Source organism: Klebsiella sp. PK01 (assembly GCF_057624675.1).
Genome location: NZ_JBYEZM010000004.1, coordinates 342,999 through 400,669, shown reverse-complemented (window position 1 = coordinate 400,669; position 57,671 = coordinate 342,999). Strand labels below are relative to the sequence as shown.

Sequence of the window (57,671 nt, the reverse complement as noted above, 5' to 3'; positions counted from 1 at the left end):
TTTGGCTCTTGCGATTGCGCTCAGCCTGCTTATCGGCGCCAAACCGTTGCCGCCTTCTGTGATTGTCGATGCCTTTTCCGGCAGTTGTCAGAGCGCCGACTGCACCATCGTACTGGATGCCCGCCTGCCGCGTACGCTGGCCGGATTGCTGGCCGGCTGCGCGCTTGGTCTCGCCGGCGCGCTAATGCAAACCCTCACCCGTAACCCGTTGGCCGACCCGGGCCTGCTCGGCGTCAACTCCGGCGCCAGCTTCGCCATCGTGCTCGGCGCGGCGCTGTTCGGCATAACATCGCCGCAGGAGCAGTTGCTGATGGCCTTCTGCGGCGCCTTCGCCGCGTCGCTACTGGTCGCGTTTACCGGCAGCCAGGGCGGCGGCCAGCTTAGCCCGGTGCGCCTGACCCTCGCGGGCGTGGCGCTGGCGGCGGTACTGGAAGGTTTATCTAACGGCATCGCCCTGCTCAACCCGGACGTGTATGACCAGCTGCGCTTCTGGCAGGCCGGCTCGCTGGATATTCGCACCCTGCAAACGCTGAAAATCGTCCTGCTACCGGTGCTGATTGCCGCCGTGGTAACCCTGCTTCTTAGCCGGGCGCTGAACAGCCTGAGCCTCGGCGCCGACACCGCCACCGCGCTCGGTAGCCGGGTCGCGCGTACCCAATTGATCGGCCTGCTGGCGATCACCGTCCTGTGCGGCAGCGCGACGGCGCTGGTCGGCCCTATCGCCTTTATCGGCCTGATGATGCCGCATATGGCGCGCTGGCTGGTGGGGGCGGATCACCGCTGGTCATTGCCGGTTACGCTGCTCGCCACCCCTGCCCTGTTGCTGTTTGCCGACGTGATTGGCCGCCTGTTGGTGCCTGGTGAACTGCGCGTTTCGGTGGTCAGCGCCTTTATCGGCGCGCCGGTGCTGATCTGGCTGGTTCGCCGTCAGCCGCGAGGAGGTGCGCTGTGATAGCTCCCTCCCGCCGCCTGATTTTCTGCTGCCTGCTGCTGATTTCCGCCAGTTTGCTGGTGTCCCTGTTCGGTCTGGGTAATGGCCTGGTGCCGCTCAGCACTGAACAGGTGGTTTCCGCGCTACTCGGTGACGCGCCGCGCAACGTCAGCATGGTGGTCACCGAATGGCGACTGCCGCGCGTGCTGATGGCGCTGCTGATCGGCGCCGGGCTTGGCGTCAGCGGCGCCATTTTTCAGTCATTGATGCGTAATCCGCTGGGTAGCCCGGACGTAATGGGTTTCAACACCGGCGCCTGGAGCGGCGTGCTGGTAGCGATGGTGATGTTCGGCCAGAACCTAACCGCCATCGCGCTGGCGGCGATGCTCGGCGGCGTGCTGACCTCGCTGGTGGTGTGGCTACTGGCGTGGCGCAACGGCATAGAAACCTTCCGCCTGATCATTATCGGCATCGGCGTGCGCGCCATGCTGGTGGCATTCAATACCTGGCTGCTGCTGCGCGCGTCGCTTGAGACCGCCCTTTCCGCCGGATTGTGGAATGCCGGTTCGCTCAACGGCCTGACGTGGGGCAAAACCTGGCCTTCGGCGCCGCTTATCCTGTTGATGTTGGCGTGCAGCGCCCTACTGGCGCGGCGGATGCGGCTGCTGGAGATGGGCGACGATACCGCCTGCGCGCTGGGGGTTCGAGTCGAACGTTCGCGCCTGCTGCTGATGCTGGTAGCGGTGTTGCTGACCGCTTCCGCCACCGCGCTGGCCGGGCCTATTTCTTTCGTCGCGCTGGTCGCGCCGCATATCGCCCGGCGGATAAGCGGCACCGCGCGCTGGGGGTTAACCCAGTCGGCGCTGTGCGGCGCGCTGCTGCTGGCGCTGGCCGATTACTGCGCTCAGCGCCTGTTCATGCCTTATCAGTTACCGGTCGGGGTGGTCACCGTCAGCCTTGGCGGTATCTACCTCATCGCGTTATTAATTCAGGAGTCCCGCAAAAAATGACCGCTGTCACCTCCCGTTTGCGCGGCGACCAGTTGACCCTGGCCTACGGTAAAAAGACCATCGCCGAATCGCTGAACGTCACAATTCCTGACGGCCATTTTACGGCGATTATCGGCCCCAACGGCTGCGGTAAATCGACCCTGCTGCGCACCCTCAGCCGCCTGATGACTCCGTCCAGCGGACACGTTTATCTCGACGGCGAACAGATCCAACGCTACGCCAGCAAAGAGGTGGCGAAGCGGATCGGTCTGCTGGCGCAGAATGCCACCACGCCCGGCGATATCACCGTACAGGAGCTGGTGGCGCGCGGGCGCTATCCGCACCAGCCGATGTTTACCCGTTGGCGTAAAGAGGACGAAGCAGCGGTAAATAACGCGATGCGGGCGACGGGTATTGTCGACCTCGCGCTGCAGAGCGTGGATACCCTCTCCGGCGGCCAGCGCCAGCGGGCGTGGATTGCGATGGTACTGGCGCAGGAGACGGCGATTATGCTGCTTGATGAGCCGACGACCTGGCTTGATATCAGCCATCAGATCGACCTGCTGGAGCTGTTAAGCGAGCTGAATCGCGAGAAGGGATATACGCTGGCGGCGGTACTGCACGATCTCAATCAGGCCTGTCGCTACGCCACCCATCTGATCGCCCTGCGCGACGGTAAGATCGTCGCCGAAGGCGCGCCGAAAGAGATCGTCACGGCGGATCTGATTGAGCGTATCTACGGCCTGCGCTGCACGATCATCGAGGATCCGGTGGCGCATACGCCGCTGGTGGTGCCGCTGGGACGCCGATAATCTTTTCTTTACCATCGCATCCCCGGCTTGCGCTGCGCTGAGCCGGGCTACCAAAAACGGGTAGCCCGGCTCTACCGTTACCCCAGAATCTCCCGCACTACCGGGCCTATCGCTTCAAAGGCCTGCGGCGAGATAATCTCGACGTGGGCGCAGTTCTGGCTGAACACCTCCAGCTCGCCAACCCACGGCCCCCATGCGACCTGCGGATCCATCCCTTTCTGGCGCGTTTTCTCCGCCACAAATAGCGTTGCCTTACCGTCAAACTTCGCGCTGTGCGCGGTCGTCAACAGGCGCACCGCATCGGCGTAGTTACCTTCAATCGCGCTGAACAGCTCGCCGGAAGCCTGCCCCTGCTGTGCGGCGAGAAACGCTTCGCGCTCGCGGGCGATTTCCGCCAGCACTTCGGGATCCAAGCCGTTCGCCTCTTTCTCCGCCCAGTTTTGCGTCTCCGGCGGCCAGGTATCGAGCAGGCCAAGGAACGCCACCTCTTCGCCGCGCTGGCGTAAACGGGCGGCAATCCCCTGCGCCAGCGTTCCACCGAGCGAATAGCCAAACAGATAGTAAGGCCCATGCGGCTGCTGCGCTAAAAGCGTGCGCAGATGATGCTCGCAGACCTCGTCGAGGTTGGCGGCGGAGGCCATTGGCCCCGTCGGACGCGGCGACTGAATTCCGGTAATCGACCAGCGCGGGCTAAGATAACGCGCCAGCACGCTGAACTGCCAGGCAAAACCGGAAGCCGGATGGAAGCAGAACAGCGTCGGACCATCGCTCTCGCGCAGCGGCAACAGCGCATCAAAGCCAAGACGCTGCGCCTGCTCGTCGCTCAGGTCGGAAGCCAGCAATGCGCTCAGCTTGCCGACCGTCGAAGCGACCATCACCTGCCCCGGCGTCACCTGCCGCGCCAGCTCGCGGCTAAGCTGCGCCGCCAGCCGCATCGCCAGCAGCGAATGGCCGCCGAGGGCGAAGAAATCGGCGTCGATATCATTTACCTCGCAGCCCAGCAGTTGGCTGAACGCCGCGGCAACGGTCATTTCGGTAGCTGATTGCGGCGGGCGACCGCTGCGCTCGCTGCTTAAGGAGGGGAGCGGTAGCGCTTTACGGTCCAGCTTACCGTTGGCGCTGAGCGGGAAGGATTCCAGTTGGATCAGCACCACCGGCACCATGTGCGGCGGCAGCTGTTCGCTAAGACGCGCCTTCAGCGCCGCCACGTCCAACGGCTGGCCGGACTCGCTCACCAGATAACCGACGAGCTGACGGGCATCGCCACCGGTGGCCGCGGCCTGATTGAAGACGCAGGCGTGGCACACCGCCTGCGCGACGTCCGGCAGCGCCGCCATCACCCGGTCGATCTCGCCAAGCTCAATGCGCTGGCCGCGAATTTTCAACTGATCGTCGCTGCGGCCAAGATACTCTACCGCCCCGTTATCCAGCCAGCGCGCCACATCGCCGGTGCGGTACATGCGCTCGCCGGGGGCAAACGGGTCGGCAATAAAGCGGCTGGCGGTGAGATCCGGGCGCCCCAGATAGCCCTGTGCCAGCTGAATGCCCGTTAAGTACAAATCACCCGCCACGCCCGGCGGCACCGGGCGCATGGCGGCATCAAGAATACGTAATCCAGTGTTCCATACCGGCCAACCGATGGGCACGCTGTTGCCGGTGACCGCCGCCAGCTCTGGCCCACAGGCGGGATACCAGCTGACATCCACCGCCGCTTCCGTCGGTCCGTACAGGTTATGCAGCGGCGCGCCGGTTAAGCGTTCCCATTCGCGACACAGTTCCGTCGGCAGCGCTTCGCCGCTGCAGAAAACGCGTTTTAGCGTCCGGCAGGACGACACATTATCGCTATCCAGCGAGGCGACAAACGCCGCCAGCATCGACGGAACAAAGTGGGTGGTGGTCACGCCGTACTGCGCGAAGAACCGCTGCATCGCCTGCGGATCGCGATGCGCCTCCGGCGCCGCCATCACCAACTGCGCGCCGGTCATAAACGGCCACCAGAACTCCCATACCGAGACATCAAAGCTGCACGGCGTCTTCTGCGCAACCACATCTTCGGCGGTTAACGGATAGTGATTTTGCATCCACAGCAGGCGGTTCACGATGGCGGTCTGGCCGACCATCACCCCTTTCGGCCGCCCGGTGGAGCCGGAGGTGAAGATGATATAGGCGGTATGTTCCGGTTTTGACAGCGCCAGCGGCGTATCATCTTCAGCGGCCAGCGGCTGCTGATAACACAAGCTGCTCAGCCCAGGAATATCGCTAAAACGGGCCAGTTGATCGTCAGAGGTAATCAGCAGCGATGGCTGCGCATCCTCCAGCATCATCCGCAGACGGTCATCCGGGTAGCCGGTATCCAGCGGCAGCCAGGCGGCGCCGGCTTCGACGATACCGTGCAGCGCCAGCGTCAGGAAGACCGAACGCGGTAAGGCAACCGCCACGCTATCTCCCGGCTTCACGCCGCGTTGCCGCAGCAGGTTGGCCAGCGCCACCACCTGCTGGCGCATTTCGCGGTAGCTAAAGCGCCAGTTGGCATCCGCCAGCGCCGGGGCATCCGGCGTTTTCCGCGCCTGTTCCGCCACCAGCGCGCTGAGGGTGGTGGTCGGCAGCGGCATCGCGGTATTGTTGATCAATGCCAGCTGCGCGCCTTCTTCCGCCGACAGCATCTCCGCTTCGCCGCAGCGCAGCGCCGGATTGGCGGCAAACTGCGCCAGTAACGATGTCAGACGCGATACGTGGCGGTTCAGCGTCGCCTCATCGTAGCGTGCTTTGTTGGCGAGGATCTCCAGCGACAGGCCGCCGCGTTCGTCCGGGAACAGTGCCAGCTCGAGGTCATTCACCGGGCCGGTGGCGAGGGTATGCGTCTGCGCCTGCACGCCGTCGATATCCAACTGGTAATCAAAGACTTTGATGTTCAGCACCGGACCGAACAGCGGTTCGTCGCCCGCCGCTTTGCCGCTATCGCGGACAATTTGCTCAGCATCGTAGCGCTGATGGCGGCGCATTTTTTTCAGCTGCCCGGAGAGTCGCGTCGCCAGCTGCGCCAGCGTCTCCTGCGCGTCGATATTCACCGCCAGCGGCAGTACGTTGAGTACCGGGCCGGTAGCGGTCAGCGCCGCCGATCCCATGCGGCGCATAAAGATAAAGCCCGCCGCGTAATCCATGCGGCCGCACAACCGTCCCAGCCATAACGCCGTCAGCGCCAGCGCCAGATCGGCACGCTGGCACTGCGGCGCGCTGGCGGCGAGCTGGCTGAAGACAGCCGGATCGGCCTCCAGTTTCAGGCGCCAGATATCACTGCTGGTCGCCCGCCCGGCCAGCGGCGCGTCAGATAGCGAAGCCGGAGACGGCAACGCCTGACGCTGCGCCTGCCAGAAGGCTTTATCGCGCTGCCACGCCTCGCTGCCGTAGTAGCGCTGATACTCTTCCACCACCTCGGCGAACGGGGTAAACGGTGAATCCGGCGTCTCTTCCCCGCGTTGCCAGGCGCGATAAATCGCGGCGATCTGGCGGGTAATGGCCGGGAAGCTAAAGCCATCAACCAGCAAATGGTGATAGCGCTGATACCAGTACCAGCAATCGTCGCCAACGCGCATGAGCTGATGGCAGACCAGCGGATTACCGCTATCGACACGCAGATTCTGCCCGAGATCGCTTTGCATCAGGGCCAGCGCGGCCATGTGCGGATCGGCCTGCTGGCGCAGGTCGACGTTTTGCGGCTCGGCAAACTCGCGCGCGTCATCAACCCACTGCCACGCTTCGCCGTTATCTTCGCAAAAGCGCATGCTCAGGGTATCGGCCTGCTTAAGCCCGGCGACGATCGCCTTACTCAGCAGCGCCGGATCGAGATTGCCGCGCAGTTCAACATAGTGGGCAACGCTCCAGGCGCCGGGTAGCGTAGAGAGGCGTTCAGCCATCCAAATCCCTGGCTGCGCCGCAACCAGCGGTAAACGTGTACTCATCGAAAGCTCCTCAGGAGGCGTAGTGCGCTGGAATAAGGGTTGACCAGTTGGCGGCAAGCCAGGCGTTACAGGCCTCTAATGACTGCGGCGGACACTCCACCGTCCAGCCTGTCGGCAGCGCGCAGTGATGCGGCCACAGGCTAAATTGCCCCTGTGCGTTGCGCAGAATGTAAAACTGCCCTTGGGGATTATCGAAGGGGTTGCTGAATTGCATCTCTCACTCCTCGTTAAGCGCGTGTTGTTGCCCGCGGCGCAAAGACTGCCACAGCTGGATAAGCCCGGACGTCAGCCCGCCGCGCCAGCATAGCGCGTCATGCCCGCCGTCAACCTGGCGCCAGAAAATGGACGGCGTGGTCTGCCGCAGCTGCGCGAAAAGCGCCTGGTTGGCGCGAAAAATAATCGGTTCGCGCACGCCGGCTTCCAGCCAGATACGCAGCCCCTGCGGCCGAAGTTCGCCGCGCTGCAGTTGTTCAAGTATCACCCCCGGCTGGCTACCGCCGCGCTGCGGCCACCAGTACGACCCCGACTGGCTCAGGACGCAGCCAAAACGCTGCGGCCAGTGGAGCGCGGCATACATCGCCGCCAGACCGCCAAAGCTCTGCCCCGCCACCACCGTCCGGTCGGCGCGATCGCTGAATGGCGCCACGGCGTGCACCTGCGGCAGCAGTTCTTCCTGTACCGCCAGCCAGAAATCACGGTTGCAGGGCAGCTCGACGCTGCGGTGTTGATTGTCGATAACGTCGATCAGCACATAGACCGCCGGCGGTAGGCGGCCTTCCCGCGTCAGCCCCGCCAACGGCGCAAAAATCGGCATGCTTTCGGCCCAGAACTGGCCGTCAAGCAGGACCGCCAGCGGGCGATCCGTCCCACTGCCGGTGGTGTAAATCCACACTCGTCGCTGGTTACCTAATCGCTGGCTGCGCCATTCAATACAGCGCGGCGCAGGCGAAACCGGCTCGCGATAATGCCAACCCGGCTGTTCCGGCGCCTGCGGCAGTTCCAGCGCCGAGACCGCGTGGCCGCGTCCCCCCTTCCAGCTTTGCGGATTGCGGGGATCGGCAATCGCCCGTGGCAGCAGTTTGCGCCAGCCTTCGCGCAGCAGCGCGCGGTCCGGCGCTTCACCGTTAAAAAGCTGCGGGGAAAAATCGTCGTCGCGTTCGGAGGGAATAAAACAGTAGCTGCCGCGCCAGCTGGCGGGGAGCGTGGTTTGCCAGCGCCAGGCATCGGTACCGGGGATGCGCTGCAGGGTTTGCGGCGCCGCGTTGTGGTGATGATCGGTGACGCCGGTAATGTAAATCCACACCCGCCGAATCGGCGACGTGGTTTCGCTGCCGGCCGGATCGCGCCACCAGAAGGTCACCCGATATGCGTCGCCCAGCGCCTCAGTCTGCGGGCCGGCGATCCCCCGCCACCAGTCGTCACTTCCCGTTATTTGCATTCCGTCAGTAACCCTATGTTTACCGTGATTTTTATCAACAAAGGTAATATTTATTGATAATATTATTGATAACTATTTGCATTTGCAATAGCGTATTAACGCGCCTATGGGTAGCGCGTCTTCTCATTACATTAAATCAAGGTCAGAGAGGGTCTTTTCTGAGCGTTTGGCTCGGTCGGCTACGGAAAGCGTTCACCTTCTACTGGCTACATTTATGCCGTCTCCCCTCCCGGTGGGAAGGGGCTTCTGGGGAAAGCGGCAAAGAAAAGCGGAACTGACTTACAATGAATAACAGGATTAAGTCCCTGGCCTTAATGGTCAATCTGGGTATCTACGGGGTGGCATTCCCGCTGTGCGCGGCAGAAGAAACCACCGACAGTAAACAAGCCGCCGGTGAAGAAACGATGGTCGTGACCGCCGAGGTGCAAAACCTGCAGGCGCCGGGCGTTTCGACCATTACCGCCGATGAAATTCGCAAACGTCCGCCGGCGCGCGACGTTTCTGAAATCATCCGTACCATGCCGGGCGTCAACCTGACCGGCAACTCCACCAGCGGCCAGCGCGGCAACAATCGCCAGATTGATATTCGCGGTATGGGCCCGGAAAACACCTTAATCCTGATTGACGGTAAGCCCGTGACCAGCCGTAACTCCATTCGTCTCGGCTGGCGCGGCGAGCGCGACACCCGCGGCGATACCAGCTGGGTACCGCCGGAAATGATCGAACGTATTGACGTTATCCGCGGCCCGGCGGCGGCGCGCTACGGCAACGGCGCGGCAGGCGGCGTGGTCAATATCATTACTAAAAAATTCGACAACCAGTGGCATGGTTCGTGGAACGCCTACATGAACATGCCGGAGCATAAAGACGAAGGCGCGACCAAGCGTACCGACTTTAGCCTCAGCGGCCCGCTGGGCGGCGATTTCAGCTTCCGCATGTACGGCAACCTCGATAAAACCCAGGCTGACGCCTGGGATATCAACCAGGGCCACCAGTCTGAACGCACCGGCATTTACGCCGATACCCTACCCGCCGGGCGTGAAGGGGTAGAAAACAAAAACATCAACGGCGTGGTGCGCTGGGATTTCGCGCCGATGCAGTCGCTGGAGTTTGAAGCCGGCTATAGCCGCCAGGGCAACCTCTACGCCGGTGATACGCAAAACACCAACAGCAACGATCTGGTGAAAGAGAACTACGGTAAAGAGACCAACCGTCTCTATCGCAATACTTACTCCGTGACCTGGAACGGCGGCTGGGATAACGGCGTGACCACCAGCAACTGGGCGCAGTACGAACACACCCGCAACTCGCGTAAAGGCGAAGGTCTGGCGGGCGGCACCGAGGGGATCTTCAGCAGCAACCAGTTTACCGATATCGACCTGTCGGACGTGATGCTGCACAGCGAAGTCAATATTCCGTTCGACCTGTGGGTTAACCAGAACCTGACGCTGGGTACCGAATGGAACCAGCAGCGCATGAAGGACAACGCCTCCAATACTCAGGCTCTGTCTGGCGGCGAAATTCCGGGCTACGACAGCACCGGCCGCAGCCCGTATTCGAAAGCGGAAATCTTCTCCCTGTTCGCCGAGAACAACATGGAAGTGACCGATACCACCATGCTGACGCCGGCGCTGCGTTTCGATCACCACAGTATTGTCGGTAATAACTGGAGCCCGTCGTTGAACCTGTCGCAGGGTCTGGGCGACGACTTTACCCTGAAAATGGGTATCGCCCGCGCCTATAAAGCGCCGAGCCTGTATCAGACCAACCCCAACTATATTCTCTACAGTAAAGGTCAGGGCTGCTACGCCAGTAAAGAAGGCTGCTATCTGCAAGGGAATGACGACTTAAAAGCCGAGACCAGCATCAACAAAGAGATTGGCCTCGAGTTCAAACGCGACGGCTGGCTGGCGGGCGTCACCTGGTTCCGTAACGACTACCGCAACAAGATTGAAGCGGGATATGCCCCAGTTTATCGCAATACTAAAGGGACCGACCTGTACCAATGGGAAAACGTGCCGAAAGCGGTTGTTGAAGGGCTGGAAGGCACGTTGAACGTGCCGGTCAGCGAGACGGTGAACTGGACCAACAACATCACCTACATGCTGCAGAGTAAGAACAAAGAGACCGGCGATCGCCTGTCGATTATTCCGGAATACACGCTCAACTCGACGCTGAGCTGGCAGGTTTATCAGGACGTTTCCGTGCAATCGACCTTCACCTGGTACGGCAAGCAGGAACCGAAGAAGTACAACTACAAAGGCCAGCCGGTTACCGGCAGCGAGAAGAACGAGGTCAGCCCGTATAGCATTCTCGGCCTGAGCGCGACCTGGGACGTGACCAAAAACGTCAGCCTGACCGGCGGCGTGGATAACGTCTTCGACAAGCGCCACTGGCGCGCGGGTAACGCCCAGACCACCGGCGGCGACAAAGGGAGTATGTACGGCGCTGGCGCGGAGACCTATAACGAATCCGGCCGTACCTGGTATATGAGCGTCAACACCCACTTCTGATGACAACCCTCAAAGAGCACGGACGCTCCCCTCGCCCCTTTGGGTGAGGGTTAGGAAGAGGGGGAAATCTGCAGATTAGTCAGCTCGCTATCCCCCTCACCCCGGCCCTCTCCCTGGGAGGGAGAGGGAGAAAAAGAACCCTCATTCACTTTTAAGCACGTTTATCAGCAGTCTGACGCCCTCCCCATGGAGGGCGTTGTGCTTCAACCCCGTACTGACTTCTGTACTCGCGCGACAATCGACGCCGCGTCAAAACCGTGATGTTGACGCAGCCATCCGCGATCGGCGGCCGCCGCATACTCGCCATCCGGGATCCCCAGACGCTGCAAGGCAATCCCCGCGCCCGCTTCCGCCAGCACTTCGGCGACCAGGCTCCCCAGCCCGCCGTTGACGTTATGTTCTTCGACGGTAATAACTGAACGGCATGACTGCAGCGCCGCCAGCAGCGCCGCGGTATCGCAGGGACGAATCGACGGCACGCTGACCACTTTCGCCTCAATGCCGAGGTCGGCAAGCTGCTGCGCCGCCTCCACCGCCTCGTGCACCGTCGAACCGGTCGCTACCAGCGCCACCGCTTCGCCTTCGCGCAGGGTCAGTACCGCGCCGGGCACAAAACGGTACGCTTCGTCATGCAACTCCGGCAGCGCCTTGCCGTCAAGGCGGATATAAACCGGCCCCTGATACGCCAGGGCGTAGTCGATAATCTGCCGACATTCGCGCGGCGTGGAGGGGGCGAAAATCTGGATATTGCCGAAACCGCGCATTACCGCCAGGTCGTCAATAGCATGGTGGGTACTGGCCAATGGGCCATAGCTGGCGCCGGCGTTAAGGCCAAAGAGCTTGACGTTGGTGTTGTTGTAGCAGACATCAACTTTAATCTGCTCGTTAGCGCGGGAGACAAGGAACGGCGCGGCGTTACAGGTCACCGCCACTTTACCGCCGAGCGCCAGCCCAGCGGCGGTGCCGACCATGCTCTGCTCGGCGATACCGACGTTAACCAGCCGTCCGGGGAACTGCTTAATAAAGGGAGCGATCTTGGCCGTTGAGGTGGAGTCCGCGACCACCGGCACCAGATCGACGCCCTTTTCCACCGCGGCGATAAACGCCTCGACCATCACATTCGCCAGGTGTTCTGCATTACTCATCTTTCAGTTCCTCCAGCGCCAGTGCGATTTCCTCGCCTTTCGGCACCCGGTGGTGCCACTCCGGGCGCCCCTGGATAAAGGAGATGCCCGCGCCCTTCGTGGTGTTGGCAATAATGACGTTAGGTTTACCGTTCTGCTGCAGCCCTTCGATAGCCGCGACCACCGAGGCCATATCGTTGCCGTCGCATTCGCTGACCTCCATGCCGAAGGCGCGCCATTTATCGGCCAGCGGATCGGTATTCATAATTTCACGGGTTGGCCCGGCCAGCTGAAGATTGTTCTTATCATTAATAATGACCAGGTTATCGAGGCCATAATGGGCCGCCGCCAGCGCCGCCTCCCAGTTACTGCCTTCCGCCAGTTCGCCGTCGCCGGTGATTAAAAAGATGCGGCGGGGGCTGTTGCTTTTCTTTGCGGCCAGCGCCAGCCCCACCGCTACAGGCAAACCGTGTCCCAGCGCTCCGGTGTTAAGCTCAATGCCCGGCGTTTTCTGCCGCACCGGATGTCCGGGAAGGTGCGAGTTCGCGTGCTGGTAGGTCTCCAGCCATTCGATCGGGAAGAAACCGGCTTCCGCCAGTACGCAGTAGTAGCAGCCCACCGCATGGCCTTTCGACTGGATATAGATATCGCGCTGCGGGTCGTCAAGACGCTCGGGCGCCGCATTGAGTACGCGGAAATAGAGCGCGGTTAACAATTCGACCTGCGACAGGTCAGCCCCAGTGTGACCGCCAGCCGGACTATTGGCGTTTAAGCGGACAATGTGGCGGCGCACGGCGCGCGCTTTGCGCTCAAGCGTCTGGATATCAAATCTGTAGGGATTCATTTAATACCTCTGAATTTATTTTCAATATGGAATATTTATTCCAACAGGAACTAAAAAAACCAGATATCCCCATGTCGGTGGTTAGCCTTACACCACAGCGCCGTACTCAGGAACATTCTGCCTCCCGCTCCAGGCAAGCCCGGATAAACTCGTTGACTCAAAGCCACCTTGAATATATATTCAATGATGATTCTTTATTCGATTATGACCTGGCTGTTTTGTTTTTGTCCATAGTCGATTTTGATGAGTGGTAAAAATTTGACCACCATCACACTTAAGTGTGATTTTTTTTCGCGTATGATAGAAGTCACTACGATAATGGCTGCAGCTAAACGCCTGAAGAAAGGCGATAAATGATTTACGAGGATAAATATGGCTAAGCAGGATGAACAACGGCTATTGGTGAAGATTGCCACGCTTTACTATCTGGAAGGACGAAAGCAGTCTGATATCGCCCAACTTCTCTCGCTGTCTCAGTCATTTGTCTCTCGCGCGATTACCCGCTGCCAAAAAGAGGGCGTTGTCAAAATCAGCGTCGTACAGCCATCAAATATCTTCCTCAATCTCGAAAAGGGGCTTGAGGATCGCTACGGGCTTAAACAGGCGGTGGTGGTCGATACCGAAGAAGAGGCCAGCGACCATACCATCAAGCGGGCGATTGGCTCAGCCGCCGCGCACTACCTGGAAACCCGCCTGCGGCCAAAAGATCTGATTGGCGTCTCTTCATGGAGCTCAACCATCCGCGCGATGGTTGATGAGGTTCACGCGCAAAACCTGAAGGCCAGCGGCGTCATCCAACTGCTTGGCGGCGTCGGGCCCAACGGCAACGTGCAGGCGACGATCCTCACCCAGACGCTGGCCCAGCGTCTTAACTGCGATGCCTGGCTGCTGCCGTCGCAGAGCATCGAAGGTTCCATGGAAGAGCGCAACCGCCTGCTGGCCAGCAAAGATGTCGCCGACGTGGTTTCACGCTTTGACGAGGTCGATATCGCCATTGTCGGCATTGGCATTCTCGAACCTTCCCAGTTGCTGAAAACGTCGGGTAACTATTATCACGAAGATATGCTGCAGGTGCTGGCGGCGCGCGGCGCGGTTGGCGATATCTGCCTGCACTACTACGACAAATACGGCCAGCCGGTGTTACGCGAAGATGAAGATCCGGTGATCGGCATGGCGCTGGAGAAAGTCAAAAAATGTCCGAACGTGGTCGCGCTGGCCGGCGGCACCGACAAAGTCGCGGCAATTAAAGGCGCGCTTACCGGAGGCTATATCGATGTTTTAATCACCGATTACCCCACCGCCAGACTACTGGTTAGCGACTAATCCTCTGCAGTTTTATGCCTCGTCAATCCCTGAGGCTGTTTTTTCAGCAACAGGGATTGCAAAATAACTCATTTTAATTCAACACATTAAACAACCACCCTCCCCGCCTTCGTGTCATATTCCCAATCTGTGAAATGTGATTGCCAGCACAATTGATGATTTTTCAGGTAGCCCATCACCGGGTTTGTGGCTTAAGGTATCAAATAAATAATCACTATCGAATATATATTCAGTGATTAAAAAGCGATAACGATATGTCACATCATGGCCTGCATAGACGCATGCAATGGCCGGAGACCATCTCTGTTTCCGCCGTTCCAGGACAATGTGTGACCGAGGAGAGCATCATATGCAGGCGACAGCCAAAGAGTTCATCATTGCGCTGGATGAAGGCACCACCAACGCGAAAGCCGTGGTGCTGGACGGCAAAGGCAAGGTCAGCGTCAAGTTCTCGCAGCCGCTGGCGATCCAAACCCCGCGCGAAGGTTGGGTGGAACAATCCGGCGAGGCGCTGATGGCGGCCTCGCTGGCAGTGATCGCCAAAGCGGTGGCGCACGTCGGTGCGGAAAACGTCGCGGCGCTGGCTATCAGTAATCAACGCGAAACTGCCATCGGCTGGTATCGCGCTAGCGGCGAACCGATTAACGCCGCCATCACATGGCAATGTACCCGCAGCGCCGCTTTCTGCGACACGCTGCGTCGCGATCGTCAGGAGCAGCGCATTAAGCACGCCACCGGCCTGCCGATTGCGCCGCTGTTTTCCGCCTCCAAAATGCGCTGGCTGCTGGATGCCACTCCCGATGGTTATCAGCTTGCCGCGCGCGGCGAGATTTGCCTCGGCACTATCGACAGCTGGCTGCTGTGGAATTTAACCGGCGGACAATCTTTCTTCTGCGATTACTCCAACGCTGCCCGCACCCAATTGCTGAATCTGCACCGCGGCGAGTGGGATGAGGAGATGCTGACGCTGTTTGGTATTCCGCGCGCGGCGCTGCCGGAGATTAAACCGTCGAGCGGGCTGTTCGGCTACACCAAAGGGCTGGCGGCGATCCCCGACGGTATCCCGGTGATGGCGATGATTGGCGACTCCCACGCCGCGCTATTCGGCCACGCCCTTGGCGAAGCTGGCTGTGTGAAAGCCACCTACGGTACCGGCTCCTCGGTGATGGCGCCGGTCCAATCGGCCCAGTGCGATATTGCCGCCCTGGCGACCACCGTCGCCTGGCACGATGGCGACCAGCTGGTGTGGGGACTGGAAGGCAACATCCCCCATACCGGCGATGCGGTAGCATGGATGGCTGACAGCACCGGGCTGAGCGAACTCTCCGCAGCCGACCTGGCCCATGAGCTGAATACCCTGCCCGCCTCCGTCGATTCGACTTTAGGGGTCTACTTCGTACCGGCGCTAACCGGGCTCGGCGCGCCCTGGTGGGACGACAGCGCCCGCGGGGTAATCTGCGGCCTTAGCCGCGGGGTCAAGCGCGCGCACCTGATCCGCGCGGCGCTGGAATCCATTACCTATCAAATCGCCGACGTGGTGGCGGCGATGCGCCAGCACGCTGAATTCACCCTGACGGCATTAATGGTCGACGGCGGTCCAACCAACAACGACTGGCTGATGCAATACCAGGCCGACCTGCTCGGCTGCCCGGTGATGCGCAGCGATATCCCGGAACTGTCCGCCATCGGCGCGGCGCTGCTGGCGCGAAAAGCCCTCACTCCCGGTGAAACCGCCGACCTGCAAGCCTTCTTAACCGAACACAGCGCTTTTCAACCCGACATGGCCCGCCACCAGCGCCTACAGCAGCGCTGGCAGGAGTGGCGCCATGCGGTAAACAGAACATTATGGAAACCGGATTCGCCGGCCTGATGCCCATCGGCGTCAGATTGGGCGACGAACCTTATTAACCCACTACAGGAGAACCCCGGCCCATACCGATGTATCGCAACCCCCGAATTTATTCTGGGGAAATTTCAGACCGTAAACCCTGCCCGCTCAGGGATCATTTGTTCGAATATAAAAATACAGGAACAGAGTCATGAAATTACGTTTAACTCTTTTAACCGCTGCGACCCTGACCGCCTTTTCCTTTGCCGCGCATAGCGCCGAAAAAGGCACCATTATGATAATGGTTAACTCGCTGGATAACCCTTATTACGCCTCGGAAGCCAAAGGCGCCAGCGAAAAAGCGCAAGCCCTCGGCTATAAAACGACCGTGCTTTCGCATGGCGAAGATGTCAAAAAGCAAAATGAGCTGATTGATACCGCCATTGGTAAAAAGGTACAGGGAATTATTCTCGATAATGCCGACTCCACCGCCAGCGTCGCCGCCATTGAAAAAGCCAAAAAAGCGGGTATTCCGGTGGTCTTAATTAACCGTGAAATTCCGGTTGATGATGTCGCGCTGGAACAAATTACCCACAATAACTTCCAGGCCGGTTCAGAAGTCGCCAACGTATTTGTTGAGAAAATGGCGGAAAAAGGCAAATACGCCGAACTGACCTGCAACCTCGCCGATAATAACTGCGTCACCCGTTCTAAATCCTTCCACCAGGTGATTGACCAGTACCCGGATATGGTCAGCGTGGCAAAACAGGATGCCAAAGGCACCCTGATCGACGGCAAACGCATTATGGATAGCATTCTGCAGGCTCACCCGGATGTCAAAGGGGTGATCTGCGGTAACGGCCCGGTGGCTCTTGGCGCCATCGCGGCGCTGAAAGCGGCCAATCGTAACGATGTGATTGTCGTCGGCATCGACGGTAGCAACGACGAACGCGATGCGGTGAAGGCAGGCACGCTACAGGCGACCGTGATGCTCCAGGCGCAGGCCATCGCCGCCCAGGGCGTTACCGATCTCGATAACTACCTGCAAAAAGGCGAAAAGCCGGCGAAGCAGCGCGTGATGTTCCGCGGCATTCTGATTACCCAGGATAACGCAGATAAAGTTCAGGACTTCAATATCAAGTCCTGAGTTCGGGTGGTTGCGCCCCTGCGGGGGCGCAGAGGAGAGCATTATGTATAAGAAAACCTGTCTGGCGCTGGCCGTTCTGGCGCTTGGCGGCTGCCGCATCGTCTCGCAGCAGGAGCTGGCAGACCTGAAATCCCCGCCCAATCCGCATATGGCGAACATCGATAAAACCTGGCAGCAGAGCATCGTGCCGCAGGTGGTCGCCAACGCCCGCCCAGTGGCGGAATTGATGAGCGCGCTGAAGGCGCAAAAAGATATCGATAGTGCCTGCAAAGCGCTGGGCTACCGCGCCCAGGACGAAAACCCGTGCATCTTTTACGTCAAGGTGGCGGGCGCCGTCAGCAAGCTGGATAGCGCCTCGCGCAGCGGCAAGATGACCCTTGCCGATGGCAGCATCGGTAATGTAGTGGTGCAGATTGGCCCTACTCTGCGCGGCACCCTGCTGCGCGACGGTTACCGCGGCGCCAGCTACCAGGACTTTAACGACCAGGTGCTGTTTGGCGAATACAGCAAAAATATTAATAGTCAGGCGGTCAAAATGATTCAGGCGGCCAACCTGAAAACCGGCGACAACGTAGAAGTGTATGGCGTCTTCTCGGCCTGGGATATTCCACAAACTATTCCGGAAATCACCCCGGCGAAAATCGTTCATCCGGGGGGACAATAATATGACGCCGCAAGATATCGTCGCTCCCCAACCAGTCGAATCTGAAGTGATTATCGAAACCCGCGGCCTTTCGCGCATTTATCCCGGCGTGACCGCGCTGGATAACGTGAATTACCGGGTCTATCGAAATAAGGTTAACGTTCTGATCGGAGAAAATGGTGCGGGTAAATCCACCATGATGAAAATGCTTGCCGGCGTTGAAACGCCCTCCTCCGGTCAAATTATTCTCGATGGCGAAGCGGTGACTTTAAACTCTACCCACCAGGCAGAGAAATTAGGCATCAGTATTATTTTTCAGGAACTGAATTTATTCCCCAATATGAATGTGATGGACAACATATTCATGGCTAATGAATTCTTTCAGAAAGGACGCATCAACGAAAAATATCAATATGCGTTAGCCAAATCGCTACTGGAGCGGCTGGAGCTCGACGTCGATCCCTACACGCAGCTGGGCGAACTGGGGATTGGCCATCAACAGCTGGTTGAAATCGCCCGCGCGCTATCGAAAGACACCCGCGTGCTGATTATGGATGAACCCACCTCGGCGCTGAGCCAGTCAGAAGTCAAAGTGCTGTTTAAGGTTATCGAGCAACTTAAGCGCCGCGGCGTCACCATTATCTACATTTCGCATCGCCTCGAAGAGCTGATGGAGATTGGCGACAACATCACCATTTTCCGCGACGGCCGCTTTATCAGCGAGCGTAACGTCAGCGACGCCAGCGTGCCGTGGATCATCGAGCAGATGGTCGGAGACAAGAAAAAGCACTTTGATTATCAGCCCGCGCCAAAAGGCAACGCGGTGCTTGAGGTCAAGGGGCTGACCGCGCTGCATCCGAGCGGCGGCTACAAACTCAATGATGTCACCTTCACCCTCAGCAAGGGCGAAGTGATCGGTATTTACGGCCTGCTGGGCGCCGGGCGCACCGAGCTGTTTAAAGGGCTGGTCGGCCTGATGCCCTGCCAGAGCGGCGAGGTACATCTTAACGGCGAAAGCATCGGTAAATCTCGCTTTCAACATCGCCTGAAAAAGGGGCTGGCGCTGGTGCCGGAAGACCGCCAGGGCGAAGGCGTGGTGCAGATGATGTCGATTCAATCCAACATGACGCTCTCTGATTTTAGCCTGCAGGGTTTCCGCCGCGCCTGGAGGTGGCTGAATCCGCAGAAAGAAGAGTTCTGCGTAAAAGAGATGATTCAGCAACTGGCGATCAAAGTAAGCGACGCCAATTTGCCCATCACCTCGCTGAGCGGCGGCAACCAACAAAAAGTGGTGCTGGGTAAGGCGCTGATGACCCAGCCGCAGGTGGTGTTCCTTGATGAACCGACGCGCGGCATCGACGTCGGCGCGAAAACCGACGTCTATCACCTGATCGGCAAAATGGCCCAGCAGGGGCTGGCGGTCATGTTCTCCTCTTCGGAGCTGGATGAAGTGATGGCGCTGGCTGACCGCATCCTGGTGATGGCCGATGGCCGCATTACCGCCGATTTACCGCGCCATGCGGTGACCCGCGAAAAGTTAATCGCGGCTTCAACACCTCAAGATTAATCAGGCTGGAATCCATCATGAACCAGAAATATATGATTTATATGTACCTGCTGAAGGCCAGAACCTTCATCGCCCTGCTGCTGGTGATCGCATTCTTCAGCGTGATGGTACCGAACTTCCTGACCGCCTCTAACCTGCTGATCATGACCCAGCACGTGGCGATTACCGGCCTGTTGGCCATCGGTATGACGCTGGTGATCCTCACCGGCGGCATTGACCTGTCCGTCGGCGCGGTGGCAGGTATCTGCGGGATGGTCGCGGGCGCGCTGCTGACCAACGGGCTACCGCTATGGAACGGCGATATCATCTTCTTTAACGTCCCGGAGGTCATCCTTTGCGTCGCGGTCTTCGGCGTGCTGGTAGGGCTGGTTAACGGCGCGGTGATTACCCGCTTCGGCGTCGCGCCGTTTATCTGCACCTTAGGGATGATGTACGTCGCCCGCGGCTCGGCCCTGCTGTTTAACAACGGCAGCACCTACCCGAACCTCAACGGCATGGAAGCGCTGGGCAATACCGGTTTCGCCACGCTGGGCTCCGGTACGCTGCTTGGCGTTTATCTGCCGATCTGGTTGATGATCGGCTTCCTGGTACTGGGCTACTGGCTGACGACCAAAACGCCGCTTGGTCGCTACATCTACGCTATCGGCGGCAACGAATCCGCCGCTCGCCTCGCGGGCGTACCGATCGTCAAAGCCAAAATTTTCGTCTACGCCTTCTCCGGCCTGTGCGCCGCCTTCGTCGGCTTGATCGTCGCCTCTCAGCTACAAACCGCCCACCCGATGACCGGCAACATGTTTGAGATGGACGCCATCGGCGCCACCGTGCTCGGCGGAACCGCGCTGGCAGGAGGCCGCGGTCGGGTGACCGGCTCGATTATCGGCGCCTTCGTGATCGTCTTCCTCGCCGACGGCATGGTGATGATGGGAGTTAGCGACTTCTGGCAGATGGTCATTAAGGGCTTGGTGATCGTCACCGCCGTTGTCGTCGACCAGTTCCAGCAGAAGCTGCAGAACAAAGTCATTCTGATGCGCCGCCACGAAGAGAAGCTGGCCGCGATCCCGCCGAACGGCGCCACCTCCAGCTAATCGCAACCGTATTCACGTATTCCGCCGGGCCCGGCGCCCGGCTTATCGAAAGGGAAAAAATATGCAACGAGATTTCCATAATAAAACGGTAGTTATCACCGGCGCTTGCCGCGGCATCGGCGCAGGTATTGCGGAGCGCTTTGCCCGCGACGGCGCTAATCTGGTGATGGTCTCCAACGCCGAGCGCGTTCACGAGACCGCCGAAACTCTGCGTCAGCGCTATCAGGCGGATATTTTATCGCTGCAGGTCGATGTGACCGACGAAGCGCAGGTACAGTCGCTGTATGAGCAGGCCGCCGCGCGCTTCGGCGCCATTGACGTCTCCATTCAGAACGCCGGGGTGATCACCATCGATTACTACGATCGGATGCCAAAGGCCGATTTTGAAAAAGTGCTCGCGGTTAACACCACCGGCGTGTGGCTGTGCTGCCGCGAGGCCGCTAAATATATGGTGAAACAGAACCACGGCAGCCTGATTAATACCTCTTCCGGCCAGGGGCGTCAGGGCTTTATCTACACGCCGCACTACGCCGCCAGCAAAATGGGCGTGATCGGTATTACCCAAAGCCTGGCGCACGAACTGGCGCCGTGGAACATCACCGTCAACGCCTTCTGCCCCGGCATCATTGAGAGTGAAATGTGGGATTACAACGATCGCGTGTGGGGAGAAATTCTCAGCACCGAGCAGAAGCGCTACGGCAAGGGCGAACTGATGGCGGAATGGGTCGAAGGGATCCCGATGAAGCGTGCCGGTAAGCCGGAAGACGTGGCCGGGCTGGTGGCCTTCCTCGCCTCCGACGACGCACGCTACCTCACCGGGCAGACCATCAATATCGATGGCGGTTTGATTATGTCGTAATCCCCCGAGGTTAGCGGGCCCTATCGCCCGAATAAGGCATCCCGCATTGGCGCCACCACTCCGGGACGGCCCCCGGTGGCGCTTTGCTTACCGGGGCTACGTAATACCGCCGAAGGGTAGCCCGGATAAGGCGCTACGCGCCGCCATCCGGGAAACCGGGACCCCGACGTTCGACACTATACTGAAGAGAGTAATCACTATGATCGGCAAAGACTTTGCACAGCAGCTGTTTAACCTGCAGGAGCGCGTCGCTTTCGTGACCGGCGCCGGCAGCGGCATCGGCCAAACCATCGCCTGCGCGCTCGCCAGCGCCGGCGCGCGGGTAGTCTGTTTTGATCTTCGCGACGACGGCGGCCTGGCGGAAACGGTCGGCCATATTGAATCCATCGGCGGCCAGGCCTGTTCTTACACTGGCGATGTCCGCCAGCTTGCCGACCTGCGCGCCGCCGTTGCGCTGGCCAAAAGCCGCTTTGGCCGCCTCGATATCGCCGTTAACGCCGCCGGTATCGCCAACGCCAATCCGGCCCTGGAGATGGAAAGCGAGCAGTGGCAGCGGGTTATCGACATCAACCTCACCGGCGTTTGGAACTCCTGCAAAGCAGAAGCGGAATTAATGCAGGAGTCTGGCGGCGGGTCGATTATTAATATCGCCTCGATGTCGGGGATTATCGTTAACCGCGGCCTCGATCAGGCGCATTACAACTGTTCGAAAGCCGGCGTTATCCACCTGTCGAAAAGCCTGGCCATGGAGTGGGTTGATAAAGGGATCCGCGTCAACGCCATCAGCCCCGGCTATACCGCCACGCCGATGAATACCCGCCCGGAGATGGTGCATCAGACCCGCGAGTTTGAAAGCCAGACCCCGATGCAGCGCATGGCGAAGGTTGAAGAGATGGCCGGCCCGGCGCTATTCCTCGCCAGCGACGCCGCCTCATTCTGCACCGGCGTGGATCTGGTGGTCGATGGCGGGTTTATCTGCTGGTAAAACCGGTCTTGCCCCGGCTAACGATGCCTAAGCCGGGGCTATTTCATTCCACTCTTGCACGTCTACGCAGAGCGCATGACGGATCATGAAGATGGCTCATGCCGTATTGAAATTAACTCTCTTTCACTCACTCAATGACTCTGGCAAAAATAGTCTTCAGCAACTGCAGACAATATGAATGCTACTGAATAATAAATCCAGATAAATCGCAAGGTCATTCTGGGAATGTGAAATACCTGCATTTTTATATCAGAACCCAGGGTGGAAAGAGACGATGACAGACTTTACCTTTACGATTAAACGCAGTCGTTTTGATGAACACTATAACCCGGCGAAAAATACGCGTATTACCACCAATTTTGCCAACCTGGCGCGGGGCGAAAACCGTCAGCAGAATCTGCGCAATACGCTGACGATGATTGATAATCGCTTTAATAACCTGGTGCAGTGGGATAATCCGCACGGCGACCGTTATTCCGTCGAACTCGATATTATCTCAGTCGAGATGAATATTACCGCTAACGGCCAGAATGCGGCATTCCCGGTGATTGAGATTCTGCAAACCAATATTATAGATAAAGCCACCAATACGCGTAGCGAAGGCATTGTAGGAAATAACTTTTCCTCTTATGTGCGCGATTATGATTTTAGCGTATTACTGCCGGAATATAATAAAGACAAGGCAACCTTCAGCGTGCCGGAAGATTATGGCGTTCTGCATGGCAATATCTTCAAGCACTTCACGCACTCTGCCGAATACCATGAATGTTTTAAAAAATCGCCGGTCATCTGCCTGAGCGTATCCAATAAGCATACTTACCGCCGGACCGGTAATCAGCACCCTATTCTCGGCGTCGAATACCAGCAGGATGGCGTGGCCCTCACCGAAGCCTATTTCAATAAGATGGGCCTGCAGGTGCGTTACTTTATGCCGGCCAATAGCCTAGCGCCGCTGGCCTTCTTCTGCGCGGGGGATCTGCTTAGCGATTACAGCAACCTTGAGCTTGCTAGTACCATTAGCACCATGGAGACCTTCCAGAAGATTTATCGCCCGGAAATTTACAACGCTAACTCCGCGGCCGGGCAGTGCTATCAGCCGAACCTGAATAATCAGGATCATTCGTTTACCCGGATTGTCTATGACCGCGAAGAGCGCAGCCGCCTGGCGATTGAACAGGGCAAATTTACCGAACAACAGTTTATTAAGCCGTACCAGCATATTCTTGAGCAATGGTCAGCTCATTACGCTCTCTAAATCATAAAAAATAAAGGTCACCTGTATGAAAACATTGCTCCCGACATCCACCGCAGGCAGTTTACCGAAACCGACCTGGCTGGCGCAGCCCGAAACGCTGTGGTCGCCGTGGAAATTACAGAATGAAGAGTTAGTATTGGGCAAACGCGATGCGCTGCGTTTATCGCTCGACGATCAGCTGCGCGCAGGCATTGATATCGTCAGCGATGGCGAGCAGACGCGTCAGCACTTTGTCACCACCTTTATTGAACATCTCAGCGGCGTCGATTTTGAGAAACGGCAAACGGTGAGAATTCGCAACCGCTATGACGCCAGCGTGCCGACCGTCGTCAGCGCCGTCGAGCGCCAGCAGCCGGTGTTTGTCGAAGATGCGAAATATCTGCGTCAACTCACCAACAAACCGATTAAATGGGCCCTGCCGGGGCCAATGACCATGATCGATACGCTGTATGACGATCACTATAAAAGCCGTGAAAAGCTGGCATGGGAATTTGCCAAAATTCTCAACCAGGAAGCCCGGGAATTAGAAGCCGCCGGGGTAGATATTATTCAGTTTGATGAACCCGCCTTTAACGTCTTCTTTGATGAAGTCAATGAATGGGGGATCGCCGCGCTGGAAAAAGCCGTTGAAGGGCTGAAATGCGAAACCGCCGTACATATCTGCTATGGCTACGGCATTAAGGCCAATACCGACTGGAAAAAAACGCTCGGCTCCGAATGGCGCCAGTATGAAGAGGCGTTCCCGAAACTGCAGACCTCTTCTATCGATATTATTTCGCTGGAGTGCCACAACTCGCGCGTACCGATGGACCTGCTGGAGCTCATCCGCGGTAAGAAAGTGATGGTCGGAGCAATCGATGTGGCGACCAACGCCATTGAGACGCCAGAAGAGGTGGCCAGCACGCTGCGTAAAGCCCTGCAGTTCATCGACGCCGACAAGCTCTATCCATCAACCAACTGCGGCATGGCGCCGTTATCGCGTCAGGTCGCCAGCGGTAAGCTGCATGCGCTAAGCGCCGGGGCGGAAATCATTCGCCGGGAGCTGGCGGCGAAATAGTATTCACCGATTTCTACTCTCTGATACTAAAATAGTAGCCGGGTCTACCCGGTTGCTGTTATTTATCCCCACAAGGTTATCATCTCTGTCTTAACTCCTGATGATAATAATCTAACTTACTGTACTTCGGATTAGCCCGATAGTAGATCACGGGCACCTCTTTTCCCACATAAACCTTATCGAGATCCACCATATTAATAGTCATAAACTGATTGGCCTTGCTATAAATTTTACCTCCGGCACTAAAGCTGTACGTTAATACAATACTCACCTCGCCACGATCGTTCGGTGTTTTAGGATAATAAGAGACGATACTAGCGCGAGTCGCTACGGGATCCCTTTTAATCAGCCAGTAGAAGAAAAAACCTCGGGCAAAGCAGAAGACAACCGCAGCCATCAAGGCATAGAAGGGCCCACGAATGATGAGCCCTGAATATTTTTCCATTATATTTCTCATGTAATGATTGTTAATAGTGCGGTCTGCAAAGACAATAAATTATACTCCAGCCTATTACCATTGATCTCAAAATGCGCCCCGCCGCCGCGAAACTTAAACACCACGGGATTAGTTTCGTATTTTAATCCTTTGACGCTAATTTCTGTTAGGGCCAGCGCGGTATCATTAAGTTTGACCGACATCGCCGCCGCTTTATATTCAAAATAATCCGGGCACTGGAGGTCAATTTTCTTTTCTCCTCGCAATATCATGGTATCAGGGGTCGATATCTCGATATCACCGGTAGTCACTTTTTGGGCCCAACCTCCAGCTACGGTTGTTGTTAATCCGCCGATGATGGTATTTTTACGCCCGCCGCTACGGACTATTAATTCATCGCCGTCGTGGATTTCAACGTGCCGTCCTCCCGCGGAAACCTTCAGCCACATGCTGCCATCTTCCAGGGTCAGGTACCGATCGCCGATGTTTATTGTCGTGCAGGCAGTACCATTAATGGTGGTCGTCACATCACCGTTAATCTGTGAAAAATCGCCACCGTCGGTGATGGCCAGTTTTCTCCCCTTCGCGATTGTCTTGGTTTCACCCTGGTTAAAAATGGATTCTTCTGCTTTTTCAACCCTGGTGGTACGCCTGGACAGATAAGTAAAAACGGCGTCATCCATCACTTCATGGGTCTGCGTTTTGCCTATTTTTGTGAGATAGTGGCCATCAATAGCCGCAGTTTTATCGTTCTCTACTGAAATATTCATATCTCTTTCAGCGTGTAAATCAACCGATTCGCTGCCCGCCCGATCTTCGAAGAAAAGATAGCTCGCATTATCTTTATGCCCATCTTTGCTACGGGTCATAAACCCCATCCGCGTGGCCTCGTTCGGTAGCGCCCACGGCGGTAAACTAGATTCGTTATAAACGCGCCCGATAATTATTGGGCGGTCGGGATCGCCGTTAATAAAGTCAACGATCACTTCATCATTGACCCTCGGGATCTGTATCCCGCCAAACCCCTGTCCTGCCCAGACGCTCGATACGCGTACCCAACAGGAACTGCTATCGTCGTTATTTCCTTCTCGATCCCAGTGGAATTTCACTTTGACGCGCCCATATTTATCGGTCCAGATACTCTCAGCCCGAGGGCCCACCACTCTTGCTGTCTGCGGACCATAGGTGCGCGGCCAGGGTGTCGCCAGTGGCGGACGGAAGACGGTAGACGACGGGATCACGACAAAATCAATGCGCTGAATGGCCTGATTATCAGCACCACTGGCGTAACGGTTTTCCTCGAATTCATAATGCGCCTGGATGGTAAGATATTCGCCATTGTCGCCAAAGAACGGCGCGTTGCTTAATTGAAATCGCGCGCCAGGCACAATGCCCGGCGCCGTCGAGGTAGCGTTAATTTTATGCTGTTCCACCTGCCAGCGCTGTTGACGAAGACGGGCGTAGTTTGCCCCCTGTTCATGCTCCACAAAGCGACCAGGCCAGTCATAAACATCAATTTTTCCCGGCCGTGGGGAGAGCGGATTTTGTCGCGCCTGCAGCAACCAGGCATTCGGTTTACGAAAATCATAATCATCAAGGCTATATAGCCCCGGAGTGACGTTATCCTGCATCGCCCAGCGTGAGATGCCCTCGGCCGGCGTACTTCCACGCAATGATGTGTACTGGTAGGGAATGTCTTCATAACCAGTAATCGAATGATAACTTTCAGCGGCATCAACCAGAACCAGCGTATGCTTATCACGATCGTGGCGAAAATAATAAGCAATACCTTCGTGCTCCATTAAGCGGCTGATAAAATCAAAACTACTTTCCTGATATTGAACACAGTAATCCCAGACACGATATTGTTCCAGCAGCGCATCTTCAACATTTACCTGGTGTTCAGCCAATAGCATGACCACAATCTGCGGAACTGTTTTTTCCTGAAAGATGCGCGAATTACGATCGCGCTGCATCGGCCATAAATCTGATTCAAGCGTCAGCGAATAAGCCGCATATCGGTTCCCTGACAGCTCTATCGCCCCCACGCCAATCCCGGTGACTTTGCCATTAAAATATCGCGGTTCTAACGCGTTTTTTACAGGAACAGCAACCGTAACCGACTCTCCCAGCAAGGTGCTACGATCGATACGCGCATCCGTCGCCAGCAACACGGCTTCAAAAGAAAATGGCGTTGAAATTGCTGCATCTCCAGACAATTTCCAGAAAGAAAGTCCGTCAATCGGAAGCTCAACAGATATACGGTTAAATATCGTTGTCGCTCCTGGAAGCAATCCTGGAGGACTCATTATTTCATTCCATTATTTGCAAATAATGATATTTAAGCGTAGATATCCCCCCATGACTATATGACAACCAGTAATAACACAAATAAAACATTTTAATTAAGCACAAATAGTACATTAAATGGCTATTTAATAATTAAAGCTGTAAATTGACAATGTATTAGATTGCAAGAAAAGGGCGTCATTTATTACATGACGCCCTGGTAAAAGCGGGTTTACATTCCAGGGAAGGTGACGCTATTCCCCGGCGCTTCCCTGTGTAGATGAATAAAGTTCAGGTGCCGCTCGTACTGGTCGAGAATATCGGTGATCACCTGCTCTTTGCTGTAATCCATCAGGTCGTTACCCTGGCTTCCTTCCAGCAGGAAAGTCTCAAGACGGTAGTAGGTCGATTTGCCGCTGCGCGCCCGGTAGGTAAAACCGGGAATCGAGTACTGCTGCGGCCAAATCTGGTAGACGAAGTTCTGTTCGTCGCCCATATGCACCAGCAGATCGAGGTGACCAAGGTTATCACCCTCTTCCGGCGGCAGGCTTTTCAGCTCAACGTAAGCGCCGCGCAGCTTCAGCTCCTGCGCCACCTCTTCCATCGCCGGGAAGCATACCGTCTCCATCATCTGGCGGGTATAGCGCGTGCCGGGATAGTTCATCAGGCGTGACAGGCGCTTTTTCCAGCTCAGACGATCCTGCACGCCAAGCGGACGCGGCGCGGTATCACGGTTAGCGCTTTCACGGCGATAATCCTCCACCTTCAATGACTTATATAACCCCGCCATCACGAAGAAAATCACAAAGCTGAACGGTAGCCCCATGATCACCGTCGCGTTCTGTAGGGCGGAGATGCCGTTAGTCATCAGCATACCGAGGGTCAACAGGCCAATCACCACCGACCAGAAGATGCGCAGCCAGTTCGGTGCATCGCTATTAATATCCTTCAGCTTCGAAGTGAAGTTGCCGAGCACCAGCGCGCCGGAGTCCGCTGAGGTGACATAAAACAGCAGGCCGGTAATGGTGGCGACCGAGGCGCTAAAGGTAAACGCCGGATACTGCGCCAGCAGGTTATAGAAACCGCGCTCCGGGTGAGCGATGGCTTCGGCGGCAAAATCCGCATTGCCGTGAATAATTTCATACAGCGCGCTATTGCCGAATACCGACAGCCACAGCAGGGTGAAAGTAAACGGAATAATCAGCGTACCCACCACAAACTGACGAATGGTGCGCCCGCGCGAAATACGCGCCAGGAACAGGCCGACAAACGGCGACCACGCCACCCACCAGGCCCAGAAGAATAACGTCCAGTTATTCATCCATTCCACCGGACGGTCGAAGGCGAAGCTGTTCAGCGTCATTCCCATAAAGCGATTGACGTAATCCCCGACGTTCAACACCAGCGCATTGAGCAGGAACTCGGTATCGCCCATAAACAGAATGAATAAGATCAGCCCCAGCGCCAGTACCACGTTGAGTTCGGAAAGGATACGAATGCCCTTATCCACGCCGGAGGTCACCGAAATGGTGGCGATAATCACCGACAATACAATCAGCGCCGCCTTTGCCCCCAATGAATCAGGAATATGGAACAGCACGCTCAGGCCATAATTGAGCTGCACCACGCCGATACCGAGGGTGGTGGCGATACCGAAAATCGTACCGATCACCGCGGCGATATCGACGCTGTGGCCGATGGGGCCATTAATCTTTTTCCCGAAGATAGGATAGAGCGCGGAGCGGATGGTAAGCGGCAAATTATAACGATAGCTAAAGTATCCCAGCGCCATTCCCATCAGGGCGTACATCGACCAGCCGGTGAGCCCGTAGTGGAATAGCGTCCACACCATCGCCTGGCGGGCGGCTTCCATGGTCTGCCCCGCCCCTTCCGGCGGCTGCATATACTGCGTGACCGGTTCGGCGACCGAGAAGAACATCAGGTCGATGCCGATCCCGGCGGCAAACAGCATCGCCGCCCAGCTCAGCACGCTAAACTCCGGCTTCGAGTGCTCCGGCCCCAGTTTCACCGAGCCAAAGCGGGAACAGGCAATACAGACGACGAACACGATATACAGCGTGGCGGCGAGTAAATAATACCAGCCGAAGGTTTTAGAAACCCAGTTCAGGGTACGGCCAATCCAGGCCGCGGAAAAATCGCTGAAGAAGATAGTCATCAGGGAAAACAACAAAATCAGTCCTGCGGAAGTGTAAAAAACCACCGGATTGATTTTGTCCTTTTCTCTGCTCGGCGAAAGGTCTGTCATCCATTCTCCTTACATTTATTGCAACTATTAAAAAGCAAATCGGTAACAATTAAGACACATTTTATATTGAACGTCCAATCAAAAACCGCTTTAATAGATAAACAAATCTGATGAATGGAGTCCGGGAAATGCCAAAACTGGGGATGCAATCGATACGTCAGCGACAGCTGATTGACGCTACGCTGGCGGCGATTAATGAGGTCGGCATGCATGACGCCACCATCGCGCAGATCGCCCGCCGGGCGGGCGTATCGACGGGCATCATCAGCCACTATTTCAAGGACAAAAACGGCCTGCTGGAGGCGACGATGCGCGACATCACCGGCCAGCTACGTCATGCGGTGTTACAGCGGCTGCGGGCGCTACCCGGCGCCAGCGCTGAACGGCGTCTGCGGGCCATCGTCGCCGGCAATTTCGACGACAGCCAGATAAGCGGCGCGGCGATGAAGGCCTGGCTTGCCTTCTGGGCCAGCAGTATGCACCAGCCGATGCTCTACCGCCTGCAGCAGGTCAGCAGTAAGCGTTTGTTATCGAATATCGTCTATGAGTTTCAGCGCCAGCTGCCGCGCGAGCAGGCGCAGGAAGCGGGCTATGGCCTGGCGGCGCTGATCGATGGCCTGTGGCTGCGTGCGGCGTTAAGCGGTAAACCGCTCGACAAAGCCCGCGCTGAGGCGCTCGCGGACCATTTCATCAGGCAGTATCTGCCACCGACTTCGCAATAATGGAGGAAACCATGTCCCGAATGGCCGAACAGCAGCTTTATATTCACGGCAAGTTTGTCGCCGCCACCAGCGGTAAAACTTTCGAGACCATCAACCCTGCCACTGGGGAAGTGCTGGCAACCGTCCAGGCCGCCGGGCGTGAAGACGTCGACCGTGCGGTAAAAAGCGCCCAACAGGGGCAGAAAGTCTGGGCGGCGATGAGCGCGATGGCGCGCTCGCGGATCCTGCGTAAAGCGGTTGATATTCTGCGCGAACGTAACGATGAGCTGGCGCGTCTGGAGACGCTTGATACCGGCAAACCGCTGAGCGAAACCGCCGCCGTCGATATCGTGACCGGCGCCGATGTACTGGAGTACTACGCCGGATTGATCCCGGCGCTGGAAGGCAGCCAGATCCCGCTGCGCGACAGTTCTTTTGTCTACACCCGCCGTGAACCGCTTGGCGTGGTCGCCGGTATCGGCGCCTGGAACTACCCGATCCAGATAGCGCTGTGGAAATCGGCCCCGGCGCTGGCCGCCGGTAACGCGATGATCTTTAAACCAAGCGAAGTCACTCCGCTCACCGCGCTGAAGCTGGCGGAAATCTACCGCGAAGCGGGTCTGCCGGATGGGGTCTTCAACGTCCTGCCGGGGATCGGCGCCGAAACCGGCCAGTACCTGACCGAGCATCCGGACATCGCCAAAATCTCCTTCACCGGCGGTGTCGCCAGCGGCAAAAAAGTCATGGCCAACTCCGCCGCCTCTTCTTTAAAAGAGGTGACCATGGAGCTGGGCGGTAAATCACCGCTGATTATCGCGGAAGATGCCAACCTCGACCTCGCCGCCGATATCGCCATGATGGCCAATTTCTACAGCTCCGGTCAGGTCTGCACCAACGGCACCCGCGTATTTGTGCCCGCGAAATTTAAAGCCGAATTTGAGCACAAGATCCTGGAGCGCGTAGGCCGTATCCGCGCCGGAGACCTGTTTGCCGACGATACCAACTTCGGCCCGCTGGTCAGCTTCCCGCATCGCCAGAATGTCCTGCGCTATATCGAGAGCGGCAAAAGCGAAGGCGCTCGCCTGCTGTGCGGCGGCGATGTGCTCAAAGGCGAAGGCTTCGATAATGGCGCATGGGTCGCTCCGACGGTCTTCACCGACTGCACCGACGACATGACTATCGTGCGCGAAGAGATCTTCGGACCGGTGATGTCGATTCTCAGCTATGACGACGAAGCGGAAGTGATTCGCCGCGCCAACGCCACCGAGTACGGCCTTGCCGCTGGCGTCGTCACGCCGGATCTGAACCGCGCTCACCGCATCATCCACCAGCTGGAAGCAGGCATTTGCTGGATCAACAGCTGGGGCGAATCGCCGGCGGAAATGCCGGTCGGCGGCTATAAGCACTCCGGCATTGGCCGAGAAAATGGCGTGATGACGCTACAGAGCTATACCCAAGTGAAATCCATCCAGGTTGAGATGGGTCAGTTTCAATCCATATTTTAACCAGGAGGTCATTTTTGCAGTTTGACTACATCATTATTGGCGCCGGCTCCGCCGGCAACGTCCTCGCGACGCGTTTAACGGAAGATCCCAACACCACCGTCCTGCTGCTGGAAGCGGGCGGTCCGGATTACCGCTTTGATTTCCGCACCCAGATGCCCGCCGCGCTGGCTTTCCCGCTGCAGGGCAAACGCTACAACTGGGCCTATGAGACCGAACCGGAACCCTATATGAACCACCGCCGCATGGAGTGCGGACGCGGTAAAGGTCTCGGCGGATCCTCGCTAATTAACGGCATGTGTTATATCCGCGGCAACGCCATGGACCTTGATAACTGGGCCGCCGCGCCGGGGCTGGAACACTGGAGCTACCTCGACTGCCTACCCTATTACCGAAAAGCGGAAACCCGCGATATCGGCCCTAACGACTATCACGGCGGCGACGGCCCGGTGAGCGTCGCTACGCCGAAACAGAATAATAATCCGCTGTTCCATGCGATGGTGGAAGCCGGCGTGCAGGCGGGCTATCCGCGCACTGACGATCTCAACGGTTATCAGCAGGAAGGGTTTGGCCCGATGGATCGCACCGTGACGCCGCAGGGGCGTCGCGCCAGCACCGCCCGCGGCTATCTCGATCAGGCCCGCAGCCGCGCAAACCTGACCATCCGCACCCACGCCATGACCGATCACATTATTTTTGACGGCAAACGCGCGGTCGGCGTCGAGTGGCTGGAAGGCGATAGCAGCGCGCCGTCAAAAGCGACAGCCAATAAGGAAGTGCTGCTGTGCGCCGGCGCCATCGCCTCGCCGCAAATTCTGCAGCGTTCCGGCGTCGGCAACCCGGAGCTACTGCGCCAGTTTGATATTCCGCTGGTCCACGCCCTGCCCGGCGTGGGTGAAAATCTGCAGGATCATCTTGAGATGTATCTGCAGTACGAGTGCAAAGAGCCAGTGTCGCTGTATCCGGCGCTACAGTGGTGGAACCAGCCGAAAATCGGCGCGGAATGGCTGTTCGGCGGCACCGGGATTGGCGCCAGCAATCAATTCGAAGCGGGCGGATTTATCCGCAGCCGCGAGGAATTCGCCTGGCCAAATATTCAGTACCACTTCCTGCCGGTGGCGATTAACTACAATGGCTCCAATGCGGTTAAAGAGCATGGTTTCCAGTGCCACGTTGGCTCGATGCGTTCACCAAGCCGCGGCCATGTGCGCCTGAAATCGCGCGACCCGCATGCCCATCCGGCAATCCTGTTTAACTATATGTCGAGCGAACAGGACTGGCAGGAGTTCCGCGACGCCATCCGTATTACCCGCGAAATCATGAACCAGCCGGCGCTGGATAAGTATCGCGGGCGTGAAATCAGTCCTGGCGTTGAGTGCCAGAGCGATGCGGAGTTAGATGAGTTTGTACGTAATCACGCCGAAACCGCGTTCCACCCGTGCGGCACCTGTAAGATGGGGTACGACGACATGGCGGTGGTCGACGGAGAAGGCCGCGTCCACGGTCTGGAAGGGTTACGGGTGGTCGATGCGTCGATTATGCCGCAGATTATTACCGGCAACCTGAACGCCACCACGATCATGATTGGCGAGAAGATGGCCGATGCCATTCGCGGGCGTCAGCCGTTACCGCGCAGCACCGCGGCCTACTATGTCGCCGGCGACGCGCCGGTTCGCCGCTAAACGAGCAGGTCCCCGGATTGCGCTACGCTCATCCGGGCTACCAAATCGCACAACGTTGTAGCCCCGGTAAGCGACAGCGCCACCGGGGATTTTGAAGCCGCCAGCACCGGTGTCAGCGATACGCCACTCGCCCTCCCCGGATTGCGCTACGCTCATCCGGGCTACCAAATAGCACAACTCTGTAGCCCCGGTAAGCGACATCGCCACCGGGGATTTTGAAGCCGCCAGCACCGGTGTCAGCGATATGCCACCCGGCCTTCCCGGATTGCGCTACGCTCATCCTGGCTACCAAATCGCATAGCGCTGTAGCCCCGGTAAGCGACAGCGCCACCGGGGATTTTGAAGCCACCAGCACCGGTGTCAGCAATATGCCACCCGGCCTTCCCGGATTGCGCTACGCTCATCCGGGCTACCAAATCGCACAACTCTGTAGCCCCGGTAAGCGACTGCGCCACCGGGGATTTTGAAGCCGCCAGCACCGGTGTCAGCGATACGCCCTCCCCGGATTGCGCTACGCTCAGCCGGGCTACCAAATCGCACAACGCTGTAGCCCCGGTAAGCGACTGCGCCACCGGGGTTTTCTCATCCCGCCCGCACTCTCTGCGCTTCACCTATACTTGCAGTTTAAGCGGGGACAGGAGAAAGACGATGACGCTACCCGATTTTCACGTCTCAGCGCCTTTTACGCTTGGTATTGAGCTGGAGCTACAGGTCGTCAACCCGCCGGGATACGACCTCAGCCAGGATGCCTCCACGCTGATTGCCGATGTGCAAAGTGAACTAACGACGGGAGAGGCTAAACACGACATCACCGAAAGCATGCTGGAGATAGCCACCGGCATCTGTCGCGATATTAGCCACGCCACCGCACAGCTCGGCGCCATCCATCAGGCGGTACAGCGCGCCGCTCTCCGTCACCATCTGCAGATCTGCGGCGGCGGATCGCACCCTTTCCACGCCTGGCAGCGCCAGCAAATCAGCGATAATCCGCGCTATGTGAAAACCGTCGAGCACTTCGGCTATCTGGCAAAGCAGGCGACGGTATTTGGCCAGCACGTTCACGTCGGCTGTCAGAACGGCGATGACGCCATCTATTTGCTGCACGGGCTGTCACGCTTTGTACCTCACTTTATTGCCCTCAACGCCGCCTCGCCGTGGTTCGACAGCACCGATAGCCGCTTTGCCTGCTCGCGTTTGAACCGTTTCTCTTCCTATCCCGATAACGGGCCAATGCCGTGGGTTGAGAACTGGCATGCCTTTCAGCGTTTATTCCGCCGCCTGAGCTACACCAGCATGATCGACAGCATGAAGGATCTGCACTGGGATATCCGCCCGAGCCCGGTGTTCGGTACCGTCGAGGTGCGGGTAATGGATACGCCGCTGACGATAGGCCAGGCGGTGAATATCGCCGGATTTATCCAGACGCTGGCCTGCTGGCTGTTAAGCGAACGGCCGTTTAAACATCAACCGGAGGATTACCTCCTCTACCCTTTCAACCGCTATCAGGCCTGTCGCTACGGCCTCGACGGGGTGATAACCGATGTCTGGTCCGGCGAACAGCAGAGCATCCGCGCGAACATTCTGCAGTTGGCCGACCGATTGGCGCCTTTTGCCCACAAGGTGCATGCCAGCGCGGCGCTGGAGTCGGTTGTGCGCCAGGCCAGGTCCCCCATCAGCGAAGCGCAGCAGATGCGCGAATTCATCGCCAACGGCGGTTCGCTGATTGGTCTGGTACAAAAGCATTGCGAGATTTGGGCGGCATAAGGAAGCGAAACGGGTATACTCGGCGCAGGATATTTAAAAGGAATGTTCATGTTATTACGCCGCCTGATCCCTCTTGCGCTTCTTCCCTTCACCGCTTTTACCCATGCCGCCTGTACGCTCACCGACCCGACGCTGACCTTGCAAAGCTATACGGTTAATCCGCAGCAGGAGCGCATCGTGATGTACTGGCAAAAGCAAAATGGTAAAGCCTGGGGATCGTTGCGCTCGCTGCTGTCCGATATCGATAAAGACGGCAGCGTCCAGATGGCGATGAACGGCGGGATATACGATAAGGCCTACGAACCGCTGGGCTTGTATATCGAAAACGGCGAGCTGCTAAAGCCGATCAACCGCGCCTCCGGCGGCGGCAACTTTTTCATCCGCCCCGGCGGCGTATTCTGGCTGAAGGGCCAGCGGGCGGGAATAACGCCTATCAACAACTTTAAGCCATCGCCTGAGATAACCTACGCCGTGCAGTCCGGGCCAATGCTGATTGAAAACGGCGCCATCAACTGGCGGCTGAAGCCCTCCGCCAGCTCGCGCAAACTGCGCAACGGCGTCGGCATTGATAAGCAGGGACGGGTGGTATTTATGCTTAGCGAGCGTGAAACCAATTTCTACGATTTCGCCTGTTACGCGCAGTCCAAACTCCACGTGCGCCAGATGCTCTACCTCGACGGCACCATCTCAAAAATGTATCAAAAGGGCGGCAGCATACCGTGGCAGTACCATCCGTTCGTCACCATGATCGCGGTGGAAATCAAAAAACCAGGCTAAAGGAAAATGGCGCCCGCTCAATCCTGAAGGGGCGCCGGAGGGGATCAGGCAGCTTTACGGAAACGGCGGGTCAGCCGCTTCTCAATTTCAACCACCAGGAACATAGCCACACCAATCACCAGGGTCACGAACCAGTAGCGCAGCGGCAGCGCCTCAGTGCCGAACATGTTCTGCATCAGCGGTACATAGATGATGACCAGCTGCATCAGCAACAGGACGCCGGTCACCAGCCAGATACCTTTGTTGCGCAGCAACCCTTTGTTCAGGGAGAAACTGTCGCTGCTGCGGCAGTTAATCATATAGACCCACTGCGCGGTCACCAGCATCTGCAGCAGCACGGTGCGGATGAACTCGGCGCTGTGGCCGCGCGGCGCCAGCCAGGCTTCGAGAATAAAAGCAGCGACGGCAATCATCGAACCGACAAAAGCGACGCGCCAGACGGCGAACCCATCCATCACGTGCTGGCCGGTCTTACGCGGCGGACGGTTCATCACGTTGCGCTCGGCGGCTTCAAAGGCCAGGCCGAAGGAGAGCGTGGCCGAGGTCGCCATGTTCATCCACAAAATCAGCACCGGCGTCAGCGGAATAATATTGCCCGCCAGCAGCGCGATGATGATCAACAGCCCCTGCGCGAGGTTGGTCGGCATGATGAACAGGATGGTCTTTTTCAAGTTGTCGTAGACGCGACGCCCCTCCTTCACCGAACTGGCGATGGTGGCGAAGTTGTCGTCGGTGAGCACCATATCGGCGGCCTCTTTGGTCACCTCGGTCCCTTTAATGCCCATGGCGATGCCCACGTCGGCCTGGCGCAGCGCCGGGGCGTCGTTAACGCCGTCACCGGTCATGCCGACCACTTCGCCGCTATCCTGCAGCGCCTTTACCAGACGCAGCTTATGCTCCGGACTGGTACGGGCGAAAATATCAAACTCCACCGCCGCCTTCGCCAGCTCGGCATCATCCATATGCTCAAGCTGATAGCCGGTCATCGCCTGGCGGCTGTTGGCGATCCCCAGCATCTGACCGATGCTCATCGCCGTCTGCGGGTGGTCGCCGGTGATCATCTTCACGCGGATCCCGGCGGCCTGGCAGGCGTGGATCGCGTCAATCGCCTCCGGACGCGGCGGATCCATCATTCCGGCGATGCCGAGGAACACCAGCCCTTCCCTCAGGTCATCGTGGGTCAACGCGGCGCTGCCGACGGCTGCCGGTTTGCAGGCGGCGGCAACCATCCGTAACCCCTGGCGGGCAAAGCGCGCCATTTCGTCTTCCCAGTACTGACGGTCAAACGGCATTGGCCCCTGCTTGCTCATCTGCTGGCCGCACAGGGCGAAGATGACATCCGGCGCGCCGGTAATCAGTACCCGCTCCTCATCGCCAATCTGCTGATGGGTGGCCATGTATTTGTACTGCGAGTCGAACGGAATTTTCGCCACCAGCCGGGTGACGACCGGCGCTAACTGGGCTTTCGCCGCTAATACCTTCAGCGCCCCTTCGGTCGGGCCGCCGGTGATGCTCCACAGGCCACGTTCGTCCTGAACGATCTGGCTGTCATTGCACAGATCGATGGTGCGCAGGTAGGTTTCCAGCACGCTGCCCGGCTGGACCACCACCGGCTCGTCGCTGCCCTCCTGGAAAATGCGCCCCTGCGGCTCATAGCTGTCGCCTTCAACGCGGTAGCAGCAGTCGGCGGTGATGATCGCTTTCACCGTCATCTCGTTCATGGTCAGGGTGCCGGTCTTATCCGAACACACCACGGTCATCGCGCCAAGCGTTTCAACCGTCGGCAGCTTGCGGATAATCGCCCGCTTACGCGCCATCGTCTGTACGCCGAGCGACAGGATAATCGAGATAATCGCCGGCAGTCCTTCCGGTACCGCCGCCACCGCGAGGCTAATCAGCGACAGCAGCAGCTCGCCCAGCGGGATATCGCGCAGCGCGAGGCTGAAGAAGAACAGCGCCACCATCATCGCGAGGATGATGACAAAAATCGCTTTCCCCAGTTTATCCATCTGCACCAGCAGCGGAGTACGGTGCTTTTCAATAGCCGCCATCATCTGATTGATGTGGCCTAGCTCGGTCTCTTGACCGGTAGCGGTAACCACACCGACGCCGCTGCCGGCGCTGATAGTGGTGCCGGAGAAGACCATATTGGTGCGGTCGCCCAACGGCAGTTCGCCCTGTAGCGTCACGGTGGTTTTATCCACCACCGTCGACTCGCCGGTGAGGATCGCCTCTTCGACCCGTAGATTGTGGCTTTCAATCAGGCGCAGATCCGCCGGAACGCGGTCGCCGGCGCGCAAAATAACAATATCGCCCGGTACAAGGTCACGAGTGGGGATGGTTTCATGCTTGCCGTTGCGCAGCACGCGGGCATCGCTGGAGAGCATGTTGCGGATCCCCTGCAGCGATTTTTCGGCATTGCTCTCCTGAATATGACCGATCAACGCATTAATGACGGTAACGCCGAGAATAACCAGAGTATCGACCCAGTGGCCCATCACCGCGGTGAGCGCGGCAGCGGCCAGCAGGACGTAAATCAGGACATCGTTGAAGTGGGCGAGAAAACGCAGCCATGCCGGTTTGCCTTTCTTTTCCGGCAGCGCGTTAGGGCCGTATGATTTCAGGCGACCGGCGGCTTCAGCGGTGCTGAGACCGTCGGCATGGCTCTTTTTTTGCGCCAGTACCGCCTCGACTGTTTGCTGATAAGCCTGCTGCGGCGCGACGTCGCCCGAGGGCGTGATGTTGTGGGGATTAATCATGCTGGTCAAAATAAAGTTTCCTTTTAAATTCCGTGAATCGGAAAGCCTGAAATCATTTCTGGCCAATGAATTAATGCGTTTTGCGAGCAAGATCAAATTATCCAGCCACAACATTTATTTACTCGCAAATTTAAAAATACATGGTAAGTTGGTTCTAAAAACAAATATTACAGAGTATTTCTAAACCATTTCTAAACGAGGTGAAACATGTTTGGAATCTACCGTGGACGCCGTCTGGCGCTGTATGTCGTACTGGCAATCATTATCGCCACAATTGTGGGATATAGTACTTATACTTTTGTAAAAATGCTGGGGTAATAAATGACGGTAATTTACATCACGATGCAATTAACTTAATCACAAATATTACTCAATAAATTAACAGGGGGTTTTAATTAATAGTATTAGAAATAATATGAATGACGTAAATTAATCAGCGGATAAAGCATATTGCGTTAACGGACTTTTTACCGGACAATATGTTTTTTAACTGACGATTAACATCATAATGAAACACCCGCTGGAAACGCTATTATCCGCCGCCGGCATTTTGCTGTTAGCCCTGATTTCTTGCTTGCTATTGCCGGCGCCCTCGCTCGGCCTGACGCTGGCGCAAAAGCTAGTCACATCCTTCCACCTGATGGATCTCAACCAGCTCTATACCTTGATCTTCTGCCTGTGGTTCTTAGCGCTGGGAGTCGTCGAGTACCTGGTATTACGCTGGGTATGGCGCCGCTGGTTCTCACTGGCAGATTAAGCAGTAAGAGAGAAAAAAAGCCCGCCGATAAAGGCGGACTGGTATGCGGCCGGCGCTCAGTGCGCACGGCTGTGGTTCTCTTTGCGATACGCGCCCGGCGGCTGATTGAAGGTACGGGTAAAGATACGGGTGAAGGTTTGCTGCGAATCAAAGCCGTATTTCAGGCAGATATCATAAACCCGCTGGTCGGTATCTCGCAGGTCGCGCGCCGCCAGCAGCAGTTTACGCTCGCGAATGTAGCGCCCGAGACTTTCCCCTTTGTACTGTAAAAACAGCCGTTGCAGATGCCATTTCGAATACCCGGCATGGCGCGCAATATCATCAATTCGCAGCGGTTGATGCAGATTGTCATCAATCCATTCCACGATAGTGTCAATCACCTGAGCGGATATATTCATATCTCTTCTCTCCTCCTGAACCACTCTGGCGGTTAGCGCCACCAGGCGTTAAATGATTGTGTCTTATCAGCGACCCACACCGGTTCGCCCAGCATTGGCGTGACTAAGCGCCACTCACGTCCTTCACTGGCTGCCGCCAGCCGCTGGTACGGATCGTCCCAGCTGTGTTTTGCCAGCACAAAGCGTCCGGCATGCCCCGGTAATACCGACCGGGCGCGTAAATCATCGGCGGCCTGCGCCGTTTCTTCCGGCATCATGTGGATGTACTTCCAGTCCTGGTCATATTGACCGTTTTCCATGATCGCTAGGTCGATGGGGCCAAACTGCTCGCCAATCGCCTTAAAATGCGGGCCATAGCCGCTATCGCCGCTGTAATAAATCTTTTGCTGCGGGGTGACGAACAGGAAGCTGGCCCACAAGGTCTGGTTGCGTTTCAACCCGCGGCCGGAAAAATGACGAGCCGGCAGCGCGTGTACGGTCAGTTCATCGCTGATTTTTACCGTCTGGTTCCAGTCCACTTCGTTGATAATCGCCGCATCCATTCCCCAGTAGCGCAGATGCGAGCCGACGCCGAGCGGCGTCACCACGCGTTTAACTTTCGGCATCAGCGCTTTAATGGTGGCGTAGTCGAGATGGTCATAGTGATCGTGGGAAATTATCAGCACATCGATCTCAGGCATCTGCTGCGCGTTCCACGGGTAGTCGCCGGGGAAGGCCTTATTGATGAAAGAGAACGGCGCGGCGTAATCGCTAAATACCGGGTCGATCAGGATACGTTTCCCCGCCAGCTGCAGATACCACGATGAGTGACCGAGCCAGACCATGACGTCTTCACCAGACGGCAAACCGGCAAGATCGGTATTCACCAGCGGTAACGGCTGCAGCGGGCGTGCGTTTTCTCGCTTAGTCACCAGGAAATCCCACCACGCGGCCAGCATGTTTTTCTGCCCGGTGAATCCCGGCGTCGGCAGTTGGTTATGGAACTGACCGTCACGATAATTCGGCGACTGTTCGACAAGACTGAGCTGCGCACCCTGCGGCGCTTTGCCAAAACCGGCATTAAGAACAAACGGCAATGTCGTTGTTGCTGCTAATAACATAATGGCGACCACGCTAAAGGTGACACGGTTCATATCCTGACCAGACAAAAGCCCCATCCAGGGGACTTTATGATATAACTTGATTATGAGTGAGTAAGCACTCATTATTGAGAAGGAGTCGAAAATCGTCAAGACTATTTTCAATATTTGACATCTGGCGTTGCAGTTGTGCGGTCCGCCGTGATTAGATCGGGGTTTAACTTTCTGCGAGGTAAAATGTAGTGGCTCGTCCTAAGAGTGAAGATAAAAAACAAGCGTTACTGGAAGCCGCCACGGCCGCTTTCGCCCAGTCCGGCATTGCCGCTTCAACATCGGCGATAGCCCGCAGCGCGGGGGTTGCCGAGGGAACGCTGTTTCGCTATTTCGCCACCAAAGATGAGTTGCTCAACGAGTTATACCTCGCCATTAAGATGCGCTTAGTACAGACGATGATCGCCGGGCTCAATCCTGACGAAAAGCGCCCGAAAGAGAACGCGCGCAATATCTGGAACAGCTATATCGACTGGGGGATGCGTAACCCTATGGAATACCGCGCCATTCGCCGTATGGCATTGAGCGAACGCATCACCGATGAAACCCGCAGCCTGGTCAAAGAGAGTTTTCCCGAGCTTAACGAGATGTGCCAGCTGTCGGTGAAAGCGGTTTTCCTTAGCGACGCCTATCGCGCTTTCGGCGATGCCCTGTTCCTGTCGCTGGCCGAAACCACCATCGAGTTCGCCAGCCACGATCCGCAGCGCGCCCGTGAGCTTATCGCCCTCGGTTTTGAGGCCATGTGGAATGCGCTGCACGAGAGTGAGCATTAATGGATAACGAAGCGCTACACCATCACGCGCAGCGTATCGCGCTGACCTACCCTTTCACCGAGCACTGCTGGCCGTTTGGCCCGGAGTATGACGTGTTTAAAGTCGGCGGGCGTATCTTCATGCTAACCATGACCCTTCGCGGGCGGGCAATCGTCAACCTGAAGGCCGATCCGCAAAAATCGCTGCTCAATCAGCAAATTTACCGCAGTATCGAGCCGGGCTATCACATGAACAAAAAGCACTGGATCACCGTGGTGCCGGGCGAGGATATCAGCGAGGATTTACTTGCCGAGCTTATTGACGACTCGTGGAATCTGGTGGTGGATAAGCTGGCGAAAAAAGACCAGCGTCGGCTGCGTCCCGGCTGATTTTCAAATAAATGCGATAAGTGTTATCGCATTTTTCACTCTTATCATTTCCCGCGCATCGCTGTACTCTTCCTCCCACGAAATGTGCCCGTAAGGGGCTGAAAATTGTGAGGAAGAGTCATGGATATTATCTCAGTTGCCTTAAAACGTTACTCCACTAAGGCCTTTGATCCGGCGAAAAAGCTGACGGCCGAACAGGCGGAAAACCTGAAAACGCTGCTGCAATATAGCCCGTCGAGCACCAACTCCCAGCCGTGGCACTTTATCGTCGCCAGCAGCGATGAAGGCAAAGCCCGCGTCGCGAAAGCGGCCAGCGGCACCTACGTGTTCAACGAACGTAAAATCCTCGACGCTTCCCACGTTGTCGTGTTCTGTGCGAAAACCGCGATGGACGATGCGTGGCTGGAAAAAGTCGTTGATCAGGAAGACGCCGATGGCCGTTTTGCCACTCCGGAAGCCAAAGCCGGCAACCACAAAGGCCGCACCTTCTTTGCCGATATGCACCGCAAAGAGCTGAAAGATGACGATCAGTGGATGGCGAAGCAGGTTTATCTTAACGTGGGCAACTTCCTGCTCGGCGTGGCGGCAATGGGTCTGGATGCGGTGCCGATCGAAGGCGTCGATTTCGCTATCCTCGACGAAGAGTTTGGCCTGAAAGCGCAAGGTTATACCAGCGTAGTTGTGGTGCCGGTCGGTCATCACAGCGTGGAGGACTTCAACGCCGCACTGCCGAAATCCCGCCTGCCGCAGTCCACAACCATCACCGAGATCTAATCTCCGCGCGCTGCCCTCCCCGGTGGCGCTGACGCTTACCGGGGCTACCAACCGAGTGCAGGATCGTAGCCCGGATAAGGCGCAACGCGCCGCCATCCGGGGAGGACGGCGGCGATCGCTTACGCTTAGCAGGGAAAAACCGTTACTTTTTCTCCCCCTCGCCGGCGTGCCAGATCCGCTCGGCGTAGCGGCCAATCATCGCCAGCGACGCCGCCAGGATCAGGAAAAACACCACCTTGTGCAGGCTGTACCAGAAGAATTCGAAAAAGCGGGTATAGAGGTTGATGGCGAGAAACGTCAGGCCAAATCCACGCAGCATGCCATCGTCGGTTTTCAGGCTGATATAAATACAGATCACCGCCGCCAGCGCAAACAGCAGTCCCCACGGCAGCAGTTGCGCCTGACTGACCCCATACCAGCTCTCGGAATCGTAGTTGCCGAATATCGACAGGATCCACAGCGCGACAAACAACCAGGTCAGCCCCATCGCCTTACTGACGGTAAACAACTGCCGCTGGCGTAATACATTTTGCATCAAGTAGCACAGCGCCAGCAGCACGCCGCCGAACAGCACGAAACGAATCGGGAAGCTCATCCCCAGCCAGTAGGCCCCCCAACCTGATACATAGCCGGTTTCCGCGCCAAACCAGTTCCCCAGCGCCAGCAGAAAGAACAGCCACACCAGCCCGGAGCGGGCGAAATACCCTATCAGGCCGTAAATCGCGCAGCCGAGCAGTATTAGCGGCGCCACGTGGCCGCTGCCGTCGTCCAGCCGATCGCCTAGCTGCCACAGGGCAATGGCGGTGCAAATCACGCCGAGGAACAAAATCGCCTCGGTGCTATAGTGCCACTGCGCTTCGCGACGCTGACGGCGGAACCCCCAATAATAAAATGCGATGGCCAGCAGCGTCGGCAGGATAATGCGCGCGATAGCGGAGTCGCTGAACAGATTGATAATCGCCGCAATCAATTCGGCATCGGCGAACAGACTCCCCAGCGCAATCAGTACGCAGGCTATCGCGGTCCAGAAGGCATAGCGGCTCAGGCGCTGCCAGTCGAAAGCACGGACAGATAGCGACGCTGACAGCCGTTGGCCGTCGCTGCTGTTCAGGATCCCCTCCTGCTGCCATTGCTCGATAGCACGTTGAATAATCCGCTGCTGCTTGCGGGTGACGTTCATAAGCGTTCCTTGTCCATTGCGGGCTTAGCCCTGTTGATCCAGCCAGGCCAGCGCCTGTTCTCCGGTTTCATCCAGCGGTAAATAGACCAGCAGACGCGAACCGTTGCGCGGCGCTGAATACCAGTACATTTGCTGCAGACTAAAGCGCCCGAGCTGCGGATGGTTAAAATTTTTCACCTGGTTTTCGACGCCGCGCACCTCGTAGCGCTGGTGCCATAGCGCTTCAAACTCCGACGAGGCGGCGAAAAAACGCGCCAGCTTATCTTCCCACTCTGGCGAGCCGCGATGCTCAGCCATCGCCGCGCGAAAATAGGAAACAAAAGTCGGCAACACGTCGCGATTTTCAATGCGGCTACGCCAGGCTTCGCAGGTGAGATAGAGATAGATGCAATTGCGGTCTTCTTCGGCAATCGTCGCGAAATCAACGCCCATCAGGCGGCAAAAGCTGTCATTCCAGGCGACGATATCAAAGTTCGGTTTCTGAATGCTGGCGGGCTGCGGCATCAGGCTATCAAGCATACGTCGGGTTCCGGGGCTTATCCCCTCGCAGACCGTGGCCTGCGTATTCTCTGGGGGCGTTAAGCCTGCCAGAACGAACAGATGACGGGTCTCCAGCGGGCTGCACTGAAGCGCGCTGGCCACGCCGCTTAATACCGCCGCCGACGGATTCACTTCCCGCCCCTGCTCAAGCCAGGTGTACCAGGTCACGCCGACGTCCGCCAGCATCGCCACTTCCTCCCGGCGCAGCCCCGGCGTCCGCCGCCGCCCGACGCGCGGCAGGCCGAGACGCTGCGGGTCAAGACTTTCGCGGCGGGCGCGCAGAAATGCCCCCAGCTGTTTACGGCTATCATCGGGCGCTAGATTCAGCGCCTCACGTTGCAGCATTAGCGTCATCGTTCCTCCAGCATGGTAGTACCAATACCAGTATAGACAGGAACTGGTACCCGTTTAATTAATCGGAGATGCTACGGCCATCCGCTGAATGACGCAATGGAGAGATCCGATGAATTCGTCTGCTGTTTCACCCGGCCGCGCCGGCTTACTGCTGTTACTGACCGGCCAGATGCTGCCGTTAATTGATACCTCGATAACCAACGTGGCGCTGGATTCGATCACCCACTCCCTCGACGCCAGCGCCACCCAACTGGAGCTTATTGTCGCGCTGTACGGCGTGGCCTTTGCCGTCTGCCTGGCGATGGGCAGCAAACTGGGCGATAACTATGGACGCCGCCGCCTGTTTCTGTGGGGTGTGGCGGTATTCGGCATCGCCTCGCTGCTATGCGGAATGGCTAACTCCATTAACGCCCTACTCGCCGCACGAACGCTGCAAGGTGCCGGCGCGGCGCTGATCGTGCCGCAAATCCTCGCCACCCTGCACGTCACCCTGAAAGGCACCGCTCACGCCAGGGCGATCAGCCTCTACGGCGGTATCGGCGGCATCGCGTTTATCGTCGGCCAGATGGGCGGCGGCTGGCTGGTCTCCGCCGATATCGCCGGGCTCGGCTGGCGCAACGCCTTCTTTATCAACGTGCCTATCTGCCTGCTGGTGTTGGCCTTTAGCCGCCGCTATGTGCCGGAAACCCGCCGCGAAAGCCATTCCAGCATCGACTGGCAGGGAACTTTCAGCCTGGCGTTAATCCTCTGCTGCCTGCTGTTCCCGATGGCGCTGGGGCCGGAACTGCACTGGCCATGGGAGCTACAGCTGCTTTTGCTGGCCGTACTCCCCCTGCTCGGCTGGATGCGCCTGAGCGCGCTGCGTAAACAGCAGCGCGGTGAGCAACCGCTGCTACCGCCGCGGCTGTTAAAGCTCACCAGTATCCGCTTTGGGATGGCTATCGCGCTGCTGTTCTTCAGCGCCTGGTCCGGCTTTATGTTCTGTATGGCGCTGACCATGCAGGCCGGGCTTGGGATGGCGCCGTGGCAGTCCGGCAACAGTTTTATCGCTCTCGGGGTGGCCTATTTTATCTCCGCGCTGTACGCGCCGAAGCTTATCGCCCGCTACAGCATGGGGCGCATTTTGCTGATAGGCCTGGCGGTACAGATTAGCGGCCTGCTGCTGCTGAGCGCCACCTTTTATCAACTTGGCCTGCGGACCACGACGCTGGCGCTGGTGCCCTCCACCGCGCTAGTCGGCTATGGTCAGGCGTTAATCGTCAACAGTTTCTATCGTATCGGGATGCGGGACATTCGCGCCTGCGACGCCGGAGCCGGTAGCGCCATCCTCAGTACCCTGCAGCAGGCGACGCTGGGGCTGGGGCCGGCCATTCTTGGCTCGCTGTTCTTGACCCTGGCCCAGCGCGGCGGTGGCGACTATGCGCAGGCGCTGATCGTCTTCCTGCTGGTCGAGGTGGCGATGATGCTGCTGCTGGGCGCTATAGCCCTCTGGCTGCGCCATCACCTGAATCTGCAGCCGGCGGCGACGGCGTCCTGATTCACAACTGTGTAACCTCTGATTTGCATAATAGTCATCCAGCGGTCATCATAACCGCTGGATGTACAGGAGACGTTATGCAGGAATTAATATCGCAAATCGCCGCATTAGGCATCAAAATCACCCCTACCACCTCGCTCATCATTACTTTTGGCATTATTTTTCTGACGGCGATTGTCGTTCATCTCATTCTGCACAAAGTGGTACTGCGCACCTTCGAAAAGCGGGCGCAGGCCAGCAGCCATTTATGGCTGCAAATCATCACGCAAAATAAACTCTTTCACCGCCTGGCGTTCACCCTGCAGGGAATTATCGTCAACGTTCAGGCCGTGCTCTGGCTGCAGAAAGGCAGCGAAGCGGCGGAAATTTTATCCACCTGCGCGCAGCTGTGGGTAATGGTTTACGCCATGCTTTCCTTCTTCTCGCTGCTGGACGTGATTTTCAATCTGGCGCAAAAATTCCCCACCGCCTCGCAGCTGCCGTTAAAAGGCATCTTCCAGGGCATTAAGCTAGTTACGGCGATTATTATCGGCATTCTGATCATATCGCTGCTAATTGGCCAGTCGCCGGCGATTCTGATTAGCGGCCTTGGCGCGATGGCCGCCGTGCTGATGTTAGTATTTAAAGACCCGATTCTTGGCCTGGTGGCCGGGATCCAGCTTTCCGCCAACGACATGCTCAAACTCGGCGACTGGCTGGAGATGCCGAAATATGGCGCTGATGGCGCGGTTATTGATATCGGTCTGACCACGGTAAAAGTGCGCAACTGGGATAACACCATCACTACAATCCCCACCTGGTCGCTGGTCTCGGATTCGTTTAAAAACTGGAGCGGAATGTCGGCCTCCGGCGGGCGTCGCATTAAGCGCAGCCTGAACATCGATACCACCAGCATCCATTTTCTTGACGAGCAGGAGCAACAGCGCCTGATTCAGGCCAAATTGCTAAAGCCCTATATGGACTCGCGCCATCAGGAAATTAACGAGTGGAACCAACAGCACGCCAATGCGCCGTCGGTGCTCAACCTGCGCAAAATGACCAATATCGGCACCTTCCGCGCCTATCTGCAGGAGTATCTGCGTAACCATCCGCGGCTACGCAAGGATATGACCATGATGGTGCGCCAGTTAGCGCCGGACGCTAACGGCCTGCCGATTGAGATCTACTGCTTTACCAATACCGTGGTGTGGGCGGAGTATGAAGGCATTCAGGCGGATATCTTCGACCATATCTTTGCCGTGGTTGACGAGTTCGGCCTGCGTATACACCAGACGCCAACCGGCAACGACATTCGTTCACTGTCGGGCGCGCTGTCGTCCTGATTCCCGGCTGGCGCGCATTGCGCGCCAGCGTACTCTCACTCCACTATCATTTCTCAGGGCTAGCCGTCGACACAGTTTAAGCAGATGATCTTTTCACCAACATGGATTATCGCCAAAGGACGCTCTGCATAATGAAATTAACCACAACGTTTGTCGCGCTTGGCTGCGCTTTAGCACTCCTTTCCGGTTGCACCTCATCGAAGACCTCGCCAGAACGCCATGCTTATAGTTTCGTATCTCACCGTTCAGATTTCGTCGGCGGTAATTTCACCGTTAACCGTCAGCAAAATTATCAGATGAACCTGCCTAACTTCCGCGATATCTATGCCCGCGGGCAAGAAGATCGGAAAAAAGGGGTGAGTGAAAGCGATGCGCAGCGGGTTGCCGACGCCATTAAGCAACAGGCGCTGGAAGGGGTGAAGTCACAACACTCCTTCAACGGTAATGCGAGCGATCGGTGGAGCGAAACGATGGAAGCGAAGGATGCTCGTCTGTTTGGTAATGAGCTGGCTGGCGCCTATCTGGACGGCTTCCACGGGATAAAATAAGTTGTGTCGCCCCGCCAGTCCGCGGGGCGATAAGCCTTACGCCGGGCGGCGCAGCAGTTTGAAGGCGGCAAACAGGAAGATAATCCACACCGGCAGCAATATCGCCGACAGACGCATCCCGTCAATGGTGCACATCAGTACCAGAATCAAACCGAGAAAAGCGATGCAGAAGTAGTTGCTGGCTGGCGCCAGTAACGCTTTGAACTTCGATTCGCGGCCTTTACGACGCTGCGCGGCGCGAAACTTCAGATGCGCCATACAGATCATTATCCAGTTAAGCAGCAGCGTCGCCACTACCAGCGCCATCAGCAGCCCCAGCGCTTCATGCGGCAGCAGATAGTTCAGCACCACCACCAGCGAGGTAATGATGCCTGACAGCAGCAGCGAATTCACCGGCACGCCGCGTTTGCTGACGCGGGCGAGAAACTTCGGCGCATTGCCCTGTACCGACAGGCCGAACAGCATCCGGCTATTGGAATAGACGCCGCTGTTATAGACCGACAGCGATGCCACCAGAATGACGAAATTCAGTGCGGAAGCCACCACGTTGCTGTCAAGATTATGGAAAATCATCACAAACGGGCTGCTATCGGATTTAATCTCCACCCACGGATAGAGCGCCAGCAGCACCACCAGCGAGCCGATGTAAAACAGCAGGATACGGTAAACCACCTGGTTGACCGCTTTCGGAATGCTCTTTTCCGGATTTTGCGCTTCCGCGGCGGTAATGCCGATAAGCTCCAGCCCGCCGAAAGAAAACATAATCACCGCCAGCGACAGCACCAGGCCATGCCAGCCGGTGGCAAGGAAACCGCCATGCTTCCACAGGTTATCAAAACCGGCTTTGCTGCCGCCGTGGCCGCCAAACAGCATCCACAGGCCAAAGGCGATCATGCCGATAATCGCCAGCACTTTAATCAGCGCGAACCAGAATTCTGCTTCGCCATACAGGCGTACATTGACCAGGTTGACGGCGTTAATAATGATGAAGAAGGCCGCCGCCCAAACCCAGGTGGGCACGTCCGGGAGCCAGTACTGCATATAAATCCCGGCGGCGGTCAGTTCCGCCATCCCTACCAGCACGAACATGACCCAGTAGTTCCAGCCGGAGAGAAAGCCGGCGAACGGGCCCCAGTATTTATAGGCAAAGTGGGCAAAGGAACCGGATACCGGCTCTTCCACCACCATCTCGCCAAGCTGGCGCATAATCAAAAAAGCGACAATACCGGCCACGGCGTAACCCAATAATACCGCCGGGCCAGCCATTTGAATCGCGGGACCAATGCCGAGAAACAGGCCGGTGCCAATCGCGCCGCCAAGGGCGATAAGTTGAATATGTCGGTTTTGTAAACCGCGATGAAGCGTCGGGCCGCTCTCTTCCACGGCATCCGACGACGTTGACGCGTCTTTCACGTCGTTCCCCTGTGTGTTTTTGTGAAGGGGCACCTTTTATCACTTAGGGGGGATTGTCGCAAGTTGCACGGGGCGCCAGGCCCCATGGCGGATTAAAAAACCACGATCAATGCAGCTTCAGGCGCGGGCGAATAATCCGGTTTATCCCGCCGGATAACATCATCAGGCCGGTTTTAAAATAGCCGTGCAGCGTCACCTGGTGCATCCGATACAGCGAATCGTAAACCATCCGCGCAATACGCCCTTCCACCATCATCGGGCCGATCGGTAGATGCCCCATAATGCTGCCGAAGGTTGTGTAGCCGGAGAGCGAAACCAGCGAACCACGATCGCGATAGGAGAACGATTTCAACTTATGCCCCTTCATGCGGGCGATAATATTGTCGGCGGTGAAGAGCGCCATTTGATGCGCCGCCTGGCCGCGCGGCGGGATGAATCCGCCTTCCGGACGCGGGCACGCCGCGCAGTCGCCGAAAGCAAAAATATCAGCGTCGCGCGTGGTTTGCAGCGTCGGGGTCACCACCAGCTGATTGATACGGTTGGTCTCCAGCCCGGCAATATCCTTCATGAAGTCCGGCGCTTTGATCCCCGCCGCCCAGACAATTAAACTCGCCTCGATAAACTGGCCATCTTTAGTATGCAATCCACGCTCCTCAACGCCGGTGATCGTGGTATTGGTCATCACATTCACGCCAAGTTTACTCAGCTTTTCGTGCGCGGCGCGGGAAATCCTTTTTGGCAGCGCGGGCAAAATACCGTCGCCGGCCTCTATCAGGCTGACATTTAACGCTTCGTTGGTCAGTTCTTTATAACCGTAGCTGCGCAGTTCTTTTACCGCATTATGTAATTCGGCAGATAATTCAACGCCGGTAGCGCCACCGCCAACAATGGCAATATTGACCTTACCGGTGGTCTGCGGGTCGGCGGAATAGCGCAGAAATTGGTTCAGCATTTGCTGATGAAATACTTTTGCCTGCTCAGCGCTGTCGAGGAAAATACAGTGTTCTTTTACCCCTGGCGTATTAAAATCGTTCGACGTACTGCCCAGCGCCATCACCAGCGTATCCCAGCGCAACTTGCGTTCCGGCACCAGCATTTCTCCCTGCTCATCCCGCAGCGCGGCGATAGTAATGGTCTTATCCTGCCGATCGATATCCATTACCGAACCGTGCTGGAAGGAAAAGTGGTGTTTGCTGGCATGGGCGAGGAAACTCAACGCATCCACGCCTTCATCCAGCGAACCGGTGGCGACTTCATGCAACAGCGGTTTCCACAGATGACTCTGGCTGCGGTCGACAAGGGTAATATTCGCTTTCCGCCGACGCCCTAATTTACGTCCCAGTTGGGTCGCTAGCTCCAGCCCGCCGGCGCCGCCGCCGACAATAACGATCTCTTTTAATGGCGTAGTCAAGGTGAACTCCAAAATAATTAATTAAATGTTAATTAAAAACTCTCAGATAATTTTTAGTTAACAATAATTCAAACAATAAAATGCCAGTCATCCATTAGATGATTACGGGATGCATATTGGTAATCGCAAATTTAATTGGCGGCAATTTTTAATCGGGATATTATTGTACAAGTTTTCAGGCAATTTCCTTGCACGCATATTCGAGGTAAATAAAAAGGCCACTAAATTATTATTTAGCGGCCAGGGTAAGGATTAGATAATAATAACTATTAAGTCTTATATTTAATGAGGGTGATTAGCGGCAGCAACGTATTACCGCGGTTTAATAACGCATCATCACCGATTTAAGTTCAGTATAATCATCAATAAACGCGCTACCAAACTCACGGCCAATACCCGATCCTTTCATGCCGCCGAACGGTACCGCCGGGTCGAGGAAGGTATGCATGTTGACCCACACGATCCCGGCATCAATGGCCTGCGAGTAGCGCAGCGCCTGGCGGATATTATCCGACCAGACGCTGGCCGCCAGCCCATACGGCGAAGCATTAATTCGGGCCAGCGCCTCTTCTTCGCTGCGATAGCCAATAAAGCTGCATACCGGGCCGAAGGTCTCTTCGCGCATCAGGGTGCTCTCTTCGCTGCGCACTTTAACCGCCGTCGGCTGCAGGAAATAGCCCTCGCCGGGCAGCGCTTCGCCGCCGCAAACGATGGTATCGCCCTCATCGCGCGCGGTCTGAATGAGCCGCAAGACTTTGTCATACTGCTGGCGGTTGGCCAGCGGCCCCATCAGCGTTTGTTCATCCAGCGGCGACCCCGGCGCGAAAGCGCTGAGCTTGTCTTTCAGCTGCGCCAGTACCGCATCCAGCTTGCCCTGCGGCAGATAAAAGCGCTCAGCGGCAGCGCAAATCTGCCCCTGGTTGAGGTAACCGGCTTCGATAATGCCGTTCACTATGGCCTCCGGCGTCAGATCATCGAGGAACAGCGCGGCGTTTTTACCGCCCAGCTCCAGCGTAACCCTTTTACCTGACCCGCTGGCCGACTGCTGGACTTTTTCCCCGGTCGCCACCGAGCCGGTGAAGCTCACTTTGGCGCAGGCCGGATGCGTGATGAGCCGTTGGGCGATTTCGCCTCCGGCGCCGTTGACCACGTTAATGACGCCATCCGGAATACCCGCCGCTTTCGCCAGTTCCGCCACCCGCAGCAGCGTCAGCGGCGTATACTCGCTCGGCTTGAGGACGATAGTGCAGCCGCAGACCAGCGCCGCCGCCATCTTCCAGATGGCAATCATAATCGAGAAGTTCCACGGTACGATGCCAACCACCACGCCCAACGGCTGGCGGCGGGTAAAGGCGGTATATTTCTCCCCGGCCATCGACGGCAGCGACACATCCAGGGTTTCCCCGGTGATTTTTCCCGCCCAGCCGGCGAAGTAGCGCAAAAACGCTACCGATTGATCCAGTTCCAGCATCCGCGCCAGGGTGATGGTCTTACCGGAGCAGAGGCTTTCCAGCTGCGCCAGCTCTTCGCGATGCTCTGCCAGCGTGTCCGCCAGTTTCAGCAGCAGCGCGCCGCGCGCCAGCGTCGGCATCTCGCGCCACTGATTAAACGCCAGGCGGGCGCTCTCCATCGCGCGGTCCGCCTGGCCGACATCCGCCGCCGTGACCTCGGCAATCGCCTGTCCGGTCGCCGGGTTTATCACCGCGAACGGCGCGCCGTGGCCCGTCTCCCGATGACCGGCAATAAACTGCCCGTGCGGCTGGCGTAAAAAGGCGGTCACTTCCGCCAGTAAGGTTATCTCGCTCATCGTCAGCACCCGTTTTTTAGCAAAGTTAGCCCATCACAGCACGGTTGCGCCGCGCCGCCCATCGTTCTAAAGAACGTCATTCTTCCGGACGATATTCAACGCCCGCGCGGCGTGCTGTGATGAGGACATTGAGCCAGGCAAGACGACAGGGTAACGCGATGAATATTAAAATCGATGCGCTGAACTACTACGGCGCGACGAAGAAATACCAGCTCCATTTTCCGGCGCTGCGGGAAGATATTGAAGCCGATGTGGTGATTATCGGCGGCGGCTTTTCCGGCATTAACACCGCGCTCGAACTCGCGGAACAGGGGATCACCAACGTGGTGGTGCTGGAAGCGCGCCATCTTGGCTATGGCGGCACCGGGCGCAACGGCGGCCAGGTGATGGCAGGAATCGGCCACGATATCGAAGCGGTGAAAAAACACGTCGGCAAAGAGGGGCTGGAGACGCTGTTTAAAATCGCCAACCTCGGCGCGGGTATCATTCGCGAACGCATCCGCAAATACAACATCGACGCTGATTTCGTCCCCGGCTACGGCTACCTGGCCTATAACCAGCGGCAGCTTAAAACGCTACGCCAGTGGGAGAAGGAGTTTAAAGCCGCCACCCCCGATGAAGAAATCGAACTGTATACCGGGAAAGAGGTGCAGCAGGTAGTCGGTTCCGAGGTCTACTGCGGCGCGCTGAAACATATGGGCGGCGGGCAGATCCATTCACTCAATATGCTGCTTGGTTCGGCGCAGGCCGCGCATTCGCTGGGGGTGAAGATTTTCGAATCCTCGCCGGTGGTGGAGGTGAATTACGGCAAACAGGTACGGGTGCGCACCGCGATGGGCAGCGTTAAAGCCGCCAAACTACTGTGGGCCTGCGACAGCTTCCTCAACAATATGGAGCCGGAGATCTACAACAAAACGCTGGTCACCTACTCCTATCAGGTGTCGACCGAGCCGCTCTCCGATGAACTGATCGAGCGCATCAGCCCGCTGCGCGGCGCCTTCAGCGATATTCGCCCGGTGATTAACTACTACCGCGTCACTCGTGAAAACCGCCTGCTGTTCGGCAGCGCTACCCGCTTCGTGGAGTATACGCCGAACGATTTCGCCGCCTGGAACCGTACGCTGCTGGCGGAGGTCTTCCCATACCTGAAAGATGTGAAGATCGATTTCGCCTGGGGCGGGCCGATGGCCTGTAGCGCCAACCTGTTCCCGCAGATTGGCACCTTACGCGACCATAACAACGTCTTTTACGTCCAGGGGTACTCCGGCTTCGGCGTCACCCCCTCGCACATCGTGTGCAAAATCCTCGCCGAAGGGATCAATGGCGGTTCCGACCGCTATCGTCTGCTAAGCAGCATTCCCCACGCGACCATCCACGGCCGTGACAGCCTGCGCTTGCTATTAGTCACCGCCGGAAAACTGATGCATCAAACCGCCGGTTTCTGGAAAGGCCGGAGTTAATCAGGAGAACGCTATGCACGCTTTTAAACTCAAACACCCGGTACCTGAACTACAGCCGATCGGCAGCGTCAGCCTGCTCGGCGCGACGCCGACCGCCGGCGACCCGCAGGTAGCGGGCGCGATGATATACGGCGAGCCGCAGGACGCCTTTACCTGCGGACTGTTTTCGTCCACCGAAGGGAGCTTCACCATGACCTATCCGTTTACCGAACACGCCACCGTGCTGGAGGGTGAAGTTGAACTGACCGTCGCCGGCGGCGAGCCGCAGCGCTTCGCGCCGGGGGACAGCTGGTTTGTCAAACAGGGCACCGAAGTGGAGTGGAAAATCCTCACCCCGCGTTTCGTCAAACACTACCTGGCGAACGTCGAAACGCGCTAACACGCTGATAATGCCCGGCGGCGCATTGCGCCTTCTCCGGGCTACCAAATCGCACAGCGCTGTCGCCCCGATAAGCGTCAGCGCCACCGGGGATTTTTAGGCCAAATTAAAGGCAGGCCGCACGGACCGTAGGCCGGGTAAGGCGCTAGCCGCCACCCGGCAGAAATATGCGCAACGTGGCAAGACAGATGGCCCCGCTTTCCGGGGCCATCTTATTTATCAACCGCCACATTCATGGACTACGTCACAGATTCACCCGTTGCTCTCCACCTTCCGGACGATATTCGTTGAGCAGGATGCCCGCCTAAATTATGACTATCCGGGAGTGGCGCTGGCTATTCCCTGCCCTCCCCTACATTGTGCAGAGGTTGACTATGTTTAGTAACAGACTCGCCAGCCATCTTGAACGCGGCGTCGTCGGCTTTCCGACGACCCTCGCCAGCTCGGTTGGGCTGATTATGGCAAGCCCGGTGATCCTGACGGTCACCAGCGGATTCGGCATGGGCGGCGACACCTTCGCGCTGGCGGTACTGCTGGCTTTTATTATGATGCAAGCGCAGGTCACTACCTTCGCCGAAGCCGCGACGTTAATCCCTACCACCGGCTCGGTGTACGACTATATCTCCTGCGGTATGGGCCGCTTCTTCGCCATTACCGGCGCGCTGTGCGCCTATCTTATCGTCCATATCTTCGCCGGAACCGCGGAGACCATTCTCGCCGGCATTATGGCGCTGGTGAACTTCGAATCGGTCAACGCGCAGATGGCCGCCCATCAAAACACCTGGATGGTGGGTGTCGGTATGGTGGTCATTTTCGGCCTGCTCAACGCCATTGGCGTGGAAATTTTCGGCAAGGTCGAAGTGGTGCTTACTTTCGGCATGTGGACGACGCTGACCATTTTCGGCCTGTGCGGCATTTTTATGGCGCCGGTGACTCACCTTTCCGGCTGGTTCGGCACGCCGCTGAACGTTAGCGATATCTCCGGCCTGTTCGGCTATATCGGCATGGCGATGTTTATGTTCGTCGGCTGCGAACTGGTGACGCCGATGGCGCCGGAAATCAAAAAAGCCCACCGCACCATTCCGCGGGCGATGGCGTTGGGTCTGCTGGGGGTCGCCAGCTGCATGTTTATCTATGGCGCGGCGATTAACCGCCAGGTGGAAAACGTGGTGATCGATGCGGCGAATAACGTCCATTTGCTGGACACGCCGATGGCGATCCCGGCCTTCGCCGAGCGGGTGATGGGCCACGCCGGCCAGTACTGGCTCGGGGTCGGCCTGCTGCTGGCGGGCTGCGCCACGATTAATACCTTGATGGCCGCGGTGCCGCGTATTATTTACGGTATGGCGCTGGACGGCGCGCTGCCGCGTTTTCTTACCTGGCTGCATCCACGCTTCAAAACGCCGGTGATCGCAATTGCCATCGGCGTGGCCATCCCCTGCCTGCACGCCTGGTACCTGAACGGCGATCTGGACCGTATCGTACCGCTGATCCTCGCCGCGGTCTGCGCCTGGGGCGTGGCCTATCTGCTGGTCACGCTGTCGGTGGTGATGCTGCGCATTCGCCGCCCTGACCTGCCACGCGCCTACCGCTCGCCGTGGTTCCCGCTACCGCAGATTATCTCCAGCGTCGGGATTATCATCGCGATTGTGAATATTACCCCACCGGGGATGGACAGCCGCGAGGTGCTGGTGCCGTTCGGGATTATGCTCGGCCTGACCGCCGCCTATGCCCTGTTCTGGACGCTATGCGTACAGCGCGTTAATCCGTTCAAGCCGCTGGAGGTGGAAGAGGTGGTCGAGCGCGCTATCGGCAATTATGAGAAACAGACCCGCGGGGAGATGACGCCTGATGTCCTCCGTCCCCTGGTTTGAAACGCCATTAATGAACGCGGTGCAGCGCGACTTAGCGGGCTGGCCGAGCGAAAAACTCAGCGAAAGCAGCGCGATGTTGCGGTTGAACGACGCCACCGCCGTCATCTTCAGCGTGCGCCAGAAGCGGCTATTTATGGCCAGCATTCACAGCTGCGAGTTTGTCGTCGAGGGGCCGGTTACCCGGCCCGCTCGCGGCAAGATCCGCGCCCACCAATCCGGCTGGCTGAAACGTCAGCCCATCCGCTTTATCGGCAGTAAAGAGAGCGCTGAACTCGCCGGCTATCTCAATGGTTTTCCTAATCTCCAGCACACCTTAAGCGAGCTGGACTACCGCCGCTTTTCGTTGACCTTTGACGATAGCGGCTGGCGCTGTTGCATTGAACCCTGGGCCGCCAGCGAAGTGGTCTGTAAAATGCCGCCGCTGCGCCGTTATCTGAAGCTCGAAGCGCAGCAGCGGATGCTGCTGCTCAGCGTGCTGGCGATGATTAATCAGGCGGTAAGTCAGTGGATGGCTGAGAAAACCAATGATTAAGACCATATTGCCATGACATCACGCGCCGATCAGACTCTCCAGAGGAATGCCGAACTGTGCATGAAGCCGGCGAATCATCGGGAGCGTCAGGTTACGCGTGCCATTGAGAATTTCATAAACGCGATTAGATTTACCAATCGCTGGTTCCAGATCTTTTACGGTAAGCCCCTGCTGCTCCATGCGAAATTTTATGGCTTCAATGGGGGTGGGCGGCTCGATGGGATAGTGCCTTTTCTCATACTCTTCAATGAGCAAGCACATCACCTCAAAAAAATCGCCCTCTGGCGTATCAGGCGCTGGTTCATTATCAAAAAAAGGTTCAACCGCGCTTAACGCGGCTTCGTAATCTTGTTCAGTGCGGATAGGCTTAACATTCATCATTTACTTCCTCTCTATCGTCTCAGCGTTTATCACGTCATATTCCTTATGCGTTCCGATAAACTTAACGAACATCCATCCCCGCAGATAAGCAACAGCTACAATTAACCGATAATCATTTCCCTTCATGTTGAATACCACCCGCTTATTTTTCAATATGCTTGCGCTGCGGTATTGGTCCTTAATCTCCGCCGGGGTTTT

At 57.3% G+C, this 57,671-nt stretch carries 49 protein-coding genes (2 of these 49 cut by a window edge); 30 read left to right on the top strand and 19 right to left on the bottom strand.

Annotated features, from left to right (window positions below; all coding sequences use genetic code 11):
* The 3 genes in view from fepD to fepC are tightly spaced (each overlapping or abutting the next) and all read left to right on the top strand, a layout consistent with a single transcriptional unit that may run on beyond the window.
* A protein-coding gene (gene fepD, locus AC22LX_RS15095) for a Fe(3+)-siderophore ABC transporter permease (protein ID WP_487334067.1) crosses the window boundary here: on the top strand, nucleotides 1–952 show its 3' portion. 56 nt of this gene lie to the left of the window's left edge; the window shows 952 of its 1,008 coding nt (coding positions 57–1,008); its start codon lies beyond the left edge, outside the window; the stop codon is at nucleotides 950–952.
* Entirely contained in the window at nucleotides 949–1,941 is a 993-nt protein-coding gene (gene fepG / locus AC22LX_RS15090; RefSeq protein WP_045392865.1) for an iron-enterobactin ABC transporter permease, read from the top strand. Before fepD ends, fepG begins: the two co-directional genes overlap by 4 nt.
* Nucleotides 1,938–2,732, top strand: coding sequence for an iron-enterobactin ABC transporter ATP-binding protein (gene fepC / locus AC22LX_RS15085; RefSeq protein ID WP_045381376.1), 795 nt, complete (start codon nucleotides 1,938–1,940; stop codon nucleotides 2,730–2,732). Before fepG ends, fepC begins: the two co-directional genes overlap by 4 nt.
* 77 nt (nucleotides 2,733–2,809) lie before the next feature.
* Here fepC and entF read toward each other — a convergent pair whose 3' ends face one another.
* From entF to fes, 3 genes are read right to left on the bottom strand one after another with little or no spacing between them, the layout of a single operon-like run.
* Nucleotides 2,810–6,691, bottom strand: a complete 3,882-nt coding sequence (gene entF, locus AC22LX_RS15080; RefSeq protein WP_045392862.1) for an enterobactin non-ribosomal peptide synthetase EntF — start codon at nucleotides 6,689–6,691, stop codon at nucleotides 2,810–2,812.
* Between the two features lie 10 nt (nucleotides 6,692–6,701).
* On the bottom strand, nucleotides 6,702–6,905 hold the full coding sequence (locus AC22LX_RS15075) for an MbtH family protein (RefSeq protein ID WP_045392859.1): 204 nt from the start codon (nucleotides 6,903–6,905) through the stop codon (nucleotides 6,702–6,704).
* Nucleotides 6,906–6,908: 3 nt separating this feature from the next.
* Nucleotides 6,909–8,177 (bottom strand): enterochelin esterase, encoded by a 1,269-nt coding sequence (gene fes, locus AC22LX_RS15070; protein WP_487334097.1) that lies wholly within the window; start codon nucleotides 8,175–8,177, stop codon nucleotides 6,909–6,911.
* A gap of 236 nt (nucleotides 8,178–8,413) precedes the next feature.
* Here fes and fepA point away from each other — a divergent pair, with 236 nt between their 5' ends.
* Nucleotides 8,414–10,642, top strand: a complete 2,229-nt coding sequence (gene fepA / locus AC22LX_RS15065; RefSeq protein ID WP_487334066.1) for a siderophore enterobactin receptor FepA — start codon at nucleotides 8,414–8,416, stop codon at nucleotides 10,640–10,642.
* A 203-nt stretch (nucleotides 10,643–10,845) separates the two neighbouring features.
* On the opposite strand, the gene AC22LX_RS15060 is transcribed toward fepA, so the two are convergent.
* Together AC22LX_RS15060 and AC22LX_RS15055 are read right to left on the bottom strand one after the other, a co-directional pair.
* On the bottom strand, nucleotides 10,846–11,787 hold the full coding sequence (locus AC22LX_RS15060; protein ID WP_063447442.1) for a transketolase family protein: 942 nt from the start codon (nucleotides 11,785–11,787) through the stop codon (nucleotides 10,846–10,848).
* The gene (locus AC22LX_RS15055; RefSeq protein WP_487334065.1) at nucleotides 11,780–12,610 is read right to left on the bottom strand and encodes a transketolase; all 831 of its coding nucleotides are present in this window, start codon (nucleotides 12,608–12,610) and stop codon (nucleotides 11,780–11,782) included. The genes AC22LX_RS15060 and AC22LX_RS15055 overlap by 8 nt, the downstream gene beginning before the upstream one ends.
* Nucleotides 12,611–12,982: 372 nt before the next feature.
* On the opposite strand from AC22LX_RS15055, the gene AC22LX_RS15050 reads away from it, so the two are divergent.
* The 10 genes from AC22LX_RS15050 (at nucleotide 12,983) to AC22LX_RS15005 (ending at nucleotide 24,359) form a co-directional block, all read left to right on the top strand.
* Nucleotides 12,983–13,933, top strand: a complete 951-nt coding sequence (locus AC22LX_RS15050; protein WP_015367784.1) for a sugar-binding transcriptional regulator — start codon at nucleotides 12,983–12,985, stop codon at nucleotides 13,931–13,933.
* 349 nt (nucleotides 13,934–14,282) lie between these two features.
* The gene (locus tag AC22LX_RS15045) at nucleotides 14,283–15,803 is read left to right on the top strand and encodes an FGGY family carbohydrate kinase (protein ID WP_047077909.1); all 1,521 of its coding nucleotides are present in this window, start codon (nucleotides 14,283–14,285) and stop codon (nucleotides 15,801–15,803) included.
* Nucleotides 15,804–15,972: 169 nt separating this feature from the next.
* Nucleotides 15,973–16,908 carry a D-ribose ABC transporter substrate-binding protein gene (locus AC22LX_RS15040; RefSeq protein WP_015367786.1) on the top strand — a complete coding sequence of 312 codons (936 nt, stop codon included), beginning with the start codon at nucleotides 15,973–15,975 and terminating at the stop codon, nucleotides 16,906–16,908.
* 43 nt (nucleotides 16,909–16,951) lie between these two features.
* Nucleotides 16,952–17,572 carry a DUF2291 family protein gene (locus tag AC22LX_RS15035; RefSeq protein WP_045392841.1) on the top strand — a complete coding sequence of 207 codons (621 nt, stop codon included), beginning with the start codon at nucleotides 16,952–16,954 and terminating at the stop codon, nucleotides 17,570–17,572.
* A gap of 1 nt (nucleotide 17,573) precedes the next feature.
* Complete coding sequence (locus tag AC22LX_RS15030) at nucleotides 17,574–19,118, top strand: sugar ABC transporter ATP-binding protein (protein WP_045392839.1); 1,545 nt, start codon at nucleotides 17,574–17,576, stop codon at nucleotides 19,116–19,118.
* 17 nt (nucleotides 19,119–19,135) lie between these two features.
* Entirely contained in the window at nucleotides 19,136–20,203 is a 1,068-nt protein-coding gene (locus AC22LX_RS15025) for an ABC transporter permease (protein ID WP_015367789.1), read from the top strand.
* A gap of 61 nt (nucleotides 20,204–20,264) precedes the next feature.
* Nucleotides 20,265–21,062, top strand: coding sequence for an SDR family oxidoreductase (locus AC22LX_RS15020; RefSeq protein ID WP_020079384.1), 798 nt, complete (start codon nucleotides 20,265–20,267; stop codon nucleotides 21,060–21,062).
* 199 nt (nucleotides 21,063–21,261) lie between these two features.
* A complete protein-coding gene (locus tag AC22LX_RS15015) occupies nucleotides 21,262–22,047 on the top strand; it encodes an SDR family oxidoreductase (protein ID WP_045392837.1) in 786 nt (261 codons plus the stop codon).
* A 274-nt stretch (nucleotides 22,048–22,321) separates the two neighbouring features.
* The gene (locus tag AC22LX_RS15010; RefSeq protein WP_487334064.1) at nucleotides 22,322–23,302 is read left to right on the top strand and encodes a DUF1852 domain-containing protein; all 981 of its coding nucleotides are present in this window, start codon (nucleotides 22,322–22,324) and stop codon (nucleotides 23,300–23,302) included.
* Between the two features lie 25 nt (nucleotides 23,303–23,327).
* Nucleotides 23,328–24,359 carry a methionine synthase gene (locus tag AC22LX_RS15005; RefSeq protein WP_487334063.1) on the top strand — a complete coding sequence of 344 codons (1,032 nt, stop codon included), beginning with the start codon at nucleotides 23,328–23,330 and terminating at the stop codon, nucleotides 24,357–24,359.
* 79 nt (nucleotides 24,360–24,438) lie between these two features.
* On the opposite strand, the gene AC22LX_RS15000 is transcribed toward AC22LX_RS15005, so the two are convergent.
* From AC22LX_RS15000 to betT, 3 genes are all read right to left on the bottom strand, one after another.
* Nucleotides 24,439–24,804: a hypothetical protein gene (locus tag AC22LX_RS15000; RefSeq protein ID WP_487334062.1), complete on the bottom strand. Its 366-nt coding sequence runs from the start codon at nucleotides 24,802–24,804 to the stop codon at nucleotides 24,439–24,441.
* A gap of 8 nt (nucleotides 24,805–24,812) precedes the next feature.
* Complete coding sequence (locus tag AC22LX_RS14995) at nucleotides 24,813–27,104, bottom strand: type VI secretion system Vgr family protein (protein WP_487334061.1); 2,292 nt, start codon at nucleotides 27,102–27,104, stop codon at nucleotides 24,813–24,815.
* A gap of 212 nt (nucleotides 27,105–27,316) precedes the next feature.
* On the bottom strand, nucleotides 27,317–29,350 hold the full coding sequence (gene betT / locus AC22LX_RS14990) for a choline BCCT transporter BetT (RefSeq protein WP_015704693.1): 2,034 nt from the start codon (nucleotides 29,348–29,350) through the stop codon (nucleotides 27,317–27,319).
* A gap of 128 nt (nucleotides 29,351–29,478) precedes the next feature.
* Here betT and betI point away from each other — a divergent pair, with 128 nt between their 5' ends.
* The 3 genes from betI to betA are packed head-to-tail and all read left to right on the top strand — an operon-like array spanning nucleotide 29,479 to nucleotide 33,235.
* The gene (gene betI, locus AC22LX_RS14985) at nucleotides 29,479–30,072 is read left to right on the top strand and encodes a transcriptional regulator BetI (protein ID WP_045392822.1); all 594 of its coding nucleotides are present in this window, start codon (nucleotides 29,479–29,481) and stop codon (nucleotides 30,070–30,072) included.
* 11 nt (nucleotides 30,073–30,083) lie between these two features.
* The gene (betB, locus tag AC22LX_RS14980; RefSeq protein WP_042893339.1) at nucleotides 30,084–31,556 is read left to right on the top strand and encodes a betaine-aldehyde dehydrogenase; all 1,473 of its coding nucleotides are present in this window, start codon (nucleotides 30,084–30,086) and stop codon (nucleotides 31,554–31,556) included.
* A 14-nt stretch (nucleotides 31,557–31,570) separates the two neighbouring features.
* Nucleotides 31,571–33,235 carry a choline dehydrogenase gene (gene betA / locus AC22LX_RS14975; protein WP_045392819.1) on the top strand — a complete coding sequence of 555 codons (1,665 nt, stop codon included), beginning with the start codon at nucleotides 31,571–31,573 and terminating at the stop codon, nucleotides 33,233–33,235.
* Nucleotides 33,236–33,471: 236 nt separating this feature from the next.
* On the opposite strand, the gene AC22LX_RS14970 is transcribed toward betA, so the two are convergent.
* A complete protein-coding gene (locus tag AC22LX_RS14970) occupies nucleotides 33,472–33,846 on the bottom strand; it encodes a hypothetical protein (RefSeq protein WP_487334060.1) in 375 nt (124 codons plus the stop codon).
* 37 nt (nucleotides 33,847–33,883) lie between these two features.
* Between AC22LX_RS14970 and AC22LX_RS14965 the strand changes: the two genes are divergently transcribed.
* Both AC22LX_RS14965 and AC22LX_RS14960 read left to right on the top strand, forming a co-directional pair.
* Nucleotides 33,884–34,999, top strand: coding sequence for a YbdK family carboxylate-amine ligase (locus AC22LX_RS14965; RefSeq protein WP_487334059.1), 1,116 nt, complete (start codon nucleotides 33,884–33,886; stop codon nucleotides 34,997–34,999).
* Nucleotides 35,000–35,047: 48 nt separating this feature from the next.
* Nucleotides 35,048–35,776, top strand: a complete 729-nt coding sequence (locus AC22LX_RS14960) for a phosphodiester glycosidase family protein (protein ID WP_047078599.1) — start codon at nucleotides 35,048–35,050, stop codon at nucleotides 35,774–35,776.
* A 44-nt stretch (nucleotides 35,777–35,820) separates the two neighbouring features.
* Here the strand turns inward: AC22LX_RS14960 and AC22LX_RS14955 are convergent, their stop codons facing one another.
* On the bottom strand, nucleotides 35,821–38,544 hold the full coding sequence (locus tag AC22LX_RS14955; RefSeq protein WP_487334058.1) for a cation-transporting P-type ATPase: 2,724 nt from the start codon (nucleotides 38,542–38,544) through the stop codon (nucleotides 35,821–35,823).
* A 499-nt stretch (nucleotides 38,545–39,043) separates the two neighbouring features.
* Here AC22LX_RS14955 and AC22LX_RS14950 point away from each other — a divergent pair, with 499 nt between their 5' ends.
* Nucleotides 39,044–39,292, top strand: a complete 249-nt coding sequence (locus AC22LX_RS14950) for a DUF1158 domain-containing protein (RefSeq protein WP_015704686.1) — start codon at nucleotides 39,044–39,046, stop codon at nucleotides 39,290–39,292.
* 56 nt (nucleotides 39,293–39,348) lie between these two features.
* Here the strand turns inward: AC22LX_RS14950 and AC22LX_RS14945 are convergent, their stop codons facing one another.
* Both AC22LX_RS14945 and AC22LX_RS14940 read right to left on the bottom strand, forming a co-directional pair.
* Nucleotides 39,349–39,690: a RamA family antibiotic efflux transcriptional regulator gene (locus AC22LX_RS14945; RefSeq protein WP_015367806.1), complete on the bottom strand. Its 342-nt coding sequence runs from the start codon at nucleotides 39,688–39,690 to the stop codon at nucleotides 39,349–39,351.
* A gap of 32 nt (nucleotides 39,691–39,722) precedes the next feature.
* Nucleotides 39,723–40,838 (bottom strand): MBL fold metallo-hydrolase, encoded by a 1,116-nt coding sequence (locus AC22LX_RS14940; RefSeq protein ID WP_162184063.1) that lies wholly within the window; start codon nucleotides 40,836–40,838, stop codon nucleotides 39,723–39,725.
* A 173-nt stretch (nucleotides 40,839–41,011) separates the two neighbouring features.
* Here AC22LX_RS14940 and AC22LX_RS14935 point away from each other — a divergent pair, with 173 nt between their 5' ends.
* The 3 genes from AC22LX_RS14935 to nfsB all read left to right on the top strand — a co-directional run bounded on the left by AC22LX_RS14935 (nucleotide 41,012) and on the right by nfsB (nucleotide 42,735).
* On the top strand, nucleotides 41,012–41,593 hold the full coding sequence (locus AC22LX_RS14935; RefSeq protein WP_045393337.1) for a TetR/AcrR family transcriptional regulator: 582 nt from the start codon (nucleotides 41,012–41,014) through the stop codon (nucleotides 41,591–41,593).
* Nucleotides 41,593–41,961 (top strand): MmcQ/YjbR family DNA-binding protein, encoded by a 369-nt coding sequence (locus AC22LX_RS14930; protein WP_015367809.1) that lies wholly within the window; start codon nucleotides 41,593–41,595, stop codon nucleotides 41,959–41,961. The genes AC22LX_RS14935 and AC22LX_RS14930 overlap by 1 nt, the downstream gene beginning before the upstream one ends.
* Nucleotides 41,962–42,081: 120 nt before the next feature.
* Nucleotides 42,082–42,735, top strand: a complete 654-nt coding sequence (gene nfsB, locus AC22LX_RS14925; protein WP_015367810.1) for an oxygen-insensitive NAD(P)H nitroreductase — start codon at nucleotides 42,082–42,084, stop codon at nucleotides 42,733–42,735.
* Between the two features lie 142 nt (nucleotides 42,736–42,877).
* Here the strand turns inward: nfsB and AC22LX_RS14920 are convergent, their stop codons facing one another.
* Nucleotides 42,878–43,915: a DUF2157 domain-containing protein gene (locus AC22LX_RS14920; RefSeq protein WP_049061099.1), complete on the bottom strand. Its 1,038-nt coding sequence runs from the start codon at nucleotides 43,913–43,915 to the stop codon at nucleotides 42,878–42,880.
* A gap of 24 nt (nucleotides 43,916–43,939) precedes the next feature.
* Nucleotides 43,940–44,809: a helix-turn-helix transcriptional regulator gene (locus AC22LX_RS14915; protein ID WP_045393343.1), complete on the bottom strand. Its 870-nt coding sequence runs from the start codon at nucleotides 44,807–44,809 to the stop codon at nucleotides 43,940–43,942.
* 109 nt (nucleotides 44,810–44,918) lie between these two features.
* On the opposite strand from AC22LX_RS14915, the gene AC22LX_RS14910 reads away from it, so the two are divergent.
* From AC22LX_RS14910 to AC22LX_RS14900, 3 genes are all read left to right on the top strand, one after another.
* The gene (locus AC22LX_RS14910) at nucleotides 44,919–46,346 is read left to right on the top strand and encodes an MFS transporter (RefSeq protein WP_045393346.1); all 1,428 of its coding nucleotides are present in this window, start codon (nucleotides 44,919–44,921) and stop codon (nucleotides 46,344–46,346) included.
* A 77-nt stretch (nucleotides 46,347–46,423) separates the two neighbouring features.
* On the top strand, nucleotides 46,424–47,668 hold the full coding sequence (locus AC22LX_RS14905; protein WP_047049418.1) for a mechanosensitive ion channel family protein: 1,245 nt from the start codon (nucleotides 46,424–46,426) through the stop codon (nucleotides 47,666–47,668).
* Nucleotides 47,669–47,799: 131 nt separating this feature from the next.
* On the top strand, nucleotides 47,800–48,216 hold the full coding sequence (locus AC22LX_RS14900) for an Exc2 family lipoprotein (protein ID WP_045381305.1): 417 nt from the start codon (nucleotides 47,800–47,802) through the stop codon (nucleotides 48,214–48,216).
* A gap of 36 nt (nucleotides 48,217–48,252) precedes the next feature.
* Here the strand turns inward: AC22LX_RS14900 and pheP are convergent, their stop codons facing one another.
* The 3 genes from pheP to AC22LX_RS14885 form a co-directional block, all read right to left on the bottom strand.
* Nucleotides 48,253–49,629 carry a phenylalanine transporter gene (gene pheP, locus AC22LX_RS14895; protein WP_045393352.1) on the bottom strand — a complete coding sequence of 459 codons (1,377 nt, stop codon included), beginning with the start codon at nucleotides 49,627–49,629 and terminating at the stop codon, nucleotides 48,253–48,255.
* Between the two features lie 106 nt (nucleotides 49,630–49,735).
* Nucleotides 49,736–51,040 (bottom strand): NAD(P)/FAD-dependent oxidoreductase, encoded by a 1,305-nt coding sequence (locus AC22LX_RS14890; RefSeq protein WP_487334057.1) that lies wholly within the window; start codon nucleotides 51,038–51,040, stop codon nucleotides 49,736–49,738.
* Nucleotides 51,041–51,362: 322 nt separating this feature from the next.
* Nucleotides 51,363–52,847: an aldehyde dehydrogenase family protein gene (locus tag AC22LX_RS14885; RefSeq protein ID WP_487334056.1), complete on the bottom strand. Its 1,485-nt coding sequence runs from the start codon at nucleotides 52,845–52,847 to the stop codon at nucleotides 51,363–51,365.
* Between the two features lie 158 nt (nucleotides 52,848–53,005).
* On the opposite strand from AC22LX_RS14885, the gene AC22LX_RS14880 reads away from it, so the two are divergent.
* The 4 genes from AC22LX_RS14880 (at nucleotide 53,006) to AC22LX_RS14865 (ending at nucleotide 57,092) form a co-directional block, all read left to right on the top strand.
* Nucleotides 53,006–54,307 (top strand): NAD(P)/FAD-dependent oxidoreductase, encoded by a 1,302-nt coding sequence (locus AC22LX_RS14880; protein ID WP_015367823.1) that lies wholly within the window; start codon nucleotides 53,006–53,008, stop codon nucleotides 54,305–54,307.
* Nucleotides 54,308–54,320: 13 nt separating this feature from the next.
* Nucleotides 54,321–54,686, top strand: a complete 366-nt coding sequence (locus tag AC22LX_RS14875) for a cupin domain-containing protein (protein ID WP_025714914.1) — start codon at nucleotides 54,321–54,323, stop codon at nucleotides 54,684–54,686.
* A gap of 374 nt (nucleotides 54,687–55,060) precedes the next feature.
* Nucleotides 55,061–56,560, top strand: a complete 1,500-nt coding sequence (locus AC22LX_RS14870; RefSeq protein WP_015704674.1) for an APC family permease — start codon at nucleotides 55,061–55,063, stop codon at nucleotides 56,558–56,560.
* A complete protein-coding gene (locus AC22LX_RS14865) occupies nucleotides 56,538–57,092 on the top strand; it encodes a DUF3156 family protein (protein WP_045393360.1) in 555 nt (184 codons plus the stop codon). The genes AC22LX_RS14870 and AC22LX_RS14865 overlap by 23 nt, the downstream gene beginning before the upstream one ends.
* A gap of 18 nt (nucleotides 57,093–57,110) precedes the next feature.
* On the opposite strand, the gene AC22LX_RS14860 is transcribed toward AC22LX_RS14865, so the two are convergent.
* Both AC22LX_RS14860 and AC22LX_RS14855 read right to left on the bottom strand, forming a co-directional pair.
* Nucleotides 57,111–57,473, bottom strand: coding sequence for a helix-turn-helix domain-containing protein (locus AC22LX_RS14860; RefSeq protein ID WP_172408062.1), 363 nt, complete (start codon nucleotides 57,471–57,473; stop codon nucleotides 57,111–57,113).
* Nucleotides 57,474–57,671, bottom strand: partial view of a type II toxin-antitoxin system HigB family toxin gene (locus AC22LX_RS14855; RefSeq protein ID WP_049060171.1) — the 3' portion only. The gene runs 105 nt beyond the window's last position; 198 of the gene's 303 nt are visible here — the last part of the coding sequence; the start codon falls outside the window, past its right edge — the gene reads right to left on this strand; it ends in the stop codon at nucleotides 57,474–57,476. It lies immediately after the preceding gene.

Coding starts and splice junctions, on each gene's coding strand:
- AC22LX_RS14965 (WP_487334059.1), top strand. CDS start 33,884: ATGACGCTACCCGATTTTCACGTCTCAGCGCCTTTTACGCTTGGTATT.
- betI (WP_045392822.1), top strand. CDS start 29,479: ATGCCAAAACTGGGGATGCAATCGATACGTCAGCGACAGCTGATTGAC.
- AC22LX_RS15055 (WP_487334065.1), bottom strand. CDS start 12,610: ATGAATCCCTACAGATTTGATATCCAGACGCTTGAGCGCAAAGCGCGC.
- AC22LX_RS14950 (WP_015704686.1), top strand. CDS start 39,044: ATGAAACACCCGCTGGAAACGCTATTATCCGCCGCCGGCATTTTGCTG.
- AC22LX_RS14995 (WP_487334061.1), bottom strand. CDS start 27,104: ATGAGTCCTCCAGGATTGCTTCCAGGAGCGACAACGATATTTAACCGT.
- entF (WP_045392862.1), bottom strand. CDS start 6,691: ATGAGTACACGTTTACCGCTGGTTGCGGCGCAGCCAGGGATTTGGATG.
- AC22LX_RS15050 (WP_015367784.1), top strand. CDS start 12,983: ATGGCTAAGCAGGATGAACAACGGCTATTGGTGAAGATTGCCACGCTT.
- AC22LX_RS15045 (WP_047077909.1), top strand. CDS start 14,283: ATGCAGGCGACAGCCAAAGAGTTCATCATTGCGCTGGATGAAGGCACC.
- AC22LX_RS14915 (WP_045393343.1), bottom strand. CDS start 44,809: ATGACGCTAATGCTGCAACGTGAGGCGCTGAATCTAGCGCCCGATGAT.
- AC22LX_RS14880 (WP_015367823.1), top strand. CDS start 53,006: ATGAATATTAAAATCGATGCGCTGAACTACTACGGCGCGACGAAGAAA.
- AC22LX_RS14900 (WP_045381305.1), top strand. CDS start 47,800: ATGAAATTAACCACAACGTTTGTCGCGCTTGGCTGCGCTTTAGCACTC.
- AC22LX_RS15020 (WP_020079384.1), top strand. CDS start 20,265: ATGCAACGAGATTTCCATAATAAAACGGTAGTTATCACCGGCGCTTGC.
- AC22LX_RS15000 (WP_487334062.1), bottom strand. CDS start 24,804: ATGGAAAAATATTCAGGGCTCATCATTCGTGGGCCCTTCTATGCCTTG.
- AC22LX_RS14875 (WP_025714914.1), top strand. CDS start 54,321: ATGCACGCTTTTAAACTCAAACACCCGGTACCTGAACTACAGCCGATC.
- AC22LX_RS15035 (WP_045392841.1), top strand. CDS start 16,952: ATGTATAAGAAAACCTGTCTGGCGCTGGCCGTTCTGGCGCTTGGCGGC.
- AC22LX_RS15010 (WP_487334064.1), top strand. CDS start 22,322: ATGACAGACTTTACCTTTACGATTAAACGCAGTCGTTTTGATGAACAC.
- AC22LX_RS15075 (WP_045392859.1), bottom strand. CDS start 6,905: ATGCAATTCAGCAACCCCTTCGATAATCCCCAAGGGCAGTTTTACATT.
- AC22LX_RS14865 (WP_045393360.1), top strand. CDS start 56,538: ATGTCCTCCGTCCCCTGGTTTGAAACGCCATTAATGAACGCGGTGCAG.
- fepA (WP_487334066.1), top strand. CDS start 8,414: ATGAATAACAGGATTAAGTCCCTGGCCTTAATGGTCAATCTGGGTATC.
- AC22LX_RS14930 (WP_015367809.1), top strand. CDS start 41,593: ATGGATAACGAAGCGCTACACCATCACGCGCAGCGTATCGCGCTGACC.
- fepC (WP_045381376.1), top strand. CDS start 1,938: ATGACCGCTGTCACCTCCCGTTTGCGCGGCGACCAGTTGACCCTGGCC.
- AC22LX_RS14920 (WP_049061099.1), bottom strand. CDS start 43,915: ATGAACGTCACCCGCAAGCAGCAGCGGATTATTCAACGTGCTATCGAG.
- AC22LX_RS14910 (WP_045393346.1), top strand. CDS start 44,919: ATGAATTCGTCTGCTGTTTCACCCGGCCGCGCCGGCTTACTGCTGTTA.
- nfsB (WP_015367810.1), top strand. CDS start 42,082: ATGGATATTATCTCAGTTGCCTTAAAACGTTACTCCACTAAGGCCTTT.
- betT (WP_015704693.1), bottom strand. CDS start 29,350: ATGACAGACCTTTCGCCGAGCAGAGAAAAGGACAAAATCAATCCGGTG.
- AC22LX_RS15015 (WP_045392837.1), top strand. CDS start 21,262: ATGATCGGCAAAGACTTTGCACAGCAGCTGTTTAACCTGCAGGAGCGC.
- AC22LX_RS15030 (WP_045392839.1), top strand. CDS start 17,574: ATGACGCCGCAAGATATCGTCGCTCCCCAACCAGTCGAATCTGAAGTG.
- AC22LX_RS15005 (WP_487334063.1), top strand. CDS start 23,328: ATGAAAACATTGCTCCCGACATCCACCGCAGGCAGTTTACCGAAACCG.
- betB (WP_042893339.1), top strand. CDS start 30,084: ATGTCCCGAATGGCCGAACAGCAGCTTTATATTCACGGCAAGTTTGTC.
- AC22LX_RS14860 (WP_172408062.1), bottom strand. CDS start 57,473: ATGATGAATGTTAAGCCTATCCGCACTGAACAAGATTACGAAGCCGCG.
- AC22LX_RS14960 (WP_047078599.1), top strand. CDS start 35,048: ATGTTATTACGCCGCCTGATCCCTCTTGCGCTTCTTCCCTTCACCGCT.
- AC22LX_RS15060 (WP_063447442.1), bottom strand. CDS start 11,787: ATGAGTAATGCAGAACACCTGGCGAATGTGATGGTCGAGGCGTTTATC.
- AC22LX_RS15040 (WP_015367786.1), top strand. CDS start 15,973: ATGAAATTACGTTTAACTCTTTTAACCGCTGCGACCCTGACCGCCTTT.
- AC22LX_RS14885 (WP_487334056.1), bottom strand. CDS start 52,847: ATGAGCGAGATAACCTTACTGGCGGAAGTGACCGCCTTTTTACGCCAG.
- AC22LX_RS14870 (WP_015704674.1), top strand. CDS start 55,061: ATGTTTAGTAACAGACTCGCCAGCCATCTTGAACGCGGCGTCGTCGGC.
- AC22LX_RS14905 (WP_047049418.1), top strand. CDS start 46,424: ATGCAGGAATTAATATCGCAAATCGCCGCATTAGGCATCAAAATCACC.
- AC22LX_RS14945 (WP_015367806.1), bottom strand. CDS start 39,690: ATGAATATATCCGCTCAGGTGATTGACACTATCGTGGAATGGATTGAT.
- AC22LX_RS15025 (WP_015367789.1), top strand. CDS start 19,136: ATGAACCAGAAATATATGATTTATATGTACCTGCTGAAGGCCAGAACC.